54 protein-coding genes and 1 tRNA gene (1 of these 55 running past the window's edge) are annotated in these 57,371 nt (G+C 70.6%); 39 read left to right on the top strand and 16 right to left on the bottom strand.

Annotation, left to right across the window (positions count from 1 at the left end; genetic code table 11):
- From gltB to pyk, 4 genes are all read left to right on the top strand, one after another.
- Positions 1–3,683: the 3' portion of a glutamate synthase large subunit gene (gene gltB / locus ABGB17_RS28035; RefSeq protein WP_347634783.1), read on the top strand. 832 nt of this gene lie to the left of the window's left edge; 3,683 of the gene's 4,515 nt are visible here — the last part of the coding sequence; its start codon lies off the left edge, out of view; it ends in the stop codon at positions 3,681–3,683.
- 17 nt (positions 3,684–3,700) lie between these two features.
- Positions 3,701–5,185, top strand: coding sequence for a glutamate synthase subunit beta (locus ABGB17_RS28030; protein ID WP_347634781.1), 1,485 nt, complete (start codon positions 3,701–3,703; stop codon positions 5,183–5,185).
- A 158-nt stretch (positions 5,186–5,343) separates the two neighbouring features.
- A complete protein-coding gene (locus ABGB17_RS28025) occupies positions 5,344–7,092 on the top strand; it encodes a S8 family serine peptidase (protein ID WP_347634779.1) in 1,749 nt (582 codons plus the stop codon).
- Positions 7,093–7,400: 308 nt separating this feature from the next.
- The gene (gene pyk, locus ABGB17_RS28020) at positions 7,401–8,834 is read left to right on the top strand and encodes a pyruvate kinase (RefSeq protein WP_347634777.1); all 1,434 of its coding nucleotides are present in this window, start codon (positions 7,401–7,403) and stop codon (positions 8,832–8,834) included.
- A 179-nt stretch (positions 8,835–9,013) separates the two neighbouring features.
- On the opposite strand, the gene ABGB17_RS28015 is transcribed toward pyk, so the two are convergent.
- Positions 9,014–9,086 (bottom strand) — tRNA-Leu (locus tag ABGB17_RS28015).
- Positions 9,087–9,135: 49 nt separating this feature from the next.
- Between ABGB17_RS28015 and ABGB17_RS28010 the strand changes: the two genes are divergently transcribed.
- The 7 genes from ABGB17_RS28010 (at position 9,136) to ABGB17_RS27980 (ending at position 15,946) form a co-directional block, all read left to right on the top strand.
- Positions 9,136–9,726 carry a response regulator gene (locus tag ABGB17_RS28010; protein WP_347634775.1) on the top strand — a complete coding sequence of 197 codons (591 nt, stop codon included), beginning with the start codon at positions 9,136–9,138 and terminating at the stop codon, positions 9,724–9,726.
- A 492-nt stretch (positions 9,727–10,218) separates the two neighbouring features.
- On the top strand, positions 10,219–11,415 hold the full coding sequence (locus ABGB17_RS28005) for a branched-chain amino acid ABC transporter substrate-binding protein (RefSeq protein ID WP_347634773.1): 1,197 nt from the start codon (positions 10,219–10,221) through the stop codon (positions 11,413–11,415).
- A 92-nt stretch (positions 11,416–11,507) separates the two neighbouring features.
- A complete protein-coding gene (locus ABGB17_RS28000) occupies positions 11,508–12,476 on the top strand; it encodes a branched-chain amino acid ABC transporter permease (RefSeq protein ID WP_347634771.1) in 969 nt (322 codons plus the stop codon).
- The gene (locus ABGB17_RS27995) at positions 12,473–13,621 is read left to right on the top strand and encodes a branched-chain amino acid ABC transporter permease (RefSeq protein WP_347634769.1); all 1,149 of its coding nucleotides are present in this window, start codon (positions 12,473–12,475) and stop codon (positions 13,619–13,621) included. The genes ABGB17_RS28000 and ABGB17_RS27995 overlap by 4 nt, the downstream gene beginning before the upstream one ends.
- A complete protein-coding gene (locus ABGB17_RS27990; RefSeq protein WP_347634767.1) occupies positions 13,618–14,400 on the top strand; it encodes an ABC transporter ATP-binding protein in 783 nt (260 codons plus the stop codon). The genes ABGB17_RS27995 and ABGB17_RS27990 overlap by 4 nt, the downstream gene beginning before the upstream one ends.
- Positions 14,390–15,106 (top strand): ABC transporter ATP-binding protein, encoded by a 717-nt coding sequence (locus ABGB17_RS27985; protein WP_347634765.1) that lies wholly within the window; start codon positions 14,390–14,392, stop codon positions 15,104–15,106. The genes ABGB17_RS27990 and ABGB17_RS27985 overlap by 11 nt, the downstream gene beginning before the upstream one ends.
- Positions 15,107–15,436: 330 nt before the next feature.
- The gene (locus ABGB17_RS27980) at positions 15,437–15,946 is read left to right on the top strand and encodes a DUF4188 domain-containing protein (protein ID WP_347634763.1); all 510 of its coding nucleotides are present in this window, start codon (positions 15,437–15,439) and stop codon (positions 15,944–15,946) included.
- A 68-nt stretch (positions 15,947–16,014) separates the two neighbouring features.
- On the opposite strand, the gene ABGB17_RS27975 is transcribed toward ABGB17_RS27980, so the two are convergent.
- The gene (locus ABGB17_RS27975; protein WP_347634761.1) at positions 16,015–16,551 is read right to left on the bottom strand and encodes a DUF6879 family protein; all 537 of its coding nucleotides are present in this window, start codon (positions 16,549–16,551) and stop codon (positions 16,015–16,017) included.
- A 70-nt stretch (positions 16,552–16,621) separates the two neighbouring features.
- Positions 16,622–17,017: an ATP-binding protein gene (locus ABGB17_RS27970; RefSeq protein WP_347634759.1), complete on the bottom strand. Its 396-nt coding sequence runs from the start codon at positions 17,015–17,017 to the stop codon at positions 16,622–16,624.
- Between the two features lie 168 nt (positions 17,018–17,185).
- On the opposite strand from ABGB17_RS27970, the gene ABGB17_RS27965 reads away from it, so the two are divergent.
- Together ABGB17_RS27965 and ABGB17_RS27960 are read left to right on the top strand one after the other, a co-directional pair.
- Positions 17,186–18,013, top strand: a complete 828-nt coding sequence (locus tag ABGB17_RS27965; protein ID WP_347634757.1) for a helix-turn-helix transcriptional regulator — start codon at positions 17,186–17,188, stop codon at positions 18,011–18,013.
- The gene (locus ABGB17_RS27960; RefSeq protein ID WP_347634755.1) at positions 18,003–18,206 is read left to right on the top strand and encodes a DUF397 domain-containing protein; all 204 of its coding nucleotides are present in this window, start codon (positions 18,003–18,005) and stop codon (positions 18,204–18,206) included. The genes ABGB17_RS27965 and ABGB17_RS27960 overlap by 11 nt, the downstream gene beginning before the upstream one ends.
- 48 nt (positions 18,207–18,254) lie before the next feature.
- On the opposite strand, the gene ABGB17_RS27955 is transcribed toward ABGB17_RS27960, so the two are convergent.
- Positions 18,255–18,800, bottom strand: a complete 546-nt coding sequence (locus ABGB17_RS27955; protein WP_347634753.1) for a DUF4352 domain-containing protein — start codon at positions 18,798–18,800, stop codon at positions 18,255–18,257.
- Between the two features lie 204 nt (positions 18,801–19,004).
- Here ABGB17_RS27955 and ABGB17_RS27950 point away from each other — a divergent pair, with 204 nt between their 5' ends.
- The 3 genes from ABGB17_RS27950 to ABGB17_RS27940 are packed head-to-tail and all read left to right on the top strand — an operon-like array spanning position 19,005 to position 21,484.
- Entirely contained in the window at positions 19,005–19,823 is an 819-nt protein-coding gene (locus ABGB17_RS27950; protein ID WP_347634751.1) for an ABC transporter substrate-binding protein, read from the top strand.
- A 4-nt stretch (positions 19,824–19,827) separates the two neighbouring features.
- A complete protein-coding gene (locus ABGB17_RS27945) occupies positions 19,828–20,679 on the top strand; it encodes an amino acid ABC transporter permease (protein WP_347634749.1) in 852 nt (283 codons plus the stop codon).
- A 4-nt stretch (positions 20,680–20,683) separates the two neighbouring features.
- Positions 20,684–21,484 (top strand): amino acid ABC transporter ATP-binding protein, encoded by an 801-nt coding sequence (locus tag ABGB17_RS27940; RefSeq protein WP_347634747.1) that lies wholly within the window; start codon positions 20,684–20,686, stop codon positions 21,482–21,484.
- A 160-nt stretch (positions 21,485–21,644) separates the two neighbouring features.
- Here ABGB17_RS27940 and ABGB17_RS27935 read toward each other — a convergent pair whose 3' ends face one another.
- Complete coding sequence (locus tag ABGB17_RS27935) at positions 21,645–22,064, bottom strand: PaaI family thioesterase (RefSeq protein ID WP_347634745.1); 420 nt, start codon at positions 22,062–22,064, stop codon at positions 21,645–21,647.
- A 68-nt stretch (positions 22,065–22,132) separates the two neighbouring features.
- On the opposite strand from ABGB17_RS27935, the gene polA reads away from it, so the two are divergent.
- From polA to uvrB, 7 genes are all read left to right on the top strand, one after another.
- A complete protein-coding gene (gene polA / locus ABGB17_RS27930; RefSeq protein WP_347634743.1) occupies positions 22,133–24,835 on the top strand; it encodes a DNA polymerase I in 2,703 nt (900 codons plus the stop codon).
- A 178-nt stretch (positions 24,836–25,013) separates the two neighbouring features.
- Entirely contained in the window at positions 25,014–26,120 is a 1,107-nt protein-coding gene (locus tag ABGB17_RS27925) for a polysaccharide deacetylase family protein (protein ID WP_347634741.1), read from the top strand.
- Positions 26,121–26,342: 222 nt separating this feature from the next.
- Positions 26,343–27,815 (top strand): 30S ribosomal protein S1, encoded by a 1,473-nt coding sequence (rpsA, locus tag ABGB17_RS27920; protein WP_347634739.1) that lies wholly within the window; start codon positions 26,343–26,345, stop codon positions 27,813–27,815.
- Positions 27,816–27,982: 167 nt separating this feature from the next.
- Positions 27,983–28,474, top strand: coding sequence for a GNAT family N-acetyltransferase (locus ABGB17_RS27915; RefSeq protein WP_347634737.1), 492 nt, complete (start codon positions 27,983–27,985; stop codon positions 28,472–28,474).
- Positions 28,467–29,069, top strand: a complete 603-nt coding sequence (gene coaE / locus ABGB17_RS27910) for a dephospho-CoA kinase (RefSeq protein WP_347634735.1) — start codon at positions 28,467–28,469, stop codon at positions 29,067–29,069. Before ABGB17_RS27915 ends, coaE begins: the two co-directional genes overlap by 8 nt.
- Positions 29,070–29,074: 5 nt before the next feature.
- Positions 29,075–30,247, top strand: coding sequence for an SLC13 family permease (locus tag ABGB17_RS27905; RefSeq protein ID WP_347634733.1), 1,173 nt, complete (start codon positions 29,075–29,077; stop codon positions 30,245–30,247).
- Positions 30,248–30,286: 39 nt separating this feature from the next.
- Positions 30,287–32,395 carry an excinuclease ABC subunit UvrB gene (uvrB, locus tag ABGB17_RS27900; RefSeq protein ID WP_347634731.1) on the top strand — a complete coding sequence of 703 codons (2,109 nt, stop codon included), beginning with the start codon at positions 30,287–30,289 and terminating at the stop codon, positions 32,393–32,395.
- A gap of 59 nt (positions 32,396–32,454) precedes the next feature.
- On the opposite strand, the gene ABGB17_RS27895 is transcribed toward uvrB, so the two are convergent.
- The 3 genes from ABGB17_RS27895 to ABGB17_RS27885 form a co-directional block, all read right to left on the bottom strand.
- Positions 32,455–33,039, bottom strand: coding sequence for a Uma2 family endonuclease (locus ABGB17_RS27895; RefSeq protein ID WP_347634729.1), 585 nt, complete (start codon positions 33,037–33,039; stop codon positions 32,455–32,457).
- 87 nt (positions 33,040–33,126) lie between these two features.
- Positions 33,127–33,732 (bottom strand): DUF4126 domain-containing protein, encoded by a 606-nt coding sequence (locus ABGB17_RS27890; protein ID WP_347634727.1) that lies wholly within the window; start codon positions 33,730–33,732, stop codon positions 33,127–33,129.
- Between the two features lie 212 nt (positions 33,733–33,944).
- Entirely contained in the window at positions 33,945–34,622 is a 678-nt protein-coding gene (locus ABGB17_RS27885; RefSeq protein WP_347634725.1) for a DapH/DapD/GlmU-related protein, read from the bottom strand.
- A gap of 195 nt (positions 34,623–34,817) precedes the next feature.
- On the opposite strand from ABGB17_RS27885, the gene ABGB17_RS27880 reads away from it, so the two are divergent.
- From ABGB17_RS27880 to ABGB17_RS27840, 9 genes are all read left to right on the top strand, one after another.
- The gene (locus tag ABGB17_RS27880; RefSeq protein ID WP_347634723.1) at positions 34,818–36,488 is read left to right on the top strand and encodes a CTP synthase; all 1,671 of its coding nucleotides are present in this window, start codon (positions 34,818–34,820) and stop codon (positions 36,486–36,488) included.
- Positions 36,485–37,129, top strand: a complete 645-nt coding sequence (locus ABGB17_RS27875) for an NUDIX hydrolase (protein ID WP_347634721.1) — start codon at positions 36,485–36,487, stop codon at positions 37,127–37,129. Before ABGB17_RS27880 ends, ABGB17_RS27875 begins: the two co-directional genes overlap by 4 nt.
- A gap of 26 nt (positions 37,130–37,155) precedes the next feature.
- Complete coding sequence (locus ABGB17_RS27870) at positions 37,156–38,076, top strand: site-specific tyrosine recombinase XerD (RefSeq protein WP_347634719.1); 921 nt, start codon at positions 37,156–37,158, stop codon at positions 38,074–38,076.
- A 111-nt stretch (positions 38,077–38,187) separates the two neighbouring features.
- Positions 38,188–39,090, top strand: a complete 903-nt coding sequence (locus ABGB17_RS27865; protein ID WP_347634851.1) for an AAA family ATPase — start codon at positions 38,188–38,190, stop codon at positions 39,088–39,090.
- Between the two features lie 68 nt (positions 39,091–39,158).
- Complete coding sequence (locus ABGB17_RS27860; protein WP_347634717.1) at positions 39,159–40,043, top strand: segregation/condensation protein A; 885 nt, start codon at positions 39,159–39,161, stop codon at positions 40,041–40,043.
- A gap of 343 nt (positions 40,044–40,386) precedes the next feature.
- Positions 40,387–40,938 (top strand): SMC-Scp complex subunit ScpB, encoded by a 552-nt coding sequence (gene scpB, locus ABGB17_RS27855; RefSeq protein ID WP_347634849.1) that lies wholly within the window; start codon positions 40,387–40,389, stop codon positions 40,936–40,938.
- 1,010 nt (positions 40,939–41,948) lie between these two features.
- The gene (locus ABGB17_RS27850; protein ID WP_347634715.1) at positions 41,949–42,887 is read left to right on the top strand and encodes a pseudouridine synthase; all 939 of its coding nucleotides are present in this window, start codon (positions 41,949–41,951) and stop codon (positions 42,885–42,887) included.
- 48 nt (positions 42,888–42,935) lie between these two features.
- Positions 42,936–43,295 (top strand): chorismate mutase, encoded by a 360-nt coding sequence (gene aroH, locus ABGB17_RS27845; protein ID WP_347634713.1) that lies wholly within the window; start codon positions 42,936–42,938, stop codon positions 43,293–43,295.
- Between the two features lie 65 nt (positions 43,296–43,360).
- A complete protein-coding gene (locus ABGB17_RS27840; RefSeq protein WP_347634847.1) occupies positions 43,361–44,425 on the top strand; it encodes a prephenate dehydrogenase in 1,065 nt (354 codons plus the stop codon).
- Here the strand turns inward: ABGB17_RS27840 and ABGB17_RS27835 are convergent.
- Complete coding sequence (locus ABGB17_RS27835; RefSeq protein WP_347634711.1) at positions 44,354–45,520, bottom strand: acyltransferase family protein; 1,167 nt, start codon at positions 45,518–45,520, stop codon at positions 44,354–44,356. The two genes, ABGB17_RS27840 and ABGB17_RS27835, sit on opposite strands and share 72 nt — an antisense overlap.
- A 372-nt stretch (positions 45,521–45,892) precedes the next feature.
- Between ABGB17_RS27835 and cmk the strand changes: the two genes are divergently transcribed.
- Positions 45,893–46,549 carry a (d)CMP kinase gene (cmk, locus tag ABGB17_RS27830; protein ID WP_347634709.1) on the top strand — a complete coding sequence of 219 codons (657 nt, stop codon included), beginning with the start codon at positions 45,893–45,895 and terminating at the stop codon, positions 46,547–46,549.
- Between the two features lies 1 nt (position 46,550).
- On the top strand, positions 46,551–47,975 hold the full coding sequence (gene der / locus ABGB17_RS27825) for a ribosome biogenesis GTPase Der (RefSeq protein WP_347634707.1): 1,425 nt from the start codon (positions 46,551–46,553) through the stop codon (positions 47,973–47,975).
- Positions 47,976–47,994: 19 nt separating this feature from the next.
- Here der and ABGB17_RS27820 read toward each other — a convergent pair whose 3' ends face one another.
- The 5 genes from ABGB17_RS27820 to ABGB17_RS27800 form a co-directional block, all read right to left on the bottom strand.
- Entirely contained in the window at positions 47,995–48,645 is a 651-nt protein-coding gene (locus ABGB17_RS27820; protein ID WP_347634705.1) for a hypothetical protein, read from the bottom strand.
- Positions 48,646–48,685: 40 nt separating this feature from the next.
- Positions 48,686–50,278 (bottom strand): MFS transporter, encoded by a 1,593-nt coding sequence (locus tag ABGB17_RS27815; protein ID WP_347634703.1) that lies wholly within the window; start codon positions 50,276–50,278, stop codon positions 48,686–48,688.
- A 6-nt stretch (positions 50,279–50,284) separates the two neighbouring features.
- On the bottom strand, positions 50,285–51,043 hold the full coding sequence (locus tag ABGB17_RS27810; RefSeq protein ID WP_347634701.1) for an LppX_LprAFG lipoprotein: 759 nt from the start codon (positions 51,041–51,043) through the stop codon (positions 50,285–50,287).
- 74 nt (positions 51,044–51,117) lie between these two features.
- The gene (locus tag ABGB17_RS27805) at positions 51,118–51,537 is read right to left on the bottom strand and encodes a DUF6157 family protein (protein WP_347634699.1); all 420 of its coding nucleotides are present in this window, start codon (positions 51,535–51,537) and stop codon (positions 51,118–51,120) included.
- A 27-nt stretch (positions 51,538–51,564) separates the two neighbouring features.
- Positions 51,565–52,059, bottom strand: coding sequence for a MarR family transcriptional regulator (locus ABGB17_RS27800; RefSeq protein WP_347634697.1), 495 nt, complete (start codon positions 52,057–52,059; stop codon positions 51,565–51,567).
- A 473-nt stretch (positions 52,060–52,532) separates the two neighbouring features.
- On the opposite strand from ABGB17_RS27800, the gene ABGB17_RS27795 reads away from it, so the two are divergent.
- The 3 genes from ABGB17_RS27795 to ABGB17_RS27785 all read left to right on the top strand — a co-directional run bounded on the left by ABGB17_RS27795 (position 52,533) and on the right by ABGB17_RS27785 (position 54,148).
- On the top strand, positions 52,533–52,961 hold the full coding sequence (locus ABGB17_RS27795; RefSeq protein WP_347634695.1) for a CBS domain-containing protein: 429 nt from the start codon (positions 52,533–52,535) through the stop codon (positions 52,959–52,961).
- Positions 52,962–53,058: 97 nt separating this feature from the next.
- Positions 53,059–53,265: a hypothetical protein gene (locus ABGB17_RS27790; RefSeq protein ID WP_347634693.1), complete on the top strand. Its 207-nt coding sequence runs from the start codon at positions 53,059–53,061 to the stop codon at positions 53,263–53,265.
- A gap of 22 nt (positions 53,266–53,287) precedes the next feature.
- On the top strand, positions 53,288–54,148 hold the full coding sequence (locus ABGB17_RS27785) for a maleylpyruvate isomerase family mycothiol-dependent enzyme (protein ID WP_347634692.1): 861 nt from the start codon (positions 53,288–53,290) through the stop codon (positions 54,146–54,148).
- Positions 54,149–54,227: 79 nt separating this feature from the next.
- Here ABGB17_RS27785 and ABGB17_RS27780 read toward each other — a convergent pair whose 3' ends face one another.
- Entirely contained in the window at positions 54,228–54,821 is a 594-nt protein-coding gene (locus tag ABGB17_RS27780) for a TIGR03086 family metal-binding protein (protein WP_347634690.1), read from the bottom strand.
- A gap of 272 nt (positions 54,822–55,093) precedes the next feature.
- Here ABGB17_RS27780 and ABGB17_RS27775 point away from each other — a divergent pair, with 272 nt between their 5' ends.
- On the top strand, positions 55,094–55,591 hold the full coding sequence (locus ABGB17_RS27775) for an N-acetyltransferase (protein WP_347634688.1): 498 nt from the start codon (positions 55,094–55,096) through the stop codon (positions 55,589–55,591).
- A gap of 15 nt (positions 55,592–55,606) precedes the next feature.
- On the opposite strand, the gene ABGB17_RS27770 is transcribed toward ABGB17_RS27775, so the two are convergent.
- Positions 55,607–56,353, bottom strand: a complete 747-nt coding sequence (locus tag ABGB17_RS27770; protein ID WP_347634686.1) for a hypothetical protein — start codon at positions 56,351–56,353, stop codon at positions 55,607–55,609.
- Positions 56,354–57,095: 742 nt separating this feature from the next.
- Between ABGB17_RS27770 and ABGB17_RS27765 the strand changes: the two genes are divergently transcribed.
- Positions 57,096–57,371 (top strand): hypothetical protein (locus tag ABGB17_RS27765; RefSeq protein ID WP_347634684.1); only part of this gene is annotated, 276 nt, incomplete at its 3' end.

Raw genomic sequence — 57,371 nt, 5'->3', positions numbered from 1 at the left:
TCCCGATCTGCGACCCGGACGCCTCCGACACCGCGTCGTTCGACGAGTGCTTGGAGCTGCTGCACCTCGGCGGGCGCTCCCTGCCGCACGCGGTGCTCATGATGATCCCCGAGGCGTGGGAGAACCACGCCGAGATGGACCCGGCGCGGCGGGCGTTCTACGAGTACCACTCCACCTCGATGGAGGCATGGGACGGCCCGGCGTCCATCACGTTCAGCGACGGCACGCTGGTCGGCGCCGTGCTCGACCGCAACGGCCTGCGTCCCGGCCGTTTCTGGGTGACCGTGGACGGCCTGGTGGTGCTGGCCTCGGAGGCCGGCGTGCTCGACATCGAGCCGTCCAAGGTGGTGCGCAAGGGCCGCCTCCAGCCCGGCAAGATGTTCCTCGTCGACACCTCCCGCGGCACGATCATCGAGGACGACGAGATCAAGGCCGAGCTGGCCGCCGAGCACCCCTACGGCGAGTGGCTGCACGCGGGCCTGGTGCGCTTCGAGGAGCTTCCCGAGCGCGACCGCCCCATCGTCACCCACGAGGCGCTGGTCAAGCGGCAGCAGACCTTCGGGTACACCGAGGAGGAGCTGCGGATCATCCTCGCCCCGATGGCGCGCAGCGGCGCCGAGCCGATCGGCTCGATGGGCACCGACTCCCCGGTGGCCGTGCTGAGCGAGAAGCCCCGGCTGCTGTTCGACTACTTCAGCCAGCTCTTCGCGCAGGTCACCAACCCGCCGCTTGACGCGATCCGCGAGGAGCTCGTCACCTCCCTGCAGACCACGATCGGCCCGGAGGGCAACCTGCTCGCCCCGGGCTCGGCGTCCTGCCGGCGGCTGGTGCTGCCGTACCCGGTGATCGACAACGCCGAGCTCGCCAAGATCATCCACATCAACGACGAGGGCGCGCTGCCCGGCTTCCAGCCGCACGTGGTGTCCGGTCTGTACGAGGTGGCCACCGGCGGCGAGGGCCTGCTGCACCGTCTCGAGGAGATCTGCGCGGAGGTGTCCCGGGCGATCAGGGACGGCGCCCGCATCATCGTGCTCAGCGACCGCGGCTCGGACGCGCGTCTCGCGCCGATCCCGTCGCTGATGCTCACCGGCGCGGTGCACCACCACCTGATCCACGAGAAGTCCCGCACCCGCGTGGGCCTGGTCATCGAGACCGGCGAGGCCCGCGAGTGCCACCACATGGCGCTGCTCATCGGGTACGGCGCCTCCGCGGTCAACCCCTACCTCGCGATCGAGACCGTCGAGGACATGACGGCCCGGGGCGAGCTGACCCTGCCGCCGCGCACCGCGGTGCGCAACCTCATCAAGGCGTACGGCAAGGGCGTCCTGAAGGTCATGTCCAAGATGGGCGTGTCCACGGTGGCCTCCTACACCGGCGCGCAGATCTTCGAGGCGCTCGGCCTCGGCCAGGACGTCATCGACGCCTGCTTCGCGGGCACCACCTCGCGCCTCGGCGGCGTCGGCTTCGACGTGCTGGCCGAGGAGGCGCGGCAGCGGCACGTGCGGGCGTACCCACGGGCCGAGAACGCCCACCGGCGCCTGGACGTCGGCGGCGAGTACCAGTGGCGCCGCGAGGGCGAGCCGCACCTGTTCAACCCCGAGACGGTGTTCCGGCTGCAGCACGCCACCCGCACCCGCCGGTACGAGATCTTCAAGCAGTACACCGGCCTGGTGGACGAGCAGTCCGAGAAGCTCATGACGCTGCGCGGCCTGTTCCGGCTGCGTGAGGGCGCGCGCCCGCCGGTGCCGATCGAGGAGGTCGAGCCGGTCTCGGAGATCGTCAAGCGGTTCTCCACCGGCGCGATGTCCTACGGGTCGATCTCCCGCGAGGCGCACGAGACCCTCGCCATCGCCATGAACCGCCTCGGCGGCAAGTCCAACACCGGGGAGGGCGGCGAGGAGCCCGACCGCCTGCACGACCCGGCGCGCCGCAGCGCGGTCAAGCAGGTGGCCTCCGGCCGGTTCGGCGTGACCAGCGAGTACCTGGTCAACGCCGACGACCTGCAGATCAAGATGGCCCAGGGCGCCAAGCCCGGCGAGGGCGGCCAGCTTCCCGGCCACAAGGTGTACCCGTGGATCGCCAAGACCCGGCACTCCACGCCCGGCGTCGGCCTCATCTCGCCGCCGCCGCACCACGACATCTACTCGATCGAGGACCTCGCCCAGCTCATCCACGACCTGAAGAACTCCAACCCGCGGGCCCGCGTGCACGTCAAGCTGGTCGCCGAGGTCGGGGTCGGGACGGTGGCCGCGGGCGTCAGCAAGGCCCACGCCGACGTCGTGCTGATCTCCGGCCACGACGGCGGCACCGGCGCCTCGCCGCTCACCTCGATCAAGCACGCGGGCGCGCCGTGGGAGCTCGGCCTCGCCGAGACCCAGCAGACCCTGCTGCTCAACGGCCTGCGCGACCGCATCGTGGTGCAGGCAGACGGCCAGCTCAAGACCGGCCGCGACGTGGTGGTCGCCGCGCTGCTCGGCGCCGAGGAGTTCGGTTTCGCCACCGCGCCGCTGGTGGTGTCCGGCTGCGTCATGATGCGGGTCTGCCACCTGGACACCTGCCCGGTCGGCGTGGCCACGCAGAACCCCGAGCTGCGCAAGCGGTTCGCCGGCAAGCCCGAGTTCGTGGTCAACTTCTTCGAGTTCATCGCCGAGGAGGTCCGCGAGTACCTCGCGGCGCTCGGCTTCCGCTCGGTCGCCGAGGCCGTCGGGCACGCCGAGATCCTGGACACCTCGGCCGCCGAGGACCACTGGAAGGCGTCCGGGCTGGACCTGTCGCCCATCCTGCACCGGCCGTCGCTGCCCGAGGGCACGCCGCTGCACCGCACGGTGGAGCAGGACCACGGCCTGGAGAAGGCGCTGGACAACACGCTGATCCAGCTCGCCGAGGGCGCGCTGAAGTACGGCGACCGGGTGACGCTGGACCTGCCCATCCGCAACGTCAACCGCACGGTCGGCACCATGCTCGGCCACGAGGTGACCAAGCGGTACGCCGGGGCCGGGCTGCCCGACAACACCATCGACGTGACGTTCACCGGCTCGGCGGGCAACTCCTTCGGCGCGTTCCTGCCGAAGGGCGTCACCCTGCGGCTCACCGGCGACGCCAACGACTACCTCGCCAAGGGCCTGTCCGGCGGCCGCGTCACCGTGCGCCCGCACCCCGACGCGCCGTTCAGCGCCGAGACGCAGGTCATCGCGGGCAACGTCGGGCTGTACGGCGCGACGTCCGGCGAGGCGTTCATCCGCGGCGTGGTGGGGGAGCGGTTCTGCGTACGCAACTCCGGCGCCACCGCCGTGGTGGAGGGCGTCGGCGACCACGGCTGCGAGTACATGACCGGCGGCCGGGCCGTCGTGCTCGGCCCGACCGGGCGCAACTTCGCGGCCGGCATGTCGGGCGGCGTCGCCTTCGTGCTGGACCTCGACCCGGTGCGGGTCAACCGCGAGATGGTCGCCATCGAGGAGCTCACCGACGAGGACTCGGAGTTCCTGCGCGACATCGTGGAGCGCCACCTGGCCGAGACCGGCTCCACGGTGGCCAAGGCGCTGCTGGACGACTGGGACGGCACGCTGGTGCGGTTCGGCAAGGTCATGCCGACCGACTACAAGAGGGTGCTCGAGGCCGCCGCCGTGGCGCGCGCCGAGGGCAGGGACATCGACGAGGCGGTCATGGCCGCCGCGCACGGCTGATCAAGGGAGGTACACCGATGGCCGACCCCAAGGGTTTCCTGGCGCACGCGCGCGAGCTGCCGGCGCGCCGCCCGGTCGACGTCCGCATCCGCGACTGGCGTGAGGTCTACGAGGACTTCCCCGCCCCCGCCCTCACCAAGCAGGCGGCGCGCTGCATGGACTGCGGCATCCCGTTCTGCCACAACGGCTGCCCGCTCGGGAACCTCATCCCCGAGTGGAACGACCTCGTCTACCGGGACGACTGGCGCGAGGCGATCGAGCGGCTGCACGCCACCAACAACTTCCCGGAGTTCACCGGGCGGCTGTGCCCGGCGCCGTGCGAGGCGGCGTGCGTGCTCGGCATCAACTCCGACCCGGTGGCGATCAAGCGGGTCGAGGTCGAGATCATCGACCGGGCCTTCGCCGAGGGCTGGGTGCAGCCGTGCCCGCCGGCCGTCAGGACCGGCAAGCGGGTCGCCGTGGTCGGCTCGGGCCCCGCGGGTCTCGCGGCCGCGCAGCAGCTCACCCGGGCCGGGTACGACGTGGTGGTGTTCGAGCGCGCCGACCGCGTCGGAGGCCTGCTGCGGTACGGCATCCCCGAGTTCAAGATGGAGAAGCGCCACCTGGACCGGCGCCTGGCGCAGATGCGCGCCGAGGGCACCGAGTTCCGGGCCGGCGTCAACGTCGGCGTGGACGTCACGGCCGAGCGGCTGCGCGAGGAGTTCGACGCGGTCGTGCTGGCCGGCGGCGCCACCGCCTGGCGCGACCTGCCGGTGCCCGGACGCGAGTACGACGGCGTCTACCAGGCCATGGAGTACCTGCCCCTGTCCAACAAGGTGCAGGAGGGCGACATGGCCGACTCGCCGGTGTCGGCGAAGGGCAAGCACGTGGTGGTGATCGGCGGCGGCGACACCGGCGCCGACTGCGTCGGCACCGCGGTGCGCCAGGGCGCGGCCTCCATCACCCAGCTCGAGATCATGCCGAAGCCGCCCGGCGCGCGGCCGGACGCCCAGCCGTGGCCGACGTACCCGATGTTGTTCAAGACCGAGAGCGCGCACGAGGAGCTCGAGGCCGGCCTCGGCGACCGGGTGTACGCGGTGTCCACCACCGGGTTCCTCGCCGACGAGGCGGGCCGGGTGCGGGCGCTGAAGCTGGTCGACGTGGAGGGCCCGGCCACCGGGTTCAGGCAGGTGCCGGGCAGCGAGCGGGAGATCCCGGCCGAGCTGGTCACCCTGGCCATGGGCTTCCTCGGGCCGGAGAAGGGCCCGCTGCTGACCGACCTGGCGGCGCAGGCGTCCGATCCGGAGAAGTTCTTCGACGCGCGCGGCAACATCGCTCGCGACAAGTCGTACATGTCCGGTGTGCCGGGCGTGTTCGTCGCCGGTGACATGGGACGCGGCCAGTCGCTCATCGTGTGGGCCATCGCGGAGGGCCGGTCGGCCGCCGCGGAGGTGGACCGCTACCTCAGCGGCCAGAGCGCGCTGCCCGTGGCCATCCCGCCGACGGCGCGGCCTCTGGTCTGATCACGGTGTTTTTCGGCGTTCGGTGTTTTCCACGTGAGTTGTCATGACACATGTGTATAAAGGACCGGACGCCGGAGGATTTTTGCGCAACTTGCTTTGATCCTCGATTCACAGAATGATGCTGCCTCGATCAAGATCGAGGTTTGAGGAGAGGGTCGATGCTGCGGGGGTACAGGCGGGCCGTGCGCGCCGCCGTTCCGGTCGTGATGGCGGGCGCGCTGGTCGCGGGCGCGGTGATGCCGGGCTCCCCGGCCCCCGCGTCCCCGGCCCCGCGCGACGGCGCGGCCGAGGTGGCCAGGTCGGGCGACTACCTGGTGTTCCACGCGCCGGGACGCCAGAGCGAGGCGCTGCGCGCCGTCGAGGCCGGCGGCGGGTCCGTCGCGGGCGCAGACGCGCGGCTCGGGTACGTGATCGCGCGCGGCGCGGGCGCGGCGTTCGCCGAGCGGGTGGGCGCCGACCCGTCCGTGGTGGGCGTCACCGTCAACCGCCGGGTCGGCTCGGCCGCCGCGCTGACCCCCGCCCAGCTCGCCGCGGCCCCCGAGGCGCTGCCCATCCTGCCCGCCGAGACTTCGGCGGCCGGGGACTCCTCGGCGTCCGCGAAGGTGTCGTCCGCGGCCTTCACCGCGTCCGCCGCCGGCGAGCCGATGGCCGGGCGCCAGTGGGACATGCGCATGATCGGCGCCACGCCTGGCGGCTCGTACGCCAAGGCACGCGGCACCAAGAAGGTGCTGGTCGGCATCATCGACACCGGTGTGGACGGCTCCCACCCCGACATCGCGGCCAACTTCGACCGGGCGCGCAGCCGCAACTTCGTGGTGGACCGCCCGCTCGACCCGAAGGGCAAGACCCTCGACGGTCCCTGCGAGTACAAGAACTGCAAGGACCCCGCCGACGTGGACGACGACGGCCACGGCACGCACGTCGCCGGCACCATCGGCGCGCCGATCAACGGCATCGGCATGGCGGGCGTGGCGCCCGGGGTCGGCCTGGTCAACATCCGGGCCGGGCTGGACTCGGGGTTCTTCTTCCTCAAGCCCGTGCTCGACGCCCTCACCTACGCGGGCGACGCGGGCGTCGACGTGGTCAACATGAGCTTCTTCGTGGACCCGTGGACGTTCAACTGCACGAAGAACAGCGCCGACTCGCGGGCCGAGCAGCTCCAGCAGGCCGGCATCGTCACCGGCGTGCAGCGCGCCCTCGACTACGCCCGTGCGCGCGGCGTCACGCTGATCAGCGCGCTCGGCAACGAGTCCACCGACCTCGGCCACCCGGTGGCCGACGACACCAGCCCCGGCTACCCCGAGGGCTCCGAGCGGCAGCGCACCATCGACAACACCTGCCTCAACGTGCCCGCCGAGTCCCGCGGCGTCATCTCGGTGTCCGCGATCGGGCCGAGCAAGCGCAAGGCCTGGTACTCCGACTACGGCACCGAGCAGACCGACGTCTCGGCCCCCGGCGGCGACCCCACCGACGCCGGCACCTCGCTGAAGGGCACGGCGCGTGAGATCCTCGGCCCGGCCCCCAAGCGCGCCCTGCGGGCCCAGAAGCTGATCGACGCCTCGGGGCGGCCGGCCACCTCCTCGGTGCTGCGCGAGTGCCACCACGGCTCGTGCGCGTACTGGCAGTACCTGTCCGGCACCTCGATGGCCTCGCCGCACGCCGCGGGCGTGGCCGCGATCCTGGTGGCCCGCTTCGGCAAGCCGGGGAAGGGGGGCCTGGCGCTCGCCCCCTCCAAGGTCGAGAAGCTGCTGTACGCCACGGCCACCCGTACCCGCTGCCCGGCCACCGGCTCCACGCGCTACCCCTCCACAGAGGAGACCCACATCTGTGCGGGCGGCGCCGCCAAGAACGGCTTCTACGGCCGCGGCATCGTGAACGCCGGCCGGGCCGCCACCACCAAGGGCTGACCGGGGCCGGACCGCGCCCGGCCGGTGACGGCCGGGTGAACGGCCCGAGGCGGTCTGGAGGACTCGCCGCCCGGCGGCGGGCGGGGCGTTTATCCTGAGAGGCGCACGAACACGAACGTGGACCTGGGTCGTCCGGCCCGCCGCGCCGGTCGTGACCGAGGCCCGCATGGCGTCCCTCCGGCCGCGCCGTCGCCCCGGGCCGCCACCGGACGGGGAGTCGTCGCCAGGGGTCGCCCGGGGGTGTCCCCGGCCGGTCGCGGGCCACTTCCGCCTCCATCCAGTGGTCTGTACCAATTAGGGTAGGACTTGTGAGTCGTCGAGCGAAGATTGTCTGCACACTGGGCCCCGCCACCTCCTCTCCGGAGCGCCTGCGCGAACTGATCGCCGCGGGTATGGATGTCGCGCGGTTCAACCTCAGCCACGGGAGCCACGAGCTCCACAAAGAGGTGCACGGGCGGGTGAGGGAGGCCGCCGCCGAGCTCGGCAAGGGCGTAGGAGTCCTCGCCGACCTCCAGGGCCCCAAGATCCGGGTGGGCCGGTTCGCCGAGGGCCCGGTGCGGCTCGGTTTCGGCGACGTCTTCACGATCACCACCGAGGACGTCCCCGGGGACCGCGACCTGGTGTCCACGACCTACGAGGGCCTGCCCTCCGACGTGCGCCCCGGTGACCGCATCCTGGTCGACGACGGCCGCCTGGTGCTCGAGGCCACCGCCGTGGACGGGCCGCGCGTGGTCACCAAGGTCATCGTCGGCGGCATGATCTCCGACAACAAGGGCCTCAACCTCCCCGGCGTCGCGGTGTCCGCCCCCGCGCTCACCGAGAAGGACGAGGAGGACCTGCGCTGGGCCCTGCGCACCGGCTTCGACATGATCGCCCTGTCGTTCGTGCGCAGCCCCGAGGACGCCGCCCTGGTGCGCCAGATCATGGACCAGGAGGGCGTCCACCTGCCGCTGCTCGCCAAGATCGAGAAGCCGCAGGCCGTCGATCTCCTCGAGGAGATCGTCGACGCCTTCGACGGCATCATGGTCGCCCGCGGCGACCTCGGCGTGGAGCTCCCGCTGGAGCAGGTGCCGATCGTGCAGCGCCGCGCCATCGCCCTGTGCCGCGAGAAGGCCCACCCGGTCATCGTCGCCACCCAGATGCTCGACTCGATGATGGGCGCCCCCCGCCCCACGCGGGCCGAGGCGTCCGACGTCGCCTTCGCCGTCATGGACGGCGCCGACGCGGTCATGCTCTCGGGTGAGACGTCCGTCGGCAGCTACCCCATCGAGTCGGTGTCCACGATGGACCGCATCGCTCTCGCCGCCGAGGCCGAGTCGTTGCAGTCCACCCACACCTTCGACCGGGTGCCCGAGACCACCGGCGGCGCCATCGCCCGCGCCGCGGCCGAGGTCGGCGCCATCGTCGGCGCCCGGGCCCTGTGCGCGTACACCATGTCGGGGGAGACCGCCCGGCGCCTGGCGCGCTACCGCTCGCCGATCCCGCTGCTCGCCTTCACCTCAGCCCCCGAGGTGCGCGGCCAGCTCGCCCTCACCTGGGGCGTGGAGACCTACGAGGTGCCGTTCGTGCACCACACCGACGACATGGTGCGCCAGGTCGAGTCGGCGCTGCTGTCGGCCGGCCGCTGCGAGAAGGGCGACAAGGTCGTCATCGTGGCGGGCTCCCCGCCCGGCACCCACGGCTCCACCAACGCGCTGCGCGTGCACACCATCGGCTCCGCGGTGTCCTCCAGCGGCGCCTGAGCGACGAGAAACGGCGACGGCCACCCCGGGAGTCCCGGTGGTGGCCGTTCCGCTGTCGTGCGGTGTCTCCTGCCGCTTCCCCGGCAGGGTCTCCCAGATGTTCCTTCCGCCCGCGCCGGCGTGCCGGTGCCTGAGCGGCCCGGCGGCCCGCGTCCGCCGTGTACGGCGGCGCCGGTCGGTGCCCCGAGTGGGATTCGAACCCACACTTGATGGATTTTGAGGCCATTGACTCTGCCGTTGGTCTATCGGGGCGCTCGCCGCGCGTGTCCCTAATCTAGCGGACGTCGGTACTCTCTTGGTCGTGAGTACGCAGCGGCGAGTGGTGATCGCGGAAGACGAGGCCCTGATCCGCCTCGATTTGAAGGAGATGCTGGAAGAGGAGGGCTATGCCATCGTCGGTGAGGCCGGAGACGGCGAGACGGCGATCAAGCTGGCTCTGGAGCGCCGGCCGGACCTGGTGATCCTGGACGTCAAGATGCCGATCCTGGACGGCATCTCCGCCGCCGAGCGCATCGTCTCGGAGCGGGTGGCGCCCTGCCTGATCCTCACCGCGTTCTCCCAGCGCGACCTGGTGGAGCGGGCCAGGGACGCCGGCGCCATGGCCTACCTCGTCAAACCGTTCACCAAGTCCGACCTGGTCCCGGCCATCGAGATGGCGGTCAGCAGGCACGAGGAGATGGCCGCCCTGGAGCGTGAGGTCACCACGCTCGGCGAGCGGCTGGAGACCCGCAAGCTCGTCGAGCGGGCCAAGGGCCTGCTGATGGCCCAGCACGGGTGGACCGAGCCGCAGGCGTTCCGCTGGATCCAGAAGGCCTCGATGGACCGCCGCATGAGCATGCGCCAGGTCGCCCAGGCCGTCGTCACCGAGGCCGGCACCCAAGAGAGCTCCTGACGGCTGACGGCGCGGCCGCGCCCCGCCGGAGCGCGGCCAAGCCCCGTCGCCGGAGCGCGGCCGGGCACCTCCGGAGCGCGGCCGGGCACCGCCGGAGCGCGGCCGGGGCACCGCCGGAACGCGGCCGGGGCACCGCCGGTGGCCCTTGCGAGGGCTCCCGCCCCAGGGCCGTGTACCGCCGGGAACGTCGGAGGAATCCGCTCCGCCGCTGACGACCGGCCGGGTTGACTGCGTGGGCCCGTGGGCGGTCAAGGCGGGCCCGATCGGGAGGGGACCCCACCGTCCGCGCGCCCTTGCCTCCGAGGTGACCTTTACTTTTCTGGTCGATCGCCGAAGAGGACCGGTGTGATAACGAAGCGGTAACGTGGGGTCTCTCTGTACCGACCTGTGACTTGAGCTGGGTGTAATGCCGTCAACAACCCCGGCCGTACCCGGCCAGGGGGGCTCTGTGGACCCGATCCCGACGTGGGATCAGGCGAAAGGAAGGCAACCTTGCGGCCCAAGATTGCTCGCCTCGGGGGCGTGCTCGCCGTCGGTGTGGCACTAACCGTTGGTCTCGCCGCCTGTGGCGGTGGCTCCGAGCCGGAGGCGGGCGGTGGTGGATCATCCGCCGCGCCGACCACGCTCAAGATCGGCTTCATGGGTGACCTGTCGGGTGAGAACTCCGGCATCGTGATTCCCCCGCGCAACGGCGCCCAGCTCGCCGTGGACGAATACAACGCGACCAACCCCAAGGTCAAGATCGAGCTTGTCCCCTACGACAGCCGCGCCGACGCGAGCACCGCGGTCGCGCTGGCCCAGCAGGCGGTCAAGACCGACAAGGTCGTCGCCATGGTGGGCCCCGCTTTCTCCGGTGAGTCCAAGCAGGCCGTGCCGGTGCTGGAGGAGGCGAAGATCCCGAACATCTCCGCCTCGGCCACCAACGTCGACCTCGCCAAGAACGGCTGGAAGTACTGGCACCGCGTCGTCCCCAACGACGGCGTGCAGGGCCCGGCCATCGCCGACTTCATCGCCGGCCCCGCGGCCGCCAAGAACGTCTTCGTGATCGACGACAAGTCCGAGTACGGCCTCGGCCTCGCCGACGCGGTCCGCGCGCAGCTCAAGACCAAGGGCGCCACGGTCACCGACGACGCGCTCGACCCGAACGCCACGGACTACTCCTCCACGGTGAACAAGGTCGTGTCCGCCAAGCCGGACGCGGTGTTCTTCGGCGGCTACTACGCCGGCGCGGGCAAGCTGCTCAAGCAGCTCCGCGACAAGGGTGTGACCGCCAAGTTCTTCTCCGGCGACGGCTCGCTGGACAAGGGCATCATCGAGGGCGCCGGCCAGGAGCAGGCCGAGGGCGCGCTCATCGGCTGCCCCTGCCGCATCCCCACCCCGGACGAGACCGACGAGAAGGTCAAGAAGTTCGCGGCCGACTACAAGGCCAAGTTCGGCGCCGACCCGCTGATCTACGCGACCGAGGGCTACGACGCGATGACCGCCTTCACCAAGGCGATCGGCGCGGGCGCGACCACCCCGGACGCCATCAACGAGGCCATCGGCAAGTCGGACTTCGACGGCATCTCCAAGCACATCAGCTTCGACCCGACCGGCGAGCCGTCGGCCAAGTCGATCTACATCTACCAGGTGAAGGCGGGTCAGATCGGCCTGCTCGGCGACTCCACGACCGCCAAGCTCGAAGGCTGACGGTCACCGGGCAGTAGTTGGAGGGGCGGGAACGCCGCGTGCGCTCCCGCCCCCGTCCGTGTCGCGTGCCGGCTTCCTGAAAGCGATTCCCTGTGTTCGATAACCTTCTCGGCTCCTTCTGGCCGTACACGATCGACGGCCTCATCCTGGGCGCGATCTACGGCCTCGTCGCCCTGGGCTACACGATGGTCTACGGCGTGCTGCGACTCATCAACTTCGCTCACTCCGAGATCTTCATGATCGGCACCATGGCGTCGGCCTTCGTCGTCATGACGATGGGCTTCACCCAGCCGCTGACCGGCCTCGCCCTCGTCGGCGGGCTGTTGCTCATGCTGCTGGTGGGCGGCGCGGCGTCCGCGGGCTCGGCGGTGCTGCTCGAGCGCATCGCCTACCGCCCGCTGCGCAAGCGCGGCGCCTCGCGCCTGGCCGCCCTCATCTCGGCCATCGGCGCCTCGCTGTTCCTCCAGGAGCTCTTCGCCCTGGTGATCATCCCGCACGTCTTCAACCGTCCGCAGCAGGGCCGCAACCAGATGGGCGTCGCGCGCATCATGGACAAGGACGTGCTGTTCACGCTCGGCGGCGCTCAGATCAGGGCCGACCAGATCCTGATCTTCGTCGCGGCGATCGGCATGATGGTCCTGCTCGACCTGCTGGTCAACCGCACCAAGATCGGGCGCGGCATCCGGGCCACCTCGCAGGACCCGGAGACCGCGGTCCTGATGGGCGTGGACATCGACAAGATCGTGCGTATCACGTTCCTCATCGGCGGCCTGATGGCCGGCCTCGCGGGAGCGTTGTTCATATTGCAGTTCGAGATCACCAAGTTCTCCATCGGCTTCCTGCTCGGCATCAAGGCGTTCACCGCCGCGGTGCTCGGCGGTATCGGCAACCTACGCGGAGCCCTGCTCGGCGGCCTGTTCCTCGGACTCATCGAGAACTACGGCGCCGCGATCTTCGGCTCGGGATGGAAGGATGTCATCGCGTTCACGGTCCTCGTCCTGGTCCTGATGTTCCGGCCCACCGGCATCCTCGGTGAATCCCTTCAGCAGGCACGCGCATGAGCACGAACTCCACGATCACCAACGGCAGGAACGCCCTCTCCGCGTTCACCGACGGCATCCGCGACCGCTGGGCCGGCGCGCCCGGCTGGCAGCGCTGGACCGTGTACATCCTCGTGTTCGTCATCGCCCTGCTGCTGCCCGCCGACCCGATCGGCAGTGTCATGTCGCCGTACAGCGACTGGGCCAGCGTGCTGTTCTTCCCCATCGGCACGTTCGTGGTGCTGGCGATCGGCCTCAACGTCGTGGTGGGCCAGGCCGGCCTGCTCGACCTCGGGTACGTCGCGTTCTTCGCCATGGGCGGCTACTCCATGGCGCTGCTCGGCACCAAGCTGGGGCTGAACTTCTGGGAGATCATGGTCGTCGGCGTGCTGCTGTCGGCCCTGTCCGGAGTCGTGCTCGGTGGCCCGACGCTGCGGCTGCGTGGCGACTACCTCGCCATCGTGACACTCGGGTTCGGTGAGATCGTCCGGCAGACCGCCGAGAACACCGACGCCATCGGCGGCCCCCGCGGCATCGCGGGCATCCCGCACCCGCCCAGCGTGGACGGCGTCATGATCTTCGGGGTGGACGTCTTCCACTACGGCGTGCTCGACCCCCGGCCGTACTACTACCTGCTGGTGGTGGTGGCCGCCGCGATCATCATCTTCGTGAAGCGGTGGGAGAAGAGCCGGGTCGGCCGCGCGTGGGCCGCGATCCGCGAGGACGAGGACGCCGCCGAGGTGATGGGTGTCCCGACCTTCAAGTTCAAGCTGCTCGCCTTCGCCATCGGCGCCGCCATCGGCGGGGCGATGGGCGTCGTCTGGGCCGGCAAGACGATCTCGATCAACCCGAACGACTTCCATTTCATGTTGTCGGCCACCATCCTCGCGGCGGTCGTGCTCGGCGGGTCGGGCAACGTGCCCGGCGTCATCCTCGGCGCGTTCCTCGTCGCCTGGTTGCCCGAGCGGTTCCGCGGCCTGTCCGAGTACCGCATCATGGTGTTCGGGGCCGCGCTGGTCGCCCTGATGATCTTCCGGCCGGAGGGCCTGCTTCCGTCCCGGCGAAGAAAGGCCGAGCTGGAGGAAGGCACAGGCGGCATGGGCAGCCTCGGGGCCGAGGTCGCAGGGCCGGATTCCCACCACGCGGCAGAAGGAGCGGCCAAATGAGCGACCCGCGTGCGCTTCTGCGGCTGGAGACGGTCAAGATGCAGTTCGGCGGCGTCGTCGCGCTGCGCGACGTCGAGCTGACCGTCAACGAGGGCGAGATCTTCGCGCTGATCGGGCCGAACGGCGCCGGCAAGACCACGGTGTTCAACGTGGTCACCGGCGTCTACCGCCCGACGTCCGGGCAGGTCGTGTTCGACGGCGACCGCATCGACGGCATGAAGCGCTACAAGGTCACCAAGCGCGGCATCGCCCGTACCTTCCAGAACATCCGGCTGTTCCACAACATGTCGGCCCTGGAGAACGTCATGGTGGGTGCGGACGCCCACCACCGCGCCGGCATGTTCAGCGCGGCCCTCGGGCTGCCCTGGCACCGCCACGAGGAGCGGGACGGCCGGGCACTGGCCCGCGAGCTGCTCGACTTCGTCGGCATCGGCAACCGGTGGGAGGAGACCGCGAAGAACCTCCCGTACGGCGACCAGCGGCGGCTGGAGATCGCCCGCGCGCTGGCCACCAAGCCGAAGCTGCTGCTGCTGGACGAGCCGGCCGCGGGTATGAACCCGGCGGAGAAGGAGGCCCTCCAGGGCCTCATCCGCAAGATCAGGGACGCCGGGCGCACGGTGCTGCTGATCGAGCATGACATGGCGCTGGTCATGGGCATCAGCGACCGCATCGCCGTGCTCGACTTCGGCCAGAAGATCGCCGACGGCCTTCCCGCCGAGGTGCAGAACGACCCGCGGGTCATCGAGGCTTATCTGGGGGCTCCGGCCGATGCTTCTTGAAGTCAGCGACATCCGCGTCCACTACGGCAAGATCGAGGCGATCAAGGGCGTGTCCCTCCACGTCGAGGAGGGGGAGATCGTCACCCTCATCGGCGCCAACGGAGCGGGCAAGACCACGACGCTGAAGACCATCTCGGGCCTGCGTCCCCTGACCTCGGGCAGCGTGGTGTTCGAGGGCAAGGACATCAGCAAGCTCGCCGGCCACAAGCGGGTACTGGCCGGCATCGGCCAGTCCCCCGAGGGCCGGGGCGTGTTCCCCGGCATGACCGTCACCGAGAACCTGCTGATGGGTGCCTACACCCGTTCGGGCGACCTCACCAAGGACCTCGACGAGGTCTTCGAGCTGTTCCCCCGCCTCGCCGAACGCCGCAACCAGGCGGGCGGCACCATGTCCGGCGGCGAGCAGCAGATGGTCGCCATCGGCCGCGCCCTGATGAGCAAGCCCAAGGTCCTGCTCCTGGACGAGCCCTCCATGGGCCTGGCCCCCATGCTGGTCGCCCAGATCTTCACCATCATCAAGGAGATCAACAACCGTGGCACCACGGTCCTCCTGGTGGAGCAGAACGCCCAGCAGGCCCTCCAGCTGGCCCACCGCGCCTACGTCCTGGAAACCGGCCGGGTCGTCAAGTCCGCCCCCGCCGCCGACCTCCTCAACGACCCCCATGTCAGAGAGGCCTACCTCGGCGGCGAACTAGGCGCCCACTGACGGCATCTAACAAAGAGACCGCCCACCGGGACGCGACCCCGGGAAGCGGCCAGAAGAAACACCGCCCGGCCGGAAAGCGGCCCCCGGCCGGGTGGCCGGATACACCCGCCCGGCCGGGACGCGACCCCGGCCGGGCAGGTTACTTTCCACCTCCCGAGCCAGACGCGCTCGAGAGGGAAGTCGCCGTTCACTGTCTTCCGGGTCTGGTTCAGTGCTGGTCAAGTTCGGATTCGTATGGTGAGGCTGCTGGGGAGCGACGGTCCGCCCACGTCGGACACGACCTGCCTCCCGCACTAGCCCATGCGTGACCCGAGCCGTGAGGAGCGTTGGATGCCAACTCGCGTGACCAGGCAGACCGTCGATCTGTCCGCCTATCCCGATCTCATAGTCCTGTACCTCGGCATGCGGGTGAATCGTCTGTACGGGGTCCGGACCTTCTTCAGCTTCGGCCGGAAGATCAGTGAGTCGGTGGCGGGCGAGCCGGACGGGCTGCTGCTGCATGAGCCCGTGTACTACTCGTTCTTCCCGATGAACATGGGAATGCGCCAGTACTGGCGGGACCTGCCGTCGCTGCTCACCTTCGCCCGGTCCGAGCCGCATCGGGAATGGTGGTTGGACTTCCTGCGAGACTCGGGCGGCACCGGTTTCTGGCACGAGACGTACTCGGTCAGAGGTGGCATGGAGGCCATCTACGACGACGTGCCCAAGCCGCTCGGATTCGGACGGTTCGCCGGCCTCCAGCGCGCCCGCGGCCCCATGTTCGGTTCCGCGGCCCGCCTGGGACGCTCCGACGACGACGGCGACCAGGTGCTGAGCGAGACCGACCTCTACAAGCGCTAGCCGGGTCAGAGGCGGCGCCGGTACCCGCGGCCGGCCCGCTCCACACGTGCCACGGCCGCCGCGGCCGGCTAGGGCGATCCCAGGTCGGGGGAGTAGAACCCGTGCTCCATGCCCCTGTGCCAAACGGCCTCGAACGCCGAGGAGCAGAGCGCGCTCACGGCGGGGTCATCATCGACCAGGGCGAAACCGGTCGGCTCTCCGTCTCCGCTGTGGAAGACGAAGCACACCAGATCATCGTCGAACTGCCAGAAATCACACGCGGGGAGAGCCAAGTCGTACGCCTGCGTCCTAGGCAGCCACCGCACCTGCTCGCCACCCATGAGGTTGGCCATGGGGGTGATCGCGTGCTCGTACCTGATGTAGTCACTGACCGGCTCGGACACCACCCTCACGCGGCGGAAGGACACTCCCCGCTCGATGTGCGCACGGACCGTCCTCACCCAGGGGAGGAGGTGGTCGTACCGCCAGATCTCCTCGATCGGGACGCCGTCCCGCCACGCGCGGTAACCGATGTCGCTCATGCCGTACGAGTCACGCAGCTCGATGCGCGTGACCGAACGCCGTGCCTTCTCGAAGAGCTCCGCGAAATCGGGGATCACGGACACCGCACGCCTCCCGGATGCTCTCGCGCGACACAGGGACGGCACCCGTGCGGCGCGCTCGTCCTCGCCTGTCCTACCGGCGCTGGTACCTCACCTGGAACCACACCGTACGTCCGGCCGGGGCGTCGTGGACGGCCCACTTGTGCGAGATCATCTGTACGAGCCTGAGACCGCGGCCTCCCTCGGAAAGAGCGTCCTGCTGGATCTCGGGAGCCGTCGGCCCTCCCGCGTCCACGACGTCGACGTGGATGAGGTCGTGGCAGTCGGCTATCGCGAGGGTGATCCGTCCGCCGTTCTTCGAGTTCGAGTGGAGTACCGAATTCGTGACAAGTTCGGAAACCAGGAGGGTCACATCCTCCAGGGCCGGGTGGTCCTCTCCGAGCTTCAGCCTGACGAACTCGCGCGCCATGGACGCAGATTCGGGAACTCCCACCAGATCAGTGACTCCCAGCAGGATTCCTGTACGCATGGCTTGCCTTTCACCTTAGGGGACGTGGGTCTCTGGTGACTTCGCTTACCAGATTGAAGGCGGAGGGTTACCATGGGTAGCGGTTTCGTTTCACGGTGCCACCACAACTCATGCGATTGAGTAAGTGAGTGGCCCGATGCGTCCGGATATGGCGAGAAAGGCGGTGTCTTGTCCTCTGCACAGGAAATAGACCCGAACGAGTCTCCGCGCGCCCTCTTCGCCTTCGAGTTGCGCCGCCATCGCATGGCCGCTGGGCTGACGCAGCAGCAGTTCGGGGATCGGATCGGTTACTCGGACTCGCAGGTGGCGATGGTCGAAACCCTGAAGCGACCTCCGACCCGGAAATTCGCGGAGCTGTGCGACGAGAAGTTCGGGCTGGACGGCGCGATGACCCGCCTGTTCATGGCCACGAAGTGGCAGACGGCGCCCGAGTACTTCCGGCCGTGGCTGGAAGATGAGCAGGACGCCACGGGCCTTTGCAGTTGGGAACCGATGCTCATTCCCGGCCTGTTCCAGACCGAGGCGTACGCCCGCGAGATGTTCGCGACGGCGCCGGGTATCACCGCCGAAGAGGTCGAGGAGCGACTGGCGGGCCGCATGCGGCGGCAGTCCATTCTCAATCGCGCAAAACCACCCCTGATCAGCGTCATCATGGATGAGGCGGTGCTTCACCGGCGAATCGGTGGGGCGCACGTCCTGCGGGAACAGCTCCAGTTCGTGCTCGAAGTCGCCCAGCGCCCCGAGGTGACCCTTCAGATCGTTCCGTATGAGGCGGAGGCTCACTGCGGGCTCGCGGGAGGTGGGTTCATCATCGCTGAGAAGAACGGGGCCCCTTATGCCGCCTATACGGACGCGCAACCTGTTGGGCGCACTATTGATGACCGGCAGGTCATAGGACAACTGGCGGCCCGATATGACGTCATTCGGGCTGAGGCTCTACCGTGCAAACAATCGGTCAAAGTCATCAAGGAAGTGGTGAGCCGCAATGACTGGTGACCTTCGGGACGCACAGTGGCGCAAGAGCAGCTTCAGTACGGACACCGGCAACTGCGTGGAGGTCGCGTCGAACCTGCCGGGTCTTCGGGCCGTGCGGGACAGCAAGGACGTGGCTGGGGCGGTGCTGGTCTTCGGGCCGGCCGAGTGGGCGGTGTTCGTGGGGAGTGTCAAGGACGGCACGCTGGGCGTCTGACGTGGCGTGGGTTCGTGGGCCTCTGCCTCGGAGGTGGGGGCCGCGGGCTCAGCGGAGGCGGACCTCGACGCCCTTGGAGGGGCCGATGGCGCCGAGGGGTGGGTCGCCGAAGAAGCGGATGGCGGTGATGCGGGCGTCCTTGGGGTAGTCGTACCAGAGGTCGAACTGCATCTTCACGAAGGAGCCGACGGGGAGTTCGTCGGGCTGGCGTTTGATGGCCTGGCCTTGGGTGTCCATGTGGAAGGTGCGGCCGTCGGAGGCGACGAGGAGTTGTTGCTTGGCGTCGAACTTCTGGTTGGTGCGGTCGGTGCTCTCGATCTGGACGCGGACGCGGGCGTAGTAGCCCTTGGCGTTCCACTCCGCGTGGCTGCCGAACATGCTCGGCATGCCGTCGCTGTAGCCGAGGACCCGGAAGCGCATCTGGCCGTCCACCACGGGGGCGGCCTTGATGACCGTCTCGTCGGGGCGGGCGGTCTCGGCGGGGATGAGGTAGGTGCGCGGGGCGGCGGGGGTGGGTGCCGCGGCGGGCTCGCCTGAGCAGGAAGCGATCGCCAGCGTGACGAGCACGGCACACACGGCGCGGGGTGACCTCACGCCTCGCACCATAACCGGTGGGAGCACCAGGCTGCGTCAGGTGTTGTGCGATCGTTTCATTCCGGTAATACCCCCGGTGACCAGGTGCGGGACCATGGCCAGGGTTACGGTAACTTAACTTAACTCCGACATTGAGCCAAAGAGGAGGACGTTGTGGTCTTTTGGTCCAGACGTCGCCGTATGACATCAATCGGGGCACTGGTTGTGAGTGCCACGTGCCTTCTCTCCGCTTGCGGCGGCGGATCGGACGAGCCCACCACGGGCGCCAGCGCCTCCGCGGGCGGAGGGTCGTCCGCCGCTGCCCCCGGCGTCAAGCTGATCAGCCCGGGCAAGCTCACGACCTGCACCAACCTGCCGTACGAGCCGTTCCAGTTCAAGGAAGGCGACAAGGTCGTCGGCTTCGACGTGGACATGGTCGACCTGGTGGCCAAGCGGCTGGGGGTCACGCAGGCGATCGTCGACATCGACTTCGCCGTGATCAAGAGCGGTGCCGCCCTCAACGCCGGCAAGTGTGACGTCGCCGCCGCGGGCATGACCATCACCCCCGAGCGCCAGCAGAACCTCGACTTCTCCGACCCCTACTTCGACGCGACGCAGGCCCTGCTCGCCAAGAAGGGGACCGGTGCCAAGTCGCTGGAGGACGTGAAGGCCAAGGGTCTCAAGCTCGGCGCGCAGGCCTCCACCACGGGCCTCGACTACGTCAAGAAGCAGGGTCTCGACCCCACCGAGTTCGCCGACTCGCCGAAGGAACTGCTCGGTCTCCAGTCCGGCCAGGCCGACGTGATCGTGCAGGACCTGCCGGTCGTGCTCACCTGGCTGAAGAAGCCGGAGATCGCCGACAAGTTCGAGCTGATCGCCAGCCTCGACACCGGTGAGCAGTACGGCATCGGCCTGAAGAAGGGCAACACCGAGCTCCTCAAGATCATCAACGAGGAGATCACGAAGGCCAAGTCCGACGGCACCTACGAGCAGATCTACGTGAAGTGGTTCGGCAAGAAGCCGGGCGAGCTGGGAACCACCTGATCCGATGACGGACCAGTCCAATACGGACGGGCCTACGGGACCGGCCGGGGTGAACCCCGGCCGGTCCCGGCTCAGTCCCCGAAAGCGGCAGCGCATCAGCCGCGCGATCCAGTACGTCGTGCTGGCCGCGGCGGTCGTCGCGCTCGTGTTCTTCGTCAACTGGGACGGTCTCGCGCTGAACTTCGCCAAGATGGACGTGGCGGAGCAGGCGTTCCCCGACGTGTTCCTCGTGGCGCTGAAGAACACCATCATCTACACGGTCGGCGGCTTCGTCTTCGGGTCGCTGTTCGGCCTGCTGCTGGCGCTGATGCGCCTGTCGTCGGTGCGGCCGTACCGGTGGATCGCGACGGTCTACATCGAGATCTTCCGAGGTCTCCCCGCGCTGCTGATCTTCCTCTTGATCCTTTTCCTGCCGCTCGCGCTGCCCGGCTTCCAGGTCCCCGGCGGCACGTACGGGCAGGGCATCCTCGGCCTCACCATCGTCAGCGCGGCCTACATGGCCGAGACGCTGCGGGCCGGCCTGCAGGCCGTCCCAAGGGGCCAGACCGAGGCCGCCAGGTCCCTCGGCATGTCGCACTCGCGGGCCATGGTCTCGGTGGTCATCCCTCAGGCCGTCCGGATCGTGATCCCCCCGACCACCAACCAGTTCGTCTCGCTGCTCAAGGACTCCTCGCTCGTGCTCTTCCTCGGGGTGAGCGGCGAGTACGTCGAGCTGACCAAGTTCGGCAACGACCTGGCGTCCACGACGGGCAACGCCACCCCCATCATGGTGGTGGGGCTGACGTACCTGCTCGTCACCATCCCGCTGGGCTATCTCGCCGGCCGCCTGGAACGGCGCCAGGGAAAGGGGCGGTGACCCGATGAGCCACGCGGTCGAGATCAGAGACCTGCACAAGTCCTTCGGCGCCCTGGAGGTGCTCAAGGGCGTCGACTTCACCGTGGACGAGGGCCAGGTCGTCTGCGTGATCGGACCCTCCGGCTCGGGCAAGTCGACGCTGCTGCGGTGCGTCAACCTGCTGGAGCAGCCCACCAAGGGCACCGTGATCGTCGGCGGCGTCGAGCTGACCGACCCCGACGTCGACCTCGACGCGGCACGGCGCGGGCTCGGCATGGTGTTCCAGTCGTTCAACCTGTTCCCGCACATGACGGTGCTGCAGAACGTCATGATCGCTCAGCGGCGGGTGCTGCGCCGCGGGAAGGCCGAGGCCGAGCGCGTCGCGCGGGCGAACCTGGAGAAGGTGGGCGTCGCCGCCAAGTGCGACGACTTCCCCTCGCAGTTGTCCGGCGGCCAGCAGCAGCGGGTGGCCATCGCCCGGGCGCTCGCCATGGACCCCCGCCTGATGCTGTTCGACGAGCCCACCTCGGCGCTCGACCCGGAGCTTGTGGGCGACGTGCTGGCCGTCATGCGGGCGCTCGCCGACGACGGCATGACCATGCTGGTGGTCACCCACGAGATGAGCTTCGCCCGCGAGGTGGCCGACCGGGTGGTGTTCATGGACGGCGGCGTCATCGTCGAGGAGGGCCCGCCGGAGCAGGTGATCGGGCGGCCGCAGCACACCCGCACCCGGTCGTTCCTCAGCCGGGTGCTCGACCCCGGGCACGTCGGCGGGGAGACGCCCGGACCGGGGGCGCCGGGCGAGGCGCCCGGCGCGACCGGCTAGCCGTAGGGAGCCCGTGGGTGACTTTGGGGCCATGTATGGCTTCCCCGGCCGCACACGTTGTCTACTCGACCACCCACGGGCCCTGGCGTCACAACGCTAGCGATCCTTGTGGCTCCTGTGCAAAGAGAGTCACAAAAGCCGGACCGAATTAATTTAAATATCACGGACTGTCACGGAGCATGCAGGTGAGCCGGGCGGTGCAGACCCGCCGTCCGTCGTCGTCGGTGATCTGGATGTCGTACGTGGCGAGGCTGCGCCCCCCGTGCACCAGGGTCGCCACCCCCGTGACGTGACCCGAGCCGGCCGACCGGTGGTGGGTGGCGCTGATCTCGATGCCCATCGCGACGCGCCCCGGCCCCGCGTGCGTCATGGCCCCCATGGAGCCGATCGTCTCGGCCAGCACGCAGGAGGCCCCGCCGTGCAGGAGGCCGATCGGCTGGGTGTTGCCCGCGACGGGCATCCGCGCCACCACGCGCTGGGCGCTGATCTCGGTGATCTCGATGCCCATCGTGTCCGCGAGCGGCCCGAGGTGCCGTCCCGCCCGGATCTCGCCCTCGTCCAGGTCCTCGGGGTTCGTCATGGTCAAGAGGGTGCCTCCAGTGCGCAACAGGGAGCCGTTCTGTCGTACCAGGAGACTAGGCTGCACGTGTGCCGAAGACGGATCCGACCCCCGCCCGACCCTGTCTGCTCCTGCTGGACGGGCACTCGCTCGCGTACCGCGCGTTCTACGCCCTCAAGGACGCCAACCTCACCACGACCGACGGCCAGCACACCGAGGCGGTGTACGGCTTCACCTCGATGCTGATCAACGTCCTGCGTGACGAGAAGCCGACCCACGTGGCGGTGTGCTTCGACCGGTCCGAGCCCACCTTCCGGCACGAGGCGTACGACCAGTACAAGGCCAACCGCCAGGAGACCCCCGACGACTTCCGCGGCCAGGTCAGCCTGATCTTCGAGGTGCTCGACGCGCTGCGCGTCCCCCACCTGTCGCTGGCCGGGTACGAGGCCGACGACCTCATCGCGACGCTCGCCCACCGGGCCGCCGAGCAGGACATGAACGTCCTCATCGTCACCGGCGACCGCGACGCGCTGCAGCTCGTCAACGACCGCATCACCCTGCTCATGACCCGCCGCGGCATCAGCGACATGACGCGCTTCGACCCCGCGGCCGTCGTCGACAAGTACGCCCTGACCCCCGAGCAGTACCCCGACTTCGCCGCGCTGCGCGGCGACCCCAGCGACAACCTGCCGAGCATCCCGGGCGTGGGCGAGAAGACCGCCGCCAAGTGGGTCAAGGAGTACGGCTCGCTCGCCGCCCTGGTCGACCGGGTCGACGAGGTCAAGGGCAAGGTCGGCGACAAGCTGCGCGAGCACCTCGGCCAGGTCGTGCACAACCGCCAGCTCACCGAGCTGCGCCGCGACGTGCCGCTGGACGTCGAGGTGGACGGCCTCACCATGGGCAAGTGGGACCGCGACGAGATCCACAAGCTGTTCGACACGCTGCAGTTCCGCGTGCTGCGCGACCGGCTGTACCAGAGCATCGGCACCGCCGAGCCCGAGGCGGAAGAGGGCTTCGCCGTCGAGGTCACCACGCTCGGGCCCGGCCAGGTGGGCGACTGGCTGGCCAAGGTGCCGGGCGGGCGGGCCGGGCTCGCCGTCAAGGGCGTCTCCGGCAGCGGCACCGGCCGCCTGGACAACCTCGCGATCGCCGTCCCCGGTGCCGAGAGGCAGCCGGCCCGCGCCGCGTACATCGACCTCACCGCCCTCACGCCCGACGACGAGAGCGCGCTCGGCGCGTGGCTGGCCGACGAGAGCGCCCCGAAGGCCCTCCACGACGCCAAGGGGCCGCTGCTGGCCCTGTGGGCGTACGGGCTCGACCTGCGCGGGCTCACGTGCGACACGGCGCTCGCGGCGTACCTCGCGATGCCGGGGCAGCGGTCCTTCCCGCTGGACGACCTCGCGCTGCGCTACCTGCACCGCGAGCTGCGCGCCGAGGCCGACAACGGCGGGCAGGCCGCCCTGTTCGACGACCCCGAGGACAACGCGGCCGAGGAGCTCGCCGTCCGGGCCGACGCCGTGCGCGAGCTCGCGGACGCCCTGGAGGCCCATCTGGGGCCCCGCGGCGGCAGCAGGCTGATGCAGGAGGTGGAGCTGCCGCTGGTGCGGGTGCTGGCCGAGCTGGAGCGCGCCGGCATCGCCGCCGACCGCGACTACTTCATGGGGCTGGAGGCCGAGTTCGGCGCGGCGGTCAAGCAGGCCGTCGAGGAGGCCCACCGCGTGGTGGGGGAGCAGTTCAACCTCGGCTCGCCCAAGCAGTTGCAGGAGATCCTGTTCGTCAAGCTCGGGCTGCCGAAGACCAAGCGCATCAAGACCGGTTACACCACCGACGCCGACGCGCTGGCCCAGCTCGCCACCCAGACCGACAACGAGCTGCCCACCATCCTGCTGCGCCACCGCGACCAGACCCGGCTGAAGGTCACCGTCGAGGGCCTGATCAAGGAGATCGGGGACGACCGGCGCATCCACACCACGTTCAACCAGATCATCGCGGCCACCGGCCGGTTGTCGTCGGAGAAGCCCAACCTGCAGAACATCCCGATCCGCACCGCCGAGGGGCGGCGCATCCGGCAGGGCTTCGTGGTCGGCGAGGGGTACGAATGCCTGCTCACCGCCGACTACAGCCAGATCGAGCTGCGCATCATGGCCCACCTGTCGCGGGACGCCTCGCTGATCGCCGCGTTCGAGTCCGGCCACGACTTCCACAAGGCCACCGCGGCCCGGGTGTTCGACCTCCCGCCCGAGCAGGTCGACAGCGAGCTGCGCGCCCGCATCAAGGCCATGAACTACGGCCTGGCCTACGGCCTGTCCGACTTCGGCCTGTCCGGCCAGCTCAACATCCCCGTGGCCGAGGCCCGCGCCCTCAAGGAGGAGTACTTCGAGGAGTTCGGCGGCGTCCGCGACTACCTGGCCGCCATCGTCGCCCAGGCCCGCCACGACGGCTACACCGAGACCATCCTCGGCCGCCGCCGCTACCTGCCCGACCTGACGAGCGACAACCGCCAGCGCCGCGAGATGGCCGAGCGCATGGCGCTCAACGCCCCCATCCAGGGCTCGGCCGCCGACATCATCAAGGTCGCCATGCTCCACGTCAGCAAGGCCATGAAGGACGCGGACCTTCGCTCACGCATGCTCCTCCAGGTCCACGACGAGCTCGTCTTCGAGGTGGCCCCCGGCGAGCTGGACGCGCTGCGCACCCTGGTGACCGACCAGATGTGCGCCGCCTACCCCCTGAGCGTCCCCCTGTCCGTCTCCACCGGCACCGGCGGCACCTGGGAGACCGCCGGCCACTGACCCCCGTCCCGCGCGCCGTGAGAGCCGTCCAGGCCTCCGGCGCGCTTTTCGCTTTTCTGGGGTTATGAGTTCGCGGGCAAATTTCGGCACATGATGGACGTGTACGCTGGCGCAGCTCGGGGCAGCGGAGGCCGTCCTGGGAGAAGATCGACTTGAGGAGAGCTTTCAGGGAGCATCTGTGCGGAGCGCACCCGGACTTACGCACGTCATCGGGATCATCAACGTCGCTGTGATGGTGGTCGCCGTCGTGGCGTTGCTCGTACTGCCCTTCGGGGAGCCGGCCGGGGAGCCGGCCGGGGAGGTGCCGGTGCGCCCGCGCGGCGGGAGCGCGGGGGAACGGGGGCCGGTGGCGCCACGGGGGGACGGGGCGCCGGGGGTGCGGGCCACCCCGGAGTGGGCGCGGGAGATCGGGGCCAACGAGATGGGCCTCGTGCCGGTGATCATGTATCACCGGATCCTCCGCAAGCGGGTCGCCGGCATCGATCGCACGCCCGGTCAGCTGCGTGCCGAGCTGGAGCGGCTGGCCCGGGCCGGGTACGTGCCGGTCACGGCCGCGGAGTTCGCCACGGGGAGGATCGACATCCCGGCGGGCACCCACCCGGTGGTGCTGACGTTCGACGACGGCAACCCCAGTCACTTCGCGCTCGGCGCCGACGGGCTGCCGCTGCCGGACACGGCGGTGCGGATCCTCCTGGAGGTGGCGCAGCGGTACCCGGGGTTCCGGCCGGTGGCGACGTTCTGGGTGAACCACGACCCGTTCGGCTTCCGGGACCGGGAACGCCAGCGGGCCGCGGTGCGGTGGCTGACGGAGCGCGGCTTCGAGGTCGCCAACCACACCTACGGGCACCCGGACCTGCGGCGCCTGTCCAAGAAGAAGGTCAGCGAGGTGATCGTCCGCCAGCAGCGCCTGCTGGAGCGCCTCGGCGCCCCGCCGTCGGAGACGTTCGCCCTGCCCTACGGCAGCAGGCCCAAGAAGCGCTCGCTGGCGCACGACGGCTCCTGGGACGGCACCAAGTACCACTTCGACGCCGTTTTCCTGGCCGGTGCCGAGCCGTCGGTTTCGCCCTACGCGAAGAGCTTCGACCGCTACAACATCCCGCGCATCCAGTCCAATGGCAAAAATGGTGAATGCCGTAAATGGTGCTCCCAGCACTGGCTAGAGTGGCTTGACGAGCACCCACGTGAGCGCTACACATCAGACGGCGACCCCGCCCACATATCCATGCCGCAACGATTTCGCGGTAAGATCTTGGCAAAGCTGCGCCGGTTGACCGTCGTGTACTGAGGGCTTGCGACGGTTGTGCTGGTGGGCGCCGGATTGACCGGGCCCCACGTGCTTGCATATGCTGATCGCTGCGCTGTGGGCCTGCGTGCGCCTCGGACGGAGCGGGCTCGCGCTCGGTCATGTCGACCATGGGTCACGCTGACCATCCTCGGCTTGAGCGACAGACGGCCTGCCGCGCGCCCGCCACATCGACTTCTGTCCGCGTTCGGAGCAATTCCACACATGACGAGCAGCACTGAGGCCACCTCGAACACCCCGCAGGTAGCGGTCAACGACATCGGTTCCGAGGAGGCCTTCCTCGCCGCGATCGACGAGACCATCAAGTACTTCAACGACGGCGACATCGTCGAAGGCACCGTCGTCAAGGTCGATCGAGACGAGGTCTTGCTCGACATCGGCTACAAGACCGAGGGCGTCATCCCCTCGCGCGAGCTCTCGATCAAGCACGATGTCGACCCGGCCGAGGTCGTCGAGGTCGGAGAGCACGTCGAGGCGCTTGTCCTTCAGAAGGAGGACAAGGAAGGCCGTCTCATCCTGTCCAAGAAGCGCGCCCAGTACGAGCGCGCCTGGGGCACGATCGAGAAGATCAAGGACGAGGACGGCATCGTCACCGGCACGGTCATCGAGGTCGTCAAGGGCGGCCTGATCCTCGACATCGGCCTTCGCGGCTTCCTGCCCGCGTCGCTGGTCGAGATGCGCCGCGTGCGCGACCTGCAGCCGTATGTCGGCCGCGAGCTCGAGGCGAAGATCATCGAGCTGGACAAGAACCGCAACAACGTGGTCCTGTCCCGCCGCGCCTGGCTCGAGCAGACCCAGTCCGAGGTGCGCCAGACGTTCCTCAACACCCTGCAGAAGGGTCAGGTCCGCAAGGGCGTCGTGTCGTCGATCGTCAACTTCGGCGCGTTCGTCGACCTCGGTGGGGTCGACGGCCTGGTGCACGTCTCCGAGCTGTCCTGGAAGCACATCGACCACCCCTCCGAGGTCGTCGAGGTCGGCCAGGAGGTCACCGTCGAGGTGCTCGACGTGGACATGGAGCGCGAGCGGGTCTCCCTGTCGCTCAAGGCGACGCAGGAGGACCCCTGGCAGCAGTTCGCCCGCACCCACCAGATCGGCCAGGTCGTCCCCGGGCGCGTCACCAAGCTGGTGCCGTTCGGTGCGTTCGTCCGGGTCGAGGAGGGCATCGAGGGCCTGGTGCACATCTCCGAGCTGGCCGAGCGCCACGTCGAGATCCCCGAGCAGGTCGTCCAGGTCGGCGACGAGATCTTCGTCAAGATCATCGACATCGACCTCGACCGCCGGCGCATCTCGCTGTCGCTGAAGCAGGCCAACGAGGGTGCCATCGGCGCCGACGTCGAGTTCGACCCCACGCTGTACGGCATGGCGGCCAACTACGACGAGCAGGGCAACTACATCTACCCCGACGGCTTCGACCCCGAGACCGGGGAGTGGCTCGAGGGTTACGAGAAGCAGCGCGAGGAGTGGGAGCGGCAGTACGCCGAGGCCCAGACCCGCTTCGAGGCCCACAAGTCGCAGGTCGAGAAGGCCCGCGCCGAGGAGGCCCAGGCCGCGGCTCCGTCGTCGTACACGGGCGAGACCCCGCCGTCGTCCACCGGTTCCGCCCCCACGGGTGGCGCCCTGGCGTCGGACGAGGCGCTCGCCGCCCTGCGGGAGAAGCTGGCCGGCGGCCAGAGCTGACCCGCGACACCGTTCCACCGGCGAGGACCCCGCGAAAGCGGGGTCCTCGACCCGTTTCCGGCCCCTGACTCCCGTCCCCCTGGTCCGCCCTCGCAGACGTCCACTTGCCCTGTGCGCGCGGGTTCCGCCGTCCGCCCGGGTGGGGCCGGTGCCCTACAGTGGGGCGCGTGACGCGGATCGAGCGGGCCCGCCCCGAGGACGCCGGAGAGCTGCTGACCGTCCAGCGGGCCGCCTATGTCGCCGAGGCCCAGTTGTACGGCGATCCGTTCATACCGCCGCTCGTGGAGTCGCTTGAGGGCATGCGGGAGGCCGTGCGGACCGCCGTGGTGCTGAAGGCGCTGGACGGCGGGCGGGTCGTCGGCACGGTGCGCGGGCGGCTCAGCGGCACGACCGGCGTGATCGGGCGCCTCGCGGTGGTGCCCGACCTGCAGGGCCGGGGCGTCGGCACCGCTCTGCTCCAGGCGATCGAGGCCGAGCTGACCCCGCCCGCCGAGGCGTTCGACCTGTTCACCGGCCATCTGTCCGAGGACAACCTCCGGCTGTACCGCCGCCTCGGGTACCACGAGACCCGCCGCGAGCGCCTCCACCCCCACCTCACCCTCATCCATCTCCGCAAGCCCGTGCCCACGGCCACGGGCTACGCTTCCGTGCATGCTTAAGGTTGGGCTGACCGGCGGGATCGGGTCGGGCAAGAGCGAGGTCTCCAGGCGGCTCGGCGCACTCGGCGCCGTCGTCATCGACGCCGACAAGATCGCCCGCGAGGTGGTGGAGCCCGGCACCGGCGGCCTGGCGGAGATCGTCGAGACGTTCGGCTCCGGCGTGCTGCGTCCCGACGGCACGCTGGACCGCGAGAAGCTCGGCCGCGTCGTCTTCAGCGACTCCGGGCAACTGGCTCGTCTCAACGCCATCGTCCACCCCCGGGTCGGCGAGCGCGTCGCCGAGCTGCAGCGCCAGGCCCCCGAGGACGCGATCGTGGTGTACGACGTCCCCCTGCTCGCCGAGAACGGCCTGGCTCCGATGTACGACGTCGTGATCGTCGTCGACGCCCCCGACGACGTCCGCCTGTCCCGCCTCACCACCCGCCGCGGCATGTCCGAGGACGACGCACTCGCCCGCATCAAGGCCCAGGCCACCCGCGAGGACCGCCTCAAGGTCGCCGACATCGTCATCCCCAACGACGGCTCCCTGGACGACCTCGACGCCCGCGCCCGCGAGGTGTGGCAGGACCTGATGGCCCGCCGCGGCGGCCGCTGAGCCCGATGCGCCGGCTCGACCTCGTGCGGCTCGCGGTGCTGACCGTGGGACTGCTGTGCGTGGTCACGGGGGTGCTGCCCTGGCCGGAGGCGGTGGCGGACGTCGGCCGGGTGGGGCCGCTGCTGGTGTTCCTGGCCGCGGTGATCGTCTTCGCCGGACTGGTCAAGGAGGCGGACGTCTTCGACGTGCTCGCCGCCCGGCTCGCCATCGCCGGGCGGGGCAGGTACTGGGCCCTGTTCGCGCTGTGCGTGGCGTTCGCCGCGCTCATCACGATGCTCCTGAACCTCGACACCACCGCCGTGCTGCTGACCCCCGTGCTGCTGGTGCTGGCGTCCCGGACGGACATCCCCGCCCTGCCGCTCGCGATGACCACGATCTGGCCGGCCAACACCGCCAGCCTGCTGCTGCCGGTGTCCAACCTCACCAACCTGCTGGCCGAGGGCAGGCTGAACCTGTCCACCCACGGGTTCGCCGCCCGCATGTGGGCGCCCCAGGCCGCGGCCCTGGCGGTGACCGCGTCGCTGCTGTGGGTCTTCTTCTGGCGGCGCGGCGCACGGGGCGCGCGGGGCGGTTACCGGCCCCCGCCGCCCGCGCCGGTGCGCGACCGGGTGCTGTTCCGTGCGGCGGCCGTGGTGTGCGCGCTCTTCGTGGCGGCCGTCCTGGCGGGCGCCCCCATCGCCGAGGTGGCCGTGGCGTCCGCGGCGGCGCTGGTCGCGGTGTTCGCCTGGCGCGACCGGGCGAAGCTCACCTGGGCCCTGGTGCCCTGGTGGCTCCTCGTCTTCGTCGCCGGGCTGTTCCTCGTGATCCCCGCCCTCAGCCGGTACGGCCTGGACGACCTGACCCGCGCCCTCGCCGGCGACGGCGGCTACCGCACGGCCGCGGCGGGCGCCGGGCTGGCGAACGTCGTGAACAACCTGCCCGCCTACTACGCCGGGGAGCGGGTCGTGCCGCCGGGCACCCCGGACGCGCTGCCGGCGCTGCTGATCGGCGTCAACGTGGGTTCGGTGGTCACGCCGTGGGCGTCGGTGGCCACGCTGCTGTGGTTCGAAACGTGCCGCCGCCACGGCGTGGGGGTGCCGATGGCCAGGTTCGTGCTCACCGGGGCCTGCCTGGCGGTCACCGGCGTCGCCGCCGCCGTCGCGGCCCTGTCGCTGACCGCGGGGCCGCCGGGGCCGTGACGGCGGAATTGTCGGTGGGGCAGCGTAGGTTATGGAGACGTGAGGCCGGTAACCGATTTGCAGCGCAGGGTGGCGCCCTTCGAGGTCGTCACCGAGATGACCCCTTCCGGCGACCAGCCGACGGCGATCGCCGAGCTGGAGCGCCGCGTCAAGGCGGGCGACAAGGACAGTGTCCTGCTGGGTGCCACCGGCACCGGCAAGACCGCCACGGTTGCGTGGCTCATCGAGCGGCTGCAGCGGCCCGCCCTGGTGATGCAGCCCAACAAGACCCTCGCCGCCCAGTTCGCCAACGAGCTACGCGAGATGCTCCCCAACAACGCCGTCGAGTACTTCGTGTCGTACTACGACTACTACCAGCCCGAGGCGTACGTCCCGCAGACCGACACCTACATCGAGAAGGACTCCTCGATCAACGACGAGGTGGACCGCCTGCGTCACTCGGCCACCAACTCGCTGCTCACCCGCCGCGACACCGTCGTGGTCGCGTCGGTGTCGTGCATCTACGGCCTCGGCACCCCGCAGGAGTACGTCGACCGCATGCTCCGGCTCAAGGTCGGCCAGGAGATCGAACGTGACCGGCTGCTGCGCCGCCTGGTGGACATGCAGTACACCCGCAACGACCTCGCCTTCACCCGGGGCACGTTCCGGGTGCGCGGCGACACCATCGAGATCATCCCGCAGTACGAAGAGCTGGCCGTGCGCATCGAGATGTTCGGCGACGAGATCGAGAAGCTCGCCACCCTGCACCCGCTCACCGGCGAGGTGATCACCGAGGACGAGGAGATCTACGTCTTCCCCGCGTCCCACTACGTCGCCGGCCCCGAGCGCATGGAGCGGGCGATCCGCGACATCGAGGCCGAGCTGGCCGAATCACTGGCCACCATGGAGAAGCAGGGCAAGCTGCTGGAGGCCCAGCGGCTGCGCATGCGCACCACCTACGACATCGAGATGATGCGCCAGGTCGGCTCCTGCTCCGGCATCGAGAACTATTCGCGCCACATCGACGGCCGCGCCGCGGGCACCGCCCCCAACACCCTGCTCGACTACTTCCCCGAGGACTTCCTGCTGGTGCTGGACGAGTCCCACCAGACCGTCCCGCAGATCGGCGCCATGTACGAGGGCGACGCCTCCCGCAAGCGGGTGCTGGTCGAGCACGGCTTCCGCCTGCCGTCCGCCATGGACAACCGCCCGCTGAAGTGGGAGGAGTTCCTGGAGCGCATCGGCCAGACGGTCTACCTGTCGGCGACCCCCGGCTCCTACGAGCTCGGCCGCAGCGGCGGCGACGTCGTGGAGCAGGTGATCCGCCCGACCGGCCTGGTCGACCCCGAGGTGGTCGTCAAGCCCACCAAGGGCCAGATCGACGACCTGGTGCACGAGATCCGCGAGCGGGCCGACCGTGACGAGCGCGTCCTCGTCACCACCCTCACCAAGAAGATGTCCGAGGACCTCACCGACTACCTCCTGGAGCTCGGCATCCGCGTGCGCTACCTCCACAGCGAGGTCGACACCCTGCGCCGCATCGAGCTCCTCCGCGAGCTGCGCCTGGGCGAGTTCGACGTCCTCGTCGGCATCAACCTGCTCCGCGAGGGCCTGGACCTCCCCGAGGTCTCCCTGGTCTCCATCCTGGACGCCGACAAGGAGGGCTTCCTCCGCAGCGAGACCTCCCTCATCCAGACCATCGGCCGCGCCGCCCGCAACGTCTCCGGCCAGGTCCACATGTACGCCGACCGCGTCACCCCGAGCATGGAACGCGCGATCGACGAGACCAACCGCCGCCGCGCCAAGCAGATCGCCTACAACCAGGCCAACGGCATCGACCCCCAGCCCCTGCGCAAGAAGATCGCCGACATCCTCGACACCCTGGCGAGGGAGGACGCCGACACCGACCGCCTCCTCGGCGCCGGCCGGCAGCAGAGCCGAGGCAAGGCCCCCGTCCCCGGCTACGCCTCCCGCCAGACCGGCCAGCACGCCAAGGCCATCGCCGGCGAGATGCCCCGCGCCCAACTGGAGTCCCTGATCCAGTCCCTGACCGACCAGATGCACCAGGCCGCCACCGACCTCCAGTTCGAGGTCGCGGCCCGCCTGCGAGACGAGATCAAGGACCTCAAACGCGAACTCCGCGACATGCGCGAAGCCGGCGTCCATTGAAGTAGGTGCGGCCCTATGTGCGTGTCGCGGAAGGTGGCTTCATGTCATGAGCTGGGTCGTCAAGAAAATCGGTGGAGGTCCAGGTCGATGTCCACATCGAAACCGATGTGGGTGCGGAGGCGACCTCGGTGGATTCCCGTAGGGACGTACGCTTTCACCGCGGGGTCGAGTTCGTACGTGTATGCCACGGGGTGGTCGTCTTCAAGCTCCAGGCGCCAGAGGAACTTGATACCGGCGTTGGAGTACTTGATGGGTTTGGCGGTGCGATCCCGTTCCATGGACTCGGGGGAGACGACCTCGACCACCAAGTGGACCTCGTCCGGCCTGTAGGACGTCCGGGACATGTCGCGTAGCGCTTCTCTGCTGATCACGAGAACGTCAGGCTCAGGGCGTTGCCGGAGACCGAGGGTGATGGCCATCTCCTGGATGACCGCAAGGTGCTCTGGAGGGCGTATCCCCTGCTGTGAGTCTCGTAGAAGCCCGATCATGAGGGCGTGGAACTGAGTCTGGGGGGACATCATGATTAGGGTGCCGTCTATCAATTCGACACGCCTCGGCGCGTCAGGCGGAAGATGGTCCAACATGTCTGCGGTCCATCCGCCCTTTGGGCCGGGGTAGAACCACTCAGGGAGCGCCGTCGTCATCCTGGTGATCTCCTTCCTGTCGCCCGGATGTCACGCGTCATCGTCATTGTGCCACGTTCCGTGACTGTAGTGTGACGCTTTCGCTCCTCATGATGAGGGGTGCGGGAGTCGTTGCGCGCGGGCGGTCCGGTGGGCTTTGCGGCGGCGGATCAGCCACCAGGCGGGGAGGGCCAGTGCGGCCAGGGCGGCGATCACCAGGAGGGGGAAGAAGATCGCTACCAGGCTGAGGCCCAGGGAGCCGGCGTCTTCTGCGGTGCTGACCACGGGAGCGCCCACACCGGCGGTGGTGGCGTTGACCACGGGGCGGGCCGTGGACTTCATCAGGTGGACGATCAGGGCGACGCCTATGCCCAGGGTCCAGCTCGCCCAGGGGTGCTGGGTCATCCAGGTGGAGTTGTCGAGCTGGGAGGCGGCCTGGGTGGCGCTGAAGACGACGCCGCCGGCGGCGGGGCGGACGGCGGTCTGGATCATGTCGTTGACGTGGTCCACGATGGGGACCTTGTCGAGGATCACCTCGGCGGCGAGGAGGACGGCGATGATGGCGAGGACCCAGCCGTCGGAGAGCCAGGCGTAGCCGTCGGGGAGCTTCACCGTGTCGGTGAGGTTGGCGGCGAGGCCGACCACCAGCAACGGGATGTAGGCGTTCAGGCCCGCCGCGGTGGACAGGCCGAGGCCGGTCAGGGCCGCCAGCATCGGATGCTCTCATCTCCTTCGTGTGTCGTCTCGCCGGGAAGAACGAAGGAGGGGGCGGCGGGCGTTCCCCTGGGGGCCGTAGAGGGGCCGTAGGGGGCGGTACGGGCGCTGAGGGGCTGTTCAGGGGCCAGGGCTTCCCGCAAGCGAGGACGGCGTCCAGGGGGCCGGGTGCGCCCTCAGGGGGGCACACGGTTCCGGGGGCGGAGCGGCCTTCAGGGGGCGGGGGTGAGGGGGCCGCCGTCCAGGGCCGGGGCCGGGTCGAGGGAGGTGTCGAGTTCGCCGGTCAGGGAGGTGCCCAGAGTGGGGGAGTGCCAGCCTTGTTCGGGGGAGTAGCGGCGGACGACGCGGGCGGGGACGCCGGCGATGACGCAGTGGTCGGGGAAGTGGCCGCGGACCACGGCGCCGCCGGCGACCACGGACTGGCGGCCCACGTGGGTGCCGGGGAGGATGATCGCCCCGGTGCCGAGCCAGGAGCCGGGGCCGATGGTGACGGGGTTGTTGCGGGGCCACTGGCGGCCGATGGGGGTGTCGGGGTCGTCGTACACGTGGTTCTGGTCGGTGATGTAGACGTACGGGCCGGTGAAGACGTCGTCGCCGATGTCGATGGAGTGGTGGCCCACGATGTGGCTGCCGCGCCCGATGGAGCAGCGGGCGCCGATCCTGACCAGGGAGTCGGGGCCGAGGTCCACCCCGGGACCCATGCCCGCCGAGATGGACACCCGTTCCCCGACCAGCGTGTGCTCGCCGATCTCGATCCACGCCTCGCCGAAGATCGCGCCCTGGGGGAACGACAGGCAGGCCCCTTCGCCGAGCCGCCGGAACCGGTACCCCGCGGGCGAACGGGGGGTGATCGCGCCGGCCGTCCGGGCGACGGACCACGCACGGTGCACCAGAGCGCCAGTGAACCGGCGTATTACCTCACGGGGTGACATAATCGGAGAAGTTACCCCGTGGTTAGCATGCAGGGAACGGAGGCCCGGGAAGTGTTCGGGCACTTCGAAGGCCGCCTTTGATATTCTGAGAGCCCGTGGACACGCGGCCGCTCGCCGGACGGCCGCGACACGACGGACCACGGGAGACCCTCCTTGCGCAGCGCCGCACCAACAAAGCATCTGTTCGTCACCGGAGGCGTCGCCTCCAGTCTCGGCAAGGGGCTCACCGCCTCCAGCCTGGGGCGCCTGCTGAAGCTCCGCGGCCTGCGGGTCACCATGCAGAAGCTGGACCCCTACCTCAACGTCGACCCCGGGACGATGAACCCGTTCCAGCACGGTGAGGTGTTCGTCACAGACGACGGCGCCGAGACCGACCTCGACGTCGGCCACTACGAGCGTTTCCTCGACACCGAGCTGCACGGCTCGGCCAACGTCACCACCGGTCAGGTGTACTCCAACGTCATCGCCAAGGAGCGCCGCGGCGAGTACCTCGGCGACACCGTGCAGGTCATCCCGCACATCACCAACGAGATCAAGGACCGCATCCGCGGCATGGCCGCCCCGGACGTCGACGTGGTGATCACCGAGGTCGGCGGCACCGTGGGCGACATCGAGTCGCTGCCGTTCCTCGAGGCCGTGCGCCAGGTGCGCCACGAGGTGGGCCGTGACAACGTGTTTTTCCTGCACGTCTCGCTGCTGCCGTACATCGGCCCGAGCGGCGAGCTGAAGACCAAGCCCACCCAGCACTCGGTGGCCGCCCTGCGCAGCATCGGCATCCAGCCCGACGCGATCGTCTGCCGCTCCGACCGCCCCATCACCACCTCGCTCAAACGCAAGATCAGCCTGATGTGCGACGTGGACGAGGACGCCGTGGTCTCGGCCGTGGACGCCCCGAGCATCTACGACATCCCGAAGGTCCTCCACGCCGAGGGCCTGGACGCGTACGTCATCCGCCGCCTCGGCCTGCCGTTCCGCGACGTCGACTGGCAGGAGTGGGACCAGCTCCTGCGCCGGGTGCACCGCCCCGCCACCGAGGTCACCATCGCCCTGGTCGGCAAGTACATCGACCTGCCCGACGCCTACCTGTCGGTCACCGAGGCCCTGCGCGCCGGCGGGTTCGCCCGCGACGCCCGGGTCAACATCCGCTGGGTGAAGAGCGACGACTGCGAGACCCCCGAGGGGGCCGCCCGCGAGCTCGACGGCGTGGACGGCGTGCTGATCCCCGGCGGCTTCGGCGTGCGCGGCATCGAGGGCAAGGTCGGCGCGATCCGCCACGCCCGCGAGCAGCGCGTCCCCCTGCTCGGCATCTGCCTCGGCATGCAGTGCATGGTCATCGAGTCCGCCCGCCACCTCGCCGGCATCGCGGACGCCAACAGCACCGAGTTCGTCCCCGACACCCCCCACCCGGTGATCTCCACCATGGCCGACCAGGAGGACGTGGTGGCGGGCGAGCGCGACATGGGCGGCACCATGCGCCTCGGGCTGTACCCGGCCAAGCTGGGCGAGGGCACCATCGTGCGCCGCCTGTACGGCTCCTCGCACGCCGACGAGCGGCACCGCCACCGGTACGAGGTGGGCAACGCCTACCGCGAGCGCCTGGAGCGCGTCGGCATGGTCTTCTCCGGCCTGTCCCCGGACGGCCGTCTCGTCGAGTACGCCGAGCTGGACCGCGACGTCCACCCGTTCTTCGTCGGCACCCAGGCCCACCCGGAGTTCCGGTCCCGGCCGACCCGCCCCCACCCGCTGTTCAACGGCCTGATCGAGGCGGCACTGACCTACGCCGACGTCCGGGAGACCGAGGCCAAGGCCGGGCGGACCGCGTGAGCCACGACACCACGCACGGCCTGACCGCCGAGGACGTCCGCGACGTCCCCGAGGCCTGGGAGGTGCTGAGGACCACCGAGCGCTTCACGGCCCGGGTGATCTCGGCCCGCACCGACACCGTCCGCATGCCGGGCGACGGCACCGCCGACCGCGACTACGTGCGGCACCCCGGCTCGGTCGCCGTGGTGGCCCTCGACGAGGAGGGCCGGGTGCTGCTGCTGCGCCAGTACCGCCACCCCGCACGCAAGCTGCTGTGGGAGCTGCCCGCCGGCATCAGGGACGTGCCGGGTGAGCCTCTGGTGGAGTGCGCGGCCCGCGAGCTCGCCGAGGAGGCCGGCTACCGCGCCACGACCTGGCACACCCTGCTGGACATCCTCACCAGCCCCGGCATGTCCGACGAGCGCATCCGTGTCTTCCTCGCCCGCGACCTGACCGAGCTCGCTCCCGGCGAGCTGGACTTCGTGCGCCAGCACGAGGAGACCGACATGCCGGTGGTGTGGGTGCCCCTCGCCGAGGCCGTGCGCAAGGCGCTGGACGGATCGATCCACAACGCGCCCGCCGTGGCCGGTATCCTCGCCGCGTACGCCGCCTCGTCCGACGGTTTCACCGCCCTGCGTCCCCCCGGCGCCGAGGAGGCCTGACAGCCGGAGGTCCCGTCCTGAGCCCGTTGAGCCCCCACGCCGAGGCCGTGATCGACGGCTACCTCGCCCACCTCGCGGCCGACCGGGGGCTCGCCGCCAACACGCTGGCGTCCTACCGTCGCGACCTCGCCCGTTACCTCGGGCATCTCGGGACGCGCGGGCGCCGGTCCCTGGCCGAGGTGGACGAGGGCGACGTCGTGGCGTTCCTCACGGCGCTGCGGTCCGGCGACGAACGCCACCGGGCTCTCGCAGCGGGCTCCGCGGCCCGCGCCGTCTCGGCGGTGCGCGGCCTCCACCGTTTCGCGGTGCGCGAGGGCGTGTGCGCGCACGACGCGGCCCGTGGCGTGCACCCCCCGGCCCGCCCGCCGAGCGTGCCGAAGGCCATCGGGGTCGCCGAGGTGGAACGGCTGATCGCCGCGGCGGGCCCGCCCGGCGCGCCGCTGACCCACCGCAACCGGGCCCTGCTGGAGGTGCTGTACGGCACCGGCGCCCGCATCTCCGAGGCCGTCGGCCTCACCGTGGACGACGTGGACACCGCGCAGGTGCGGCTGCGCGGCAAGGGCGGCCGGGTGCGCGCCGTCCCCCTCGGCCGGTACGCCGCCGACGCGCTCGGCGCGTACCTGACCCTGGGCCGGCCGGTGATCTGGGCGCACGGCCGCGGCACGGCGGCCCTGTTCCTCAACGCCCGCGGCGGCAGGCTCACCCGGCAGGGCGCCTGGGAGGTGCTGCAGGCCGCCGCCGAGCGGGCGGGACTGGTGGGTGTGTCGCCGCACATGTTGCGGCATTCGTTCGCAACTCACCTCCTTGACGCGGGAGTGGACGTTAGGGTTGTGCAGGAGCTGCTCGGTCACGCGTCGGTCACGACCACCCAGGTCTACACTCCGGCGGGTGTCGACAAGCTCCGCGCGGCGTACGCGGCGGTCCCTCTCGGGCGTCCAACTTCATAGCCCACTGGCGCGTCGCCTTGCCGCATACGTGCCGACCCCATAGTGTCCGTCCGGACGGTCCGGTTCGGGACCGTCAGGGAGGTTCAACTGGTGACGACCACAGACACGTCCATGCGGGAACTCGCAGGAGGCCCCGACGGATCCTGGGGGGATCCCAGGAGCGAGGGAATTCTGGGTCCCACCGGACGGCCGCGTCCCGTCTTTCCCGACCCCGTGCCGCCGACCACCCACGGGCCCGCGCGGGTCGTGGCCATGGTCAACCAGAAGGGCGGCGTCGGCAAGACCACCACGACGATCAACCTCGGGGCCTCGCTCGCCGAGCACGGCCAGCGGGTCCTGCTCGTCGACTTCGACCCCCAGGGTGCCTTGTCGGTGGGTCTCGGCATCGACCCCCGGCCCCTCGAGGCCACGGTCTACGACCTGATCATGGAAGAGCCGGACGTCACGGTGGACGACGTCCTGCTCGGCACCAGCGTCGACGGCATGGACCTCCTGCCGAGCAACATCTTCCTGTCCGGCGCCGAGATCCGGCTGGTCAACGAGGTCGCCCGCGAGTACGCCCTCGGCCGCTCCCTGGAGCCGCTGCTGGCCGACTACGACATCTGCCTGATCGACTGCCAGCCGTCCCTCGGCCTGCTCGCCGTTAACGCGCTGACCTGCGCCCACAGCGTCATCGTGCCCCTGGAGTGCGAGTTCTTCGCACTGCGCGGCGTGGCCCTGCTGATGGAGTCGATCACCAAGGTGCAGGAGCGGCTCAACAAGAACCTCGAGATCGACGGCATCCTCGCCACCATGTACGACCCGCGCACCCTGCACGCGCGCGAGGTCCTCCAGACGATCATGCAGGGTTTCGGCGACAAGGTCTTCCACACCGTGATCAACCGGACCGTGCGCTTCCCGGACGCCACCCTGGCCGGCGAGCCGATCACCCAGTTCGACCCGGCGTCCATGGGCGCCACCGCCTACCGGGAGCTGGCCCGCGAGCTGCTCGCCCGCTGGCCCACCCGCCCCTGAGCCACCGCCGGCCGCGCCCGTGACGGCGGGTGACGCGGGAACGGCGGCCGGTGCGGGACAATGAGGCGGTGAAAGACCAGCCGGCGGCCGCGGCCCGCCCCGACGCCTTCCAGGTGCACCTGGAGGTCTTCGAGGGCCCGTTCGACCTGCTGCTCGGCCTGATCGCCAAGCACAAGCTCGACATCACCGAGGTCTCCCTCCACCAGGTGACCGACGAGTTCATCTCCTACATCCGCTCACGCGGCCCCGAGTGGGACCTCGACCAGACCAGCCACTTCCTGCTGGTCGCCGCCACCCTGCTGGACCTGAAGGCCGCCCGGCTGCTGCCGACCGGCGAGGTGGAGGACGAGGAGGACCTCGCGCTGCTGGAGGCCCGCGACCTGCTGTTCGCCCGGCTGCTGCAGTACCGCGCGTACAAGGAGGTCGCGAAGATCTTCTCCGGGCTGATGGCGGAGGAGGCGCTGCGTTTCCCCCGGGTCGTGCCGATGGAGCCTCAGTTCGCCGGGCTGCTGCCGGAGCTGGTGCTCGGCGTCGGCCCCGCGCGGTTCGCCAAGATCGCGGCCCGGGTGTTCACGCCCAAGCTGCCGCCCACGGTCTCCACCGCGCACATCTATCAACCTGTGGCCAACGTCCGGGAGCAAGCCGCTATCCTTGTGGAACGGCTACGGCGCGTGCGCAGGGCGACGTTCCGGGCCCTGACCGCCGACTGTGCGGGCACCTTCGAGGTCATCGCACGCTTCCTCGCCATCCTGGAGCTGTTCCGGGAGTCGGCGGTGTCGTTCGAGCAGATCGAGCCGCTCGGCGACCTGCACGTGACCTGGACCGGTGCCGACGACGGCGACGTCGCGGTCACCGACGACTACGACGAGAGCGCGCCACCCGGCACGGGGCGCGCGGGCGAGCAACCTGGTGCGGCGGCCCGGGACGGCGAAGAGGCGGACGATGAGCCCTGAGAACACCACGGGCGGCGAGGAACCCGGCGGCACCGGGAACACCGGCGACCTCCAGGGCACCGGCGACCTCCAGGGCACCGGTGATCTCCAGGGCTTCGGCGACCCTTCCGGTATCGACGGCGTTTCCGGTATCGACGGCGTTTCCGGTATCGGAGACCCTTCCGGCATCGGAGACCCTTCCGGCATCGGTGACGCTCCCGGTATCGGCGTTCCCCACGGCCCCGGTGACTCTCACGACATCGGCGGCCCTCGCGGCACCGGCGATCCTCACGACGCCGGCGGCCCCCACGGCACCGGTGACTCCGGTGCCGCCGGGGACGGTGCCGGTGTCCTCGACGCCGACGTGACGGCCGAGCCGGGGCTGCGGGCGTCGCTGGAGGCGATCCTGCTGGTGGTGGACGAGCCGGTGGCCGAGATCACGCTGGCCCAGGTGCTGGAGCGGCCGTCCCGGGAGATCGCCGAGGCGCTGCGCGAGCTGGCCGGGGAATACACGGCCCAGGGGCGCGGGTTCGACCTACGGGAGGTCGCCGGCGGCTGGCGCCTCTACACCCGCGCCGAGTGCGCGGCCGTCGTGGAGCGGTTCGTCCGCGACGGGCAGCAGTCCCGGCTGACCCAGGCCGCCCTGGAGACGCTGGCGGTGGTCGCCTACCGCCAGCCGGTGAGCCGGGCACGGATCGCCGCGGTGCGCGGCGTGAACAGCGACGGTGTGATCCGCACCCTCACGGCCCGCGGGCTGGTCGAGGAGGCGGGCACCGACCCCGAGAGCCAGGCGGTCCTGTACCGCACCAGTTCGTTCTTCCTGGAGAGGCTGGGGCTGCGGAGCATCGAAGAGTTGCCACCGCTCGCCCCGTTCCTCCCCGACGACGTGAACAACTTAGAGGAGCAGCAGAAGTGATCAGAAAAGGTACCCCGTCCGGTGATGGACGCGGTCGAGGGCGCGGCGGCGCCCAGAGCCCCCGTGGCGGGGCAAGAGGCCGTTCCGGCGACTCGCCGCGCGGCGGAGGCCCGCGAGGCTCCCAAGGGGCGTCCCGCGGCTCCCGCGGCGCCTCCCAGGGCGGCCCCCGCGCCGACCGCCGCGGCGGCCGCGAGGACCGCGACCGCCCGTACGGCGACCGCTCCGAGCGTCCCTACGGCGACCGCGGCCGTCCCTCCGGCGAGCGTTCGTACGGCGACCGCGGTCGTCCGTCCGGTGAGCGTTCCTTCGGCGACCGCGGTCGTCCGTCCGGTGAGCGTTCGTACGGTGAGCGCGGTCGTCCGTCTGGTGAGCGTTCCTTCGGTGATCGTGGCCGCTCGTCTGGTGAGCGTTCCTTCGGTGATCGTGGTCGTCCGTCTGGTGAGCGTTCGTACGGTGATCGTGGTCGTCCGTCTGGTGAGCGTTCCTTCGGTGATCGTGGTCGTCCGTCTGGTGAGCGTTCCTTCGGTGATCGTGGTCGTCCGTCTGGTGAGCGTTCGTACGGTGATCGTGGTCGTCCGTCTGGTGAGCGTTCCTTCGGTGATCGTGGCCGCTCGTCTGGTGAGCGTTCGTACGGTGATCGTGGCCGTTCCTCCGGTGAGCGTTCCTTCGGCGACCGGGGTCGTCCGTCCGGCGGTGACCGCCGGGGCTTCTCGCGTGACGACCGGGGCCGGTCCTACGGCTCCTCCCGTGACGAGGGCCGGGGCTCGTTCCGGGAGGATCGCGACGAGCGTCCCCGGTCCTACGACGACCGGCGCGGCTCGCGTCCGTCCTACGGCGACGACCGGCGCGGCTCCTCCCGCGACGACCGCGGCTCCTCGTACGGCGGTGACCGGCGCGGCCCGTCCCGCGACTCCCGCCCCTCCTACGGCGACGACCGCCGCGACGACACCGGAAGCTCGTTCCGCGCGGGCCGGGGCGGCGCGGGGGACGGACGCGGTGGGCGCCCGGACGTGGTGCGCACCATCGGTGAGGCCGCCGGCTCGCGCGGCAGGTACGGCCGCACCGGGGCCACGCGCGGTTCCGCGCGTCCGCAGGCGCCGCGGGCGGGCCGGGGCGGCGCGACCACGACGTCCCGCAGTGCCTTCAAGACCGCACGCCAGCCGCTGCGCGACGAGGAGTTCTACCCCGAGGACTACTCCGACGAGCGCGACACCACCGAGGTCCCCGACGGCGTGCGGCTGCAGAAGGTGCTCGCCTCGGCCGGGGTGGCCTCGCGCCGCTCCTGCGAGGAGATGATCGGCGCGGGCCGCGTCACCGTGGACGGCCAGGTCGTCCGCCGCTTCGGCGCCCGGGTGGACCCGGCCAAGCAGGTCATCCACGTGGACGGCAAGCGCATCCCGACCGCGCCGGACCTGGTGTACTTCGCGATCAACAAGCCGATCGGCGTGGTCAGCACCATGTCCGACCCCGAGGGCCGCCCGTCCCTGCACGACTACGTGCAGGACCGCGACGAGCGCCTGTTCCACGTCGGCCGGCTGGACACCGAGACCGAGGGCCTCATCCTGCTGACCAACGACGGCGAGCTGGCCCACAAGCTGACCCACCCGAGCTTCGGCGTACGCAAGAAGTACTGGGCGAAGGTCGCGGGCAACATCCCGCGCGACCTCGGCCGCCGCCTGCGCAAGGGCGTCGAGCTGGAGGACGGCGTGGCCAAGGCCGACGACTTCTCGATCGTGCAGGAGCACGGCCAGCAGGCGCTGGTCGAGATCGTGATCCACGAGGGCCGCAACCGCATCGTCCGGCGCATGCTGGAGGAGGCGGGGCACCCGGTGATCGACCTGGCCCGCATCGAGTTCGGCCCCGTGAAGCTCGGCCGGCTCAAGCCCGGCACGATACGTTCACTTACCGTCAAAGAGGTCGGGGACCTGTACGCGGCCGTTGGAATGTAACCTGGCCGCAACAGACCTGTCCGGGCGGCGACGCGCGAGGGGAACGACATGGTAAGGGCGATCCGGGGCGCGACTCAGATCGACTCCAACGACCGGGAGGCGATCCTCCTGGGGGTGGCCGAGCTGGTCACCGAGGTGATGGAACGCAACCGCCTGACCACCGACGACGTGATCAGCGTGTTCTTCACCTCCACACCCGATCTCACCGCGGAGTTCCCCGCGCTCGCGGCGCGCAAGCTCGGCTTCAACGACGTCCCGCTGATCTGCGCCAGCGAGATCGACGTGCCCGGCGCCCTGCCCCGTGTGGTGCGCCTCATGGCCCACGTGGAGCTGGACCGGCCGCGTGAGGACATCCAGCACGTCTACCTCCGCGGGGCGGTCGCCCTGCGGGTGGACATAGCCCAGTGACCGCCGTCCCCGGGGCCCGTCACGAGCCCGAGCCCGCCGAGCACGGCCCGGCGCGGCTCGGCAGCGTGCTCGTGGTGGGCACGGGGCTGATCGGCACGTCCGTCGCGCTCGCCCAGCGCGAGCGCGACGTCACCGTGAAGCTCGCCGACCAGGACGCCGGGTCGGTGCGCCTGGCCCGCGAGCTCGGCGCCGGGTGGGAGTGGGCGCGCGACGACGAGCCGGTGGACCTCGCGGTGATCGCCGTGCCGCCGCCGTACGTCGCGCAGTGGCTCCTGGACCTGCAGAAGATCGAGGCCGCCCGGTTCTACACCGACGTGGCCAGCGTCAAGTCCCTGCCGATCGCCCAGGCCGTCCAGCTCGGGTGCGACCTCGGCACGTACGTCGCGGGGCACCCGATGGCGGGCCGGGAGCGTTCCGGGCCGGCCGCGGCCCGCGCCGACCTGTTCCTCGGCCGCCCGTGGGCGTACTGCCCGGTCGAGGCGACCGATCCCGAGGCCGTCCGCACGGTGCTGCGGCTCATCGAGATCTGCGGGGCCAACCCGGTGCCGATCGGCCCGGACGCGCACGACGAGGCGGTCGCGCTGGTGTCGCACGCCCCGCACGTCGCGGCGTCCGCCGTGGCCGCGCGGCTCGCCGACGCGTCCGAGGCGGCGCTCGGTCTCGCCGGTCCTGGGGTGCGCGACGTGACCCGCGTGGCGGGGGGCGACCCCCGCCTGTGGAGCGTGATCCTCTCCGGCAACGCCCGCCCGGTCGCCGACGTGCTGCAGGCCGTCGCCGACGACCTCGCCGCCGCCGCGAGCGCCCTGCGCGCCGTGGCCCACGACGAGGGCGGCGCCATCTCGCCGGTCACCGAGCTGCTCAGGCGCGGCGTCACCGGCCGCGGCCGCATCCCCGGCAAGCACGGCGGCCCGCAGAGCTCCTACGTCATCGTGCTCGCCCTGGTGGGCGACCGTCCCGGCGAGCTGGCCCGCCTGTTCCAGGTGGCCAAGGACGCCGGGGTCAACATCGAGGACGTCCGCCTGGAGCACACCCCCGGCCTTCCGCTCGGCGCGGTGGAGCTATCCGTGCAGCCGGAGGCCGCCCAGACCCTGGCCGCCGCCCTGCGCACCCACGGCTGGCACGTCCCGTAGCGGTCCGCGGCGTCCGGCGAACGCGGCGCCGCACACCAGCAGGGCCAGCGCGAACGCCGGCAGCCAGGCCAGCCGGGCCAGCACCCACCCGGGGTCGTCCGGTGCGGTGTGCAGGCCGGGCAGCGCGCCGCCCGCGAGCAGGCCGAGCGCGGTGACCGCGATCATGGCGGTCTGGTGCCAGAGGTAGATCGTCATGGCGGACAGGTTGGCCACCGCGACGACCGCCCAGGCGGCGGGACGGCGCAGCGCCCGCCGTAGCGGCCCGAGCAGCAGCAGCGCCGCGCCGCACTGGGCGAGGCCGAAGACGGCGCCCGCCAGGGTGGGCGGGGCCTGGTTGGAGACCCTGGCTCCCGGCACCCCCACCATGGACGCCGGGTAGCCCGCCCACAGCACGAGCGCGGCGGTGGCGGCGGCCCCGCCGAGCAGCAGTACCCACCCGGTCGCGGAGCCCTGGAGACGGCCTCGGGCCCACGACGCGCCGAGACAGTAGGGGACCAGCCACGCGGCGGCCACGTTGACCCAGCCGAGCCACTCGGGCGCGCCGAGGCCGAACCGGGCCACGTCCACCAGGGCGACCGCGGCGAGCGGCCACAGCGGATGCAGCCGGGCGACCAGGGGGGTCGCCGCCGTCAGGGCCGCGAAGACGAGCAGGAACCACAGCGGGGACCACACCACCTTGAGCAGCACCCGCACGGTCCGCTCGTCGGCCCCCGCGGCGATCATCACCACCGCCAGCACGGCCCACACCACCGCCACGGTGGCGAGCGGCCGGAACAGGCGGGACGCCCGCGCGCCGAGCCACCGCCCGTAGGCGACGCCCCGGGCCCCGGCGGCGGCGTGCCCCCTGGCGGCCATCCACCCGCCGACGAGGAAGAACAGCGCCATGGTCTGGAGGACCCAGGAGGCGGGGGTGAGCTGCGGCATGGCCCGCAGGGGGCTCGCGACGCGCACGGTGCCGCTGTCCACGACCAGGGCGGTGACCAGCCAGTGGCCGAGCACCACGCCGAGGATCGCGGCGGCACGCAACGCGTCGGCGGCGCGGTCGCGGCCAGGGGGAGTGGCGGCGTCGACGCGCCGGACGAGATCGTGGATCATGGTCCGGCCTCGGCGGGGGCCTGCCCGGCGACGATCCGGGCGATACTCCACAAGCCCAGGCTATCGGCGCCCAGGCAGCCGCTGTGGCCGCCGTCACGGGCCGCGAACAAACGTGCGCCGAATCCGGGAGCGACCGGATCGGCGCCGAGCCCGGCGGTGTCCAAGGGAGGCGGCGCAGGTGCCCGATCCGGTCGCCGGAGCCGCCTCTGCCGCGACGCGTGCCGCCTGGGCTGGACGGCGCCGGCGTGGCTCGCGTAGGAGGCGGGCCCGGCGTCGCCGTCCCGCTGCCCCCCGGCTCGATGCCCGGCCGGGAGCCGATTCCCGGTACCCTCTGTTGCGGACAACTCAATCGGGACGCAGTAGGGAGACGCCGTGACCGCACTGGTCATCGCCATGGACGGCCCTTCGGGGTCGGGCAAGTCGAGTGCGTCGCGCGGGGTCGCGCGCGCCCTCGGGCTTCGCTACCTCGACACCGGGGCGATGTACCGCGCGATCACGTGGTGGATGCTCCGCCACGGCGTCGACCTCGCCGACCCGGCGGCGATCGCCGTCCGGGCCGGTGATCCCGTGCTGTCCATCGCGACCAGCCCCGACTCCTCGTCGGTGACCGTGGACGGCACCGACGTCACCGCCGAGATCCGCACGGCGGAGGTCACCGGGGCGGTGTCCGCGGTGAGCGCCGTCCCCGAGGTGCGCGGACGGCTGGTGGCCGAGCAGCGGGCCCTCATCGGGTCCGGTGAGATCGTGGTCGAGGGGCGCGACATCGGCACCGTGGTGGCCCCCGGGGCGCCGGTGAAGGTCTACCTCACGGCCAGCCCCGAGGCCCGCGCCCGCCGCCGCACGGCCGAGCTGAGCGGCACCACGGTGGAGGCGCAGCGGGAGGCCATGGCCCGCAGGGACACGCTGGACTCGACCCGTAAGGCAGACCCGCTGGTGATGGCGGCCGACGCGGTCGAACTGGACACCACGGAGCTGACCCTCGACGAGGTCATCGCCGAGGTGCTGAGACTTGTGAAAGAACGGACGTGACGTGACCGAGGAGTACGCCGGAGAGGAAGGCTGGATCGCCGACCACCTCGCCGAATTCGAAGACGGCGACGCCGCCGAGCCGCACGAGCCCGACACCGGGCCGCTGCCGGTGGTGGCCGTCGTCGGCCGGCCCAACGTCGGCAAGTCCACGCTGGTCAACCGCATCATCGGCCGCCGCGAGGCGGTCGTCGAGGACGTGCCGGGCGTCACCCGCGACCGGGTCACCTACGAGGGCCTGTGGCGGGGGCGCCGGTTCACGCTGGTCGACACCGGCGGCTGGGACCCCGACGCCACCGGCATGGCGCTGCGCATCGCCGAGCAGGCCCAGGTGGCGGTCGAGCTGGCCGACGTGATCCTGTTCGTCGTGGACGCCACGGTCGGGGTGACCGACGCCGACGAGGCCGTCGCCGCCGTGCTGCGCCGTTCCGGCAAGCCCATCGTGCTCGCCGCCAACAAGGTCGACGACCAGCGCATGGAGCTGGAGGCGGCGTCGCTGTGGTCACTCGGCCTCGGCGAGCCCCGCCCGGTGTCCGCCCTGCACGGCCGCGCCAGCGGCGACCTGCTGGACCTGCTGCTCGACGCCATGCCCGAGGCCCCCCCGCAGCGCTTCGGCGCCGAACGCGGCCCCCGCCGGGTGGCGCTGGTCGGCAAGCCGAACGTCGGCAAGTCGTCCCTGCTCAACAAGCTGGCCGGTGAGGAACGCGTCCTCGTCGACCCCGTGGCCGGCACCACCCGCGACCCGGTGGACGAGCTGATCGAGCTCGGCGGCAAGACCTGGCGCTTCGTCGACACCGCGGGCATCCGCCGGCGCGAGCGCGAGCTCAAGGGCGCCGACTTCTACGCCGGCGTCCGCACCAAGGCCGCCCTCGACCGCTCCGAGGTCGCCGTCGTCCTGATCGACGCCTCCGAGGTCCTCACCGAGCAGGACCTCCGCATCATCAGCATGGTCATCGAGTCCGGCCGCGCCATGGTCGTCGCCTTCAACAAATGGGACCTGGTGGACGAGGACCGCCGCTACTACCTGGAGAAAGAGATCGACCGCCAGTTGATCCGCGTCCCCTGGGCCCTGCGCGTCAACATCTCCGCCAAGACCGGCCGCCACATCGACCGCCTGGTCCCCGCCATCGAGCGCGCCCTGGACTCCTGGAGCACCAGAGTCCCCACCGGCCGCCTGAACGCCTTCTTCTCCGAGCTCCTCGCCGCCACCCCGCCCCCCGTCCGCAGCGGCAAACAACCCAAGATCCTCTTCGCCACCCAGCCCACCACCGAGCCCCCCAAGTTCGTCCTGTTCACCTCAGGCTTCCTGGAGGAGACCTACCGCCGCTTCCTGGAACGCCGCCTCCGCGAGGAGTTCGGCTTCGCCGGTTCCCCCGTCGAGGTCACCATGAAGATCCGCGAGAAGCGGGGCGCCCCGAAACGCAAGTGAGCCACCAGGGCCAGGCGCTTCACAGGAAGTGCTTGGCCCTCATCGGCCCGGAACTGAGGATCGTTTTCAAGTCGTTGGCCGGTGCCCACTTGCCTGAGTTGTCCGCTCGGTACACAAGATCGTCCTTGGGGCAGTAATACAGGTCATTCCATATCGCCTGTACTTTCTGGCGCTCCCCGTCCTGGACTCCACCTCCGATCCCGATCAGGGCGATCCCGATCAGGAACGCTAGGAAAATCAGGGGGAAGAAGTCTTTTTCGGCCAGAATTCTGTACAGCTCGTTGGAGGTGGCCGTTCCCGCGGCGTTCTTGTCTCCGATGATCAACTGATCCAGCACCATCAAGGCGAGTGTGGCCAGCGCCACCCAGAAGAGCACCCATCCCAGGACCCGTGTGCCGTTGCCTTTCAACTCTCTGTCGGGCGGCGTGAGTTGCTGTGCCAGTAGGGACTGCTGCACCGTGGTGCTCACGCTCTCGCCTGCGGCCAGACCGAGGCCGTCGCCGTCCAGCGTCGGTCCTATCTGACCGCTGGTACTCGACGAGTGGCTTGTGCCCCGCGCGACGATTCCGCTGACCTTGAGCGCGCTATTGTTCTTGTTGCATTTTGGGCAGGACTTAATCGTCATATCACGCACACCCTTGTAATCTCCGCCATGGGCGGCATGCATCATCTATGGGTCCCGCGCTCCGTGCTGTCAAGAAGGCGGGGCGTCACCGGTCGCCAGGGGAGCGGCGGGGGAGTGCCAGGGCGATGAGGGCGGCCAGGGCGCAGAGGACGGCCGTCAGGAGGAAGCTCTCGGTGTACTCGGTGTGCAGGGCTTCGTTGATCTTCGTGGTGTAGGCGGCGAGGCGGCGGGCGTATTCGGCGGGTTCCACGCCGAAGGGGAGTGGGGTGTCCAGGTCGGCGGTGAGGGACTGGAAGCGGTGGAAGCCCCAGGCGGAGAGGGTGGCGACGCCGAGGAGCATGCCCATCATGCGGGCGACGACGACGGAGGCGGAGGCGACGCCGTGGCGGTCGGGCGGGGTGACGCGGAGGACGGCTGAGGAGAGCGGGGCGATCACCACGCCGAGGCCCAGGCCGGCGATCACCAGGTCGGCGTCGACGCGGGGGACGCCGAGGGCGTAGACGGCGGTTCCCGGGTCCAGGGGCCAGCGGGAGATCAGCAGGTAGCCGAGCGCCGCCACCAGAAGACCGGCGACGGCGGTGAGCCGTTCGCCGAAGCGGCGGGCCAGCAGGCCGCCGAGGAAGGCCGCCACCGCCAGGGCGACGAGGAACCTGGCCAGGACCAGGGCGCCGCCGGCGGCGTCGGTGCCGAGCAGCGTCTGCGCCACGAGCTGCATGTCGATCAGCGTCACCAGCAGCGCCGCCCCGGCCAGCAGGCTGGTCCCGAGTGCCGCGAAGAACGGGCCCCGCCGCACCCCGGTGAGGTCCATGAGCCGGGTACGCGACCGGGCCTCCCACACCACGAACGCCACGGCGGCCACCAGCCCGCCGACGATGGCGGGCACCCCCCACGGCGGCAGGACCGTCCGGTCCGGCTCGGGGTTGTAGAGCCCGGCCACCAGCGCCCCGAGCGCCAGGGCCAGCAGCACCCCGCCCACGACGTCCACCCGCCCCTGGGCGGGACGGGCGGCGGGGCCGCGAGCCGGGGGAGGGACCGTGCGGTGGACGGCGACGGCGGCGGCCACGGCCAGGGGGATGTTCACCCAGAAGATGCCGCGCCATCCGATCAGCCCGGCGAGCCCCGCGCCGTACAGCGGGCCGAGGACGCTGCCGAGCTCCTGCGCGGCCCCGACGGCGCCCAGAGCCAGCGGGCGGGCGTGCTCGTCCCACAGGTCGCCGATCAGGGCCATCGTGATGGGCAGGAGCGCGCCGCCCGCGACGCCTTGGAGCGCACGCCCGGCGGTCAGCATGGGGACGGACGCGGCGAGGGCGGTCACCGCGGACCCGGCCGCGAAACCGGCCAGGCACGCCTGGATCAGCGCACGCCGGCCGTACCGGTCGGAGAGCTGCCCGAGGAGCGGCATCGCGGCGACGTACCCGAGCAGGAAGCCGGTGACCACCGGGGTGACCCGCTCCAGCCGGTTGAGCGGCACCCCGGCGTCCCTCGCGATGTCCACCAGCACGGTGACCACCACGTACGCGTCCAGCGCGGCCAGCAGCACCACGGCCCCGCCCGCGCCCAGCGCCACCCGCCGCGCGGCACTCGGGGTGGACGGCAGGCGGGACTCCACCGTGGCCTGGGAGTCGGACGGGAAACGGGACTCGACGGTGGACGGGGACTCCGGATCGGGGACGGTCATGAGGGCTCAGGTCGCCGGAGCGGTGATCTCGACGGGCTTGTCGTAGTCGGAGAAGGTCACGGTGACCGTGCCGGCGGTGGCGCCGTCCCCGAGCGGCAGGCTCGCCTTCAGCAGCCGCCCGGTCGCCTTGTCCACCCAGAGCTTCGCGTTCACCGCCTGGTCCACCCCCGGGATGAGCGCCGCCACGACCGGCTGCGGCAACTGGGCCGCCACCCGGTACGCCGCCACCCCGTCCACCGTCTCCTCGGCCTCCGTCTTGGGGGCGGTGGCCGTGGACAGCAGGTGGGACACCCCCTTGTCGGGGTTCAGGATGGCCGACGGGTCGTACAGCGCGGCGAGCTGCTGCCGCGTCATCGTCTGGTACCCGCCGGTGGGGCCCTTGAAGTACACCTTGTCGCCGATCAGCACGAACGCCATCTCCTGCAGCGTGCCGAAGACGTTCATGCGGAGGGTGCCCTGCGCGTCGGCCTCCTTGGTCAGCGACCCCTCGGCGTGCTGCACCGGCACCGGCGGCTTGCCGTCGGTCTCGATGGTGAACCCGACCGTCTTGACCGTGCCCATCGCCTGCGCGGACTTGCGCAGCAGCTCCCCGCCGTCCGGCAGCGGGGCGGCGGTGGGCTGCGGGGGCGCCGACGTGCACGCCGCCCCGGTGAGCACCGTGACGAGCAGCGCGGCGAGCAGCCACCCGAGGGCAGCGGTCAGCCGCGGGCGGCCTCGGCGGTGAGGACGGACGGGGGCGCGTGGCCCGGCGAGCGACGTGTGCACAGCCCGGATGCTAGCCACCGCCACCCCACCCGCAGTGGTGTTCGCGGGTATCGGTTCGGTGAAACAGGGACACCTCACCCGCGGCGGGTGCGCATCGCCTTGAGGACCGTGACGCCCGGGACCTCCCCGGCGACGATCCGCCGGTACTCCTCCGACTCCATCGGGCACAGCCGCACCCGGCCGTCCCCGTCGAACAGCAGCCCCCAGCCGTGCCGCTTGGGCAGCGGCGACGCCCGCAGGCACGCTTGCGACCGGGAGAAGAACGCGTCGCGCAACGCCGGGTGGGCCTGCGCGTCCGGCGCCGGGTCCTGCCGCCGCAGCCACGTCTCGAACAGCACGTCCTCCTGCGTCAGCACCCCGGGGTCGCCGGTCAGCATGGTGAACTGCACGCTCGCGATCGTCGGCTTGCCGTTGCGCGGCACGGGCACCTCGGCGCGCTCGACGGGGCAGTCGTCGGCCACCGCGATGAGGGTGTCGTAATAGTTCAGGTTCACCCCGCCATCATGTCGCCCCGGCGCCGCTCAGGTGCGCTCCTCGGCCCGCAGGCGCAGCAGGTGCGCGACGACGGGCGTGTACGCGACGTCCAGCGCCTTGACCAGCTCGGGGGTGAGGCGGTCGATGAAGTGGTACCGGACGTTGGCCACGTGCATGGGCGCCACCCGCTGGATGGTGTCCCAGCCGTGCTCGGTCAGCACCGCGAACGTGCCCCGCCGGTCGTCCGGGCAGCTCTCCCGGGTGACCAGCGACGCCGCCTCCATGCGGGCGATCTGGTGGGACAGCCTGCTGCGCGACTGGATGGTCGCGTCGGCGAGGTCGCTCATGCGCATGCGATGCAGGGGGCTCTCCGAGAGGTTGACGAGGATCTCGTAGTCGTTCAGCGACAACCCGAACTCCTGCAGTTCACGGTCGAGCCGGTGTTCGAGGAGCTTGTGGGCGGCGAGGTGCATCCGCCAGGCGCGCTGCTCCCCGGCGGTCAGCCAGTTGGGGTCGAGGTTGTCGGGTTCCGCCGTGCTCATGGAGGTGAATCTATATCCCACGGGGCCTGTCCTGACCGGCGGATCCGCGTGAACCGCCCGGCCGGACGGGGCGTCGGCCACCGGCGGGAACTTTCCGCGGGTCACCGGTAGGGCGCCCGGCGCCGGGGAAGCGGTGCGCAAAATCAGTGAGAAGTAGCAGAACGGGCACAAAGCGGCCACATTCGAGAGCCTGCGCACCGTCGCCGTCGCGGCCGGCGTGAACTTCGCGACCGCGGTGGCGAAGGTGGTCGGAGCCGGCTTCTCCATCACGCACGGCGTGCGGACTGACCCCCCGGCCGCGCGGCACGGCGGCGCATCGCCGAGGCCGACGGTGGTTCGTCCTGACCCGCCGATTTACCTCACGAATGTTTCGGTTGAGCGCTTTACCGCTTCACAGGCTTAATGATGGTGCCGGGTGGGGAAGTCAGGAGATACCCTTTCCGGTCCCGCCCACCGTGTACGAGGTGATGCCAATGCTCATCAGCTCGATCCTGCGCCACAAAGGGGGCGCAGTCGTAACCGTGCCACCGCAGGCCACCGTGACGGATCTCCTTGCTCTGCTCTCCGAACGCAACATCGGCGCCGTAGTGGTCTCCGAGGACGGCGACACGATCGCAGGCATCGTCTCCGAACGCGACATCGTCCGCCACCTCCACCAGACCGGCCCTTCCGTCCTGGACCACCACGTCTCCACGATCATGACCGGCTCGGTCCGCACCTGCGGCCCGGACGCCAACGTCGACGACCTCCGCCGCACCATGACCGACCACCGCATCCGCCACGTCCCGGTCATCGACGAGGGCCGCCTCGCCGGCATCGTCAGCATCGGCGACGTGGTGAAGAGCGCCATAGAGGAACTGGAGGCCGAGAAGGCCCACCTGGTCGGCTATCTCCACGGGTGAACCCGGACCAGGCCGGGCCCGTCCCGGTGAACCCGGCCACGGTGACGTCGGTGATGTCGTCGTGGGTGGGCACGGCCCTGGAGGAGTGCCGCCGGCCATGAAGGCGTCCTACATCCTCACGCTCTCCATCCCGGTCACGGACTTCCGCGCCCGCCTGGCGGAGGTCCCCGGCGCGGTGTTCGTCCGCGAGCTCCCGCCGTCCCGCGTCGTCGTCGTGCTCGAATCCCCGTCCGCCTACCCGGCCCTGTCCCACCTCCCCGGCGTCGCCTCCGTCCAGGAGGACCGCCCCCGGCCCTTCCACTGACGGATGTGGCAGAATCGGCACCATGACGATCTTCGATGATCTGGCGGCGGAGCAGGACCGGCTGGAGTCCGTCCTGGAGGGCCTGACCCCCTCTCAGTGGCTCACCCGATCCTCCGCGGAGGGCTGGACCGTGGCCGACGTCGTCCTCCACCTCGCCCAGACCGAGGAAGTCGTGACGGCCAGCGTCGCCGGCGTCGCACTGGGGGTGAGCGAGGCGTCGGGCATCGGCGGAGGCCAGGGCATCCGTACGGACCCGGCCGGGGCGCCTCCCGAAGCGGCCCCTGACATGACCCGCGCGCCTGGCGTGGACGGGCCGTCCGGCGACCGCCCGGACATGAGCCGGGCGGTCCCGGCCGGCGTGGACGAGTTCATGGACCGTCTGGTGGCCGACCAGCGCGCCGAGCCCGCCGTCGTGTTCGACCGCTGGCGCACGGCCCGGCGCGCCGCGCTGGCCGCACTGCGGTCCGCGGACCCGCGCCGCCGGCTGGAATGGGTGGCGGCCCCCATGAGCCCCGCCGCCCTGGCCACCACCCGCCTGGCCGAGCACTGGGCCCACGGCCTGGACATCACCATCCCCCTGGGCATCGACCTCCCCGACACCCCCCGCCTGCGGCACGTGGCCTGGCTCGCCCACCGCACCCTCCCGTACGCCCTGGCCCTGGCCGGCGAGCCCCCGCACGAGATCCGCTGCGAACTCACCTCCCCCGACGGCACCACCACCTGGACCTACGGCCCCCCCGACGCCGACTCCTCCATCACCGGTCCCGCAAGCACCTTCTGCCGCATAGCCGCCCAACGCCTCCCCCCGGATTCCCCCGGCCTCACCACCACCGGCCCCCACGCCGCCACCGCCCTGCGCCACCTCCGCACCTACGCCGCCTGACCCCGGTACGGCCACCGTACGCAGGGCGAAGACCGGCGGCCGGCAAGAGCTCGCCGCCGGGTGCCGGGCCGGCCAGGTCTCAGGGCCGCCACGCGGGGTCGCGCCCCGCGAAGCCGAGGGCACGCTCGAACACAGGGGCGTCCTCGGGGACCGCGACCACCGGCCCGAAAAGCCCTTCCCGCGTGGCCTCCTGCCCCGGCTGGGCCGTGGAACCCGTGAACGCCAGCACCGCCTCCGCGCTCGCCGGGTCGCACGTGTACGGCTGCCCCGTGGCCCGCGCCAGGTCCCACCCGTGCAGCACGAGCTCGTCCAGGACCACCACCCCGACCACCTCACCGGGCATCGTCAGCCCCGCCACCGAGGTCATGCCCTCCCACGCCGCCGGGTCCCGCCACGCCTCCACCAGCGCGTCAAGCCGCTCCGGCAACACCTCCCGCCACCGAGGGTCGAGATGCTCCATCGTCGCCCCTCCCGGCGGCGACACGTCCTCGAGCCGCTCCTCCTGCGGCGTCTTCCGTGCCGCCCACGTGAACGCCAGCGCCAGGCTCGTCAGATGATCGAGCAACGCCCCCACCGAATACCCCGGACACGGCGTGACATCCGTCATCCGCTCCGAACTCACGCCGTCCAGCAGCCCCACGATCTCCCGCGCCGCCGGCCCCAGATCAATCATGTCAACGCCCCTTCCCGGAAAAACGAATGATCACCTGTAGGCACCGTACGGACCGGTACCCCCGCCCACCACCCCTCAGAACCCCGCCTCGACCACAAGTCCCTCCGCCCGGCTTCACCGCCCTCCTGACCTGCGACCACTCCGCCTGATCCCGGACCACCCCGAGATCGCCGTCCGCGCCGCCTGGCACCAGGCATGCCGGCTCGTCCTGCCCGCCGGGAGATCGGCGCTCGGTACACTGACTGGCGGTCCCTCGGGGAGGTGAAGAGAGCGTGAGCCAGGCATTGGACGCACCGGCGAACGCGGAGTCCCCGCACGCCGCCACGGGCCACACGTTCGTCCCGCCGGACTTCCAGGTTCCCGGCGGTCTCACTCAAGGCGACATCCGCCTGGTGCCCCTCGGGCCGGAGCACAACGACCGCGATTACCACGCCTGGACGTCAAGCGTGGACCACATCCGGCACACCCCCGGCTTCGAGACCCACGACTGGCCCGTGCCGATGACCCTCGAAGACAACATGCGTGACCTCGTCCGCCACGCCGACGACTTCCGCCACCGCACCGGCTTCACCTACTCCGTCCTGATCGGCGACGACGTCATCGGCTGCGTGTACATCTACCCCTCCACCCGCCCCGGGCACGCCACGGTGCGCTCGTGGGTACGCCAGGACCTCGCCCACCTCGACAAGCCGCTGTACGAACGGGTCGAACGCTGGCTGCGCAGCACCTGGCCGTTCACCGGCTTCGACTACTCACCCCGGCCCCAATAGCGCGAAGACCCCCGGCTACCCCTCCCAGGTGGTGAACCCGATGGTCAGTACCGGCCCCTGGGAGACCTCTTCGACGGTGACAAGAGCCGTCCGGCCCTTGTCGGTGCTCGCACACACCTGGGAACCGGCCTCAAGGTCATCCAGAGCGATACGAGCGACCCGTCCGTCCTCCCTCGCCAGCGCGCTCTCGCACGCGGCGAACCCTCCGCCCCCCGGCTCCACGAGCAGAGCCATCGTCCTCTCGTTCCCGTCGTACGAGTGGATCTCGCCGTCCTCGATGATGATGTCCGTCCGTCCTCCCGGGTCCGGCTGCGAGTCCATCCCCCACTGCTCCACGATCGGCCCGTGACCCCGATGACCGCTGTCCAGATCGATCTTGTCGGTCTCCGGCTTGGGGAACGACGAGGGCGGCCCCAGTGCGAAGCCCTGCTCACTCAGCACCACCCGCCGGCTTCCCGGCTCGCCATCAGGCGGCGGAGTCGACGGCGACCTCCCCGTCGTCCGGCTCGGCGGCTGCCCGGTGACCGCAGGGGAGGGGACCGGCGGGTCGGCGTGCCGTTCCAGGATCGGGCCCAGGACGGAGAAGATCAGGCTGGCGGATCCGCTTATCACTGCGATCACGAATCCGAGACGCTCCACGGACAGCCAGAACGTCGTCCCTTTTCCCGCTTTGCGGTGTCTCCGCGCGAGAACGCCGATCATGACGCCCACGGCCACCGCCAGAACGCAGACGACGATGGCGAGGATCCGCGTGTCGGTCATTCATCTCTCCAGCACTGCGCGCTCATGGTCGGTTCGACGTTCGGGTCATCTTCCCGCACATATCTGTACCAGGGCCGCAATTCCAGAGAGATTTCAGTGTCAATGAAGCCGGATATATCATCTCATATACAACTAAAGCGACGAATCGGACTCGGGTGGCTCATCCGTTGAGTTGGCCGCTTCGGAGCCCGCTGACGAATGCCTGCCACTCTAGGGGAGTGACCAGTACGGCAGGCTAGTGATCTGTCCCTGAACGGGAGAGTCTGCGGGGAGGGCGTCGCGTCGTCCATGCGGTAGTTCGGCGATCATCTCCGGCGAGGCCTCTTCGCTCATTGTGTTCCTCCCGAAACGGTGAAAACGGGATTTCACGGGGAGTGGTGATGCCGTCTCGCGGTATCGGTGTACCGGCTCCTGTCATCGCCGGTCATGTTTCGGAACGCCGGTGCGTTCCCTGCCGGCCGGTCACCTGGGAATCCAAGCACACGATTTCTTGCCCGGACAGTCGGAAACGGAAATAGGGATCCGGTGAATCCAGGGGTGCCGCCGGGGTCGTCGTCATGGGCAGGGGCGGGCGGATCACGCGGTATTGAGTAGGCATGTACTCATGTGGGGGAGCGGCCGGGGGGGCGACGATGGGCGGGTGAATCGACGTGTCATGTGGCGGGTGCTGGCCGCCTTGGTGTTGGTGTCGCCTTCGGACTGTGAGCCGGCGGAGCCCGAGGTGATGGCTTATCAGTGTCAGGTGAGCAACAAGGTGGACAGTGACGCGGTGGGGGTCAAGGCGGCGGTGGTGACGGCGGCGTTGTCGATGGCCAGTGGGTTCGCGATGTTGAGGAGTCCGGCGGGGGGGAAACCGCGGTACGCGGCGGCGCTGGCTTACGGGCTGGGGGGTGGGGCGTACGCGGGGGCGCAGGTGGGGGTGAAGTTGCCTCAGGTGGCGGGGCGGTGGGCGGTGGAGGTGACCAGGGGGGTGGAGGCCTCGGTCACGGGGGGTGCGCGGGTGGGGTTCGTTTATGAG

It is taken from the genome of Sphaerisporangium sp. B11E5 (genome assembly GCF_039871875.1).
Classification (GTDB): Bacteria; Actinomycetota; Actinomycetes; order Streptosporangiales; family Streptosporangiaceae; genus Sphaerisporangium.
The sequence above is the reverse complement of the archived record's forward strand: the minus strand, read 5'-3'. Positions and strand labels throughout refer to the sequence as shown.

Excerpts from the sequence above, each read along its gene's own strand:
- ABGB17_RS28030 (WP_347634781.1), top strand. The coding sequence starts at position 3,701 with ATGGCCGACCCCAAGGGTTTCCTGGCGCACGCGCGCGAGCTGCCGGCG.
- ABGB17_RS28025 (WP_347634779.1), top strand. The coding sequence starts at position 5,344 with ATGCTGCGGGGGTACAGGCGGGCCGTGCGCGCCGCCGTTCCGGTCGTG.
- ABGB17_RS27995 (WP_347634769.1), top strand. The coding sequence starts at position 12,473 with ATGAGCACGAACTCCACGATCACCAACGGCAGGAACGCCCTCTCCGCG.
- ABGB17_RS27990 (WP_347634767.1), top strand. The coding sequence starts at position 13,618 with ATGAGCGACCCGCGTGCGCTTCTGCGGCTGGAGACGGTCAAGATGCAG.
- ABGB17_RS27985 (WP_347634765.1), top strand. The coding sequence starts at position 14,390 with ATGCTTCTTGAAGTCAGCGACATCCGCGTCCACTACGGCAAGATCGAG.
- ABGB17_RS27980 (WP_347634763.1), top strand. The coding sequence starts at position 15,437 with ATGCCAACTCGCGTGACCAGGCAGACCGTCGATCTGTCCGCCTATCCC.
- ABGB17_RS27970 (WP_347634759.1), bottom strand. The coding sequence starts at position 17,017 with ATGCGTACAGGAATCCTGCTGGGAGTCACTGATCTGGTGGGAGTTCCC.
- ABGB17_RS27960 (WP_347634755.1), top strand. The coding sequence starts at position 18,003 with ATGACTGGTGACCTTCGGGACGCACAGTGGCGCAAGAGCAGCTTCAGT.
- ABGB17_RS27945 (WP_347634749.1), top strand. The coding sequence starts at position 19,828 with ATGACGGACCAGTCCAATACGGACGGGCCTACGGGACCGGCCGGGGTG.
- ABGB17_RS27940 (WP_347634747.1), top strand. The coding sequence starts at position 20,684 with ATGAGCCACGCGGTCGAGATCAGAGACCTGCACAAGTCCTTCGGCGCC.
- ABGB17_RS27935 (WP_347634745.1), bottom strand. The coding sequence starts at position 22,064 with ATGACGAACCCCGAGGACCTGGACGAGGGCGAGATCCGGGCGGGACGG.
- rpsA (WP_347634739.1), top strand. The coding sequence starts at position 26,343 with ATGACGAGCAGCACTGAGGCCACCTCGAACACCCCGCAGGTAGCGGTC.
- coaE (WP_347634735.1), top strand. The coding sequence starts at position 28,467 with ATGCTTAAGGTTGGGCTGACCGGCGGGATCGGGTCGGGCAAGAGCGAG.
- ABGB17_RS27905 (WP_347634733.1), top strand. The coding sequence starts at position 29,075 with ATGCGCCGGCTCGACCTCGTGCGGCTCGCGGTGCTGACCGTGGGACTG.
- ABGB17_RS27895 (WP_347634729.1), bottom strand. The coding sequence starts at position 33,039 with ATGACGACGGCGCTCCCTGAGTGGTTCTACCCCGGCCCAAAGGGCGGA.
- ABGB17_RS27890 (WP_347634727.1), bottom strand. The coding sequence starts at position 33,732 with ATGCTGGCGGCCCTGACCGGCCTCGGCCTGTCCACCGCGGCGGGCCTG.
- ABGB17_RS27865 (WP_347634851.1), top strand. The coding sequence starts at position 38,188 with ATGCGGGAACTCGCAGGAGGCCCCGACGGATCCTGGGGGGATCCCAGG.
- aroH (WP_347634713.1), top strand. The coding sequence starts at position 42,936 with ATGGTAAGGGCGATCCGGGGCGCGACTCAGATCGACTCCAACGACCGG.
- ABGB17_RS27835 (WP_347634711.1), bottom strand. The coding sequence starts at position 45,520 with ATGATCCACGATCTCGTCCGGCGCGTCGACGCCGCCACTCCCCCTGGC.
- ABGB17_RS27820 (WP_347634705.1), bottom strand. The coding sequence starts at position 48,645 with ATGATGCATGCCGCCCATGGCGGAGATTACAAGGGTGTGCGTGATATG.
- ABGB17_RS27815 (WP_347634703.1), bottom strand. The coding sequence starts at position 50,278 with ATGACCGTCCCCGATCCGGAGTCCCCGTCCACCGTCGAGTCCCGTTTC.
- ABGB17_RS27800 (WP_347634697.1), bottom strand. The coding sequence starts at position 52,059 with ATGAGCACGGCGGAACCCGACAACCTCGACCCCAACTGGCTGACCGCC.
- ABGB17_RS27795 (WP_347634695.1), top strand. The coding sequence starts at position 52,533 with ATGCTCATCAGCTCGATCCTGCGCCACAAAGGGGGCGCAGTCGTAACC.
- ABGB17_RS27790 (WP_347634693.1), top strand. The coding sequence starts at position 53,059 with ATGAAGGCGTCCTACATCCTCACGCTCTCCATCCCGGTCACGGACTTC.
- ABGB17_RS27785 (WP_347634692.1), top strand. The coding sequence starts at position 53,288 with ATGACGATCTTCGATGATCTGGCGGCGGAGCAGGACCGGCTGGAGTCC.
- ABGB17_RS27780 (WP_347634690.1), bottom strand. The coding sequence starts at position 54,821 with ATGATTGATCTGGGGCCGGCGGCGCGGGAGATCGTGGGGCTGCTGGAC.
- ABGB17_RS27770 (WP_347634686.1), bottom strand. The coding sequence starts at position 56,353 with ATGACCGACACGCGGATCCTCGCCATCGTCGTCTGCGTTCTGGCGGTG.